Origin of the sequence: Streptomyces sp. SudanB25_2051 (assembly GCF_964272635.1) — a bacterium.
Classification (GTDB): Bacteria; Actinomycetota; Actinomycetes; order Streptomycetales; family Streptomycetaceae; genus Streptomyces.
In genome coordinates this window covers 5106973-5164643 of record NZ_OZ186787.1, presented here as the reverse complement: position 1 = coordinate 5164643, position 57671 = coordinate 5106973, and the positions used below count along the sequence as shown (strand labels likewise).

Genomic DNA, 57671 nt, shown 5'->3' with positions numbered 1-57671 from the left:
GGGGGCGTTTTCGGCGGGCCGGGGCGGGGCCTCTTCGAGGATGACGTGGGCGTTGGTGCCGCCGATGCCGAAGGCGCTGACGGCCGCCCTGCGGGGCGTGTCGCCGGCGGGCCAGGCGACGGGTGAGGCGGGCGCGTGGAACGGGGTGCCGTCGAGGGCGTCGGCGGCGGTCGTGCCGTCGCCGCGCAGGGTGGCGGGGATCGTGCCGTGGCGCAGCGCCTGCACGGCGGCGATCAGGCCGGTGACCCCGGCGGCCGTGTCGAGGTGGCCGACGGTCGACTTGACCGATCCGATGGCGCACCAGGGCGCCGCGCCGCCGTCCCCGGCGGCCCCGTCCGCGGCCTCGGCGGCTTCGTCGGCCTCGGCCGCCCGGTAGGCGCGGGTGAGCGCCTCGACCTCGATCGGGTCGCCCAGCGCGGTGCCGGTGCCGTGGCCCTGGACGTAGCCGATGGTGCGCGGCGACACGCCCGCGACGGACAGGGCCTCGCGGATCACGGCCGTCTGCCCGGCGACGCCGGGCGCGGTGTAACCCGCCTTGGCGGCGCCGTCGTTGTTGACCGCCGAGCCGAGCAGCACGGCGTGCACCCGGTCGCCGTCCGCGAGGGCGTCGGCGAGCCGCTTGAGGACGACGACGCCCGCGCCGTTGCCGAAGACGGTGCCGTCGGCCTGCGCGCTGTAGGGGCGGCAGCGCCCCTCCGGGGACTCGATGCCGCCTTCGACGGGCAGGTATCCGGCCCGGTGCGGCACGGTGACGGTGACGCCGCCCGCGAGGGCCACGTCGCACTCCTGGCCGAGCAGGCTCTGCACGGCCATGTGCACGGCGACGAGGGAGGTGGAGCACGCGGTCTGCACGGTGACGGCGGGCCCGCGCAGGTTCAGCTTGTACGCGGCGCGGGTGGCGAGCTGGTCGGGCTGGTTGCTCTGGAAGAGCAGCGGCACGCCGAGGGTGGCGCGCAGGTCGGCGCGGGGCAGCAGGTTGTGGACCAGGTACGTGCTCAGCAGCGACCCTGCGTAGACGGCGACGGGACCGGCGAAGCGGTCCGGGTCGCAGCCCGCGTCCTCCAGCGCGGCCCACGCGCACTCCAGGAAGATCCGCTGCTGCGGGTCGATGACCGACGCCTCCAGCGCGTTGTAGCCGAACAGCCGGGAGTCGAAGCCCGCGATGTCGTCGAGGACGCCCTTGGCGGGGACGTACCCCGGCGCGGACGCCTCGGCGGCGGGCACGCCCGCGGCGGTCAGCTCCTCCGGCGTGAAGCGGGTGACGGCGTCCTCCCCCGCCACCAGCAGGCTCCACAGCTCGTCGGGGGATCCGGCTCCGGGGAAGCGCCCCGCCATGCCGATGACGGCGATGCGGCCGTCGGTGTCGTCGTCCCGGTCGGGCCGGACTGGCTCTGCGTACACGTTGGTCTCCGTTTGGTGGCTCGGTGCGGGCACCGCGCGGCGGCGGGGCGGTGGGACGGCGCGCCGTCCCGGCGGCGGGCGTTTCGCGCCCGTCGGCGGGAGGGGCGCGGTCCGGCGGGGCGGTCGGCCCGCGCGGGCGGGCGGGCGTGCGGTCCGCGGTCGGCGGGCGGGAGGGGCGTCCCGTCGGCGGGCGGGGGCGGTTCTCCGGCGCCGCCTCGGCGGACGGAGCCCGTTCCCAGGGGGACGGGCCGCGTCCGGAGGCGGACCGGGCCGCGGGCCGCCGCGGACGGCGGGCCGTCCGGCGGCGGCGGACGGGCGGGCCGTCCGGCGGTGGGTCAGACCGCCATCAGGTAGCGCTGGAAGCGGGGCATGAGGTGTTCGAGGGCGCGGACCTCGGTCTCCGTCAGGTCGGGGTGCCAGACGTCCCACAGGAGGACCGCGCGCTGCTGCGTGCCCCGGTTCCACGCCTCGTGGATGAAGCTGTCGTCGAAGAGGATGACCTTGCCCTCCTCCCAGCCGCGCTCGTCGTCGCCGACCTTGATGGAGCAGCCGGGCGGGACGATCAGCGGGAGGTGTGCGGTCAGGAGCAGGTTCACGCCGCCCGTGTGCGGGGTGATGTGGACGCCCGGGTTGAGGATGGTGAACATGCCGTCGCGCGGCCCGTGCGGGGTCGCGGCCAGCGCCTCGACCGTCTTCGGGCAGCGCTCGCGGGCCTCGTCGCGCCAGGCCCCGTCGCGGTAGATCTGGTAGGTGTCCCAGCCCTGCCAGCCGAGTTCCTTGGTGTAGAGGTCCTCGTACGGGGCGAAGCGGGCCTCCGCCTCGCGCAGCGCCAGGAACTCGGCGCGGATCTCCTCGAACGCCGCCTCCATGCCCGCCACCCACGGCTGGGCGGCCGTGTCGTGCCACGGCAGGGCGCTGATGCCGGGGAAGAACAGCCGGGTCGGCTCCTGGTCGTCGTGGAGGTACTCGGGGGCCTTCTCGCCGACGAGGATCGCCAGGCACTCCTCGACCCGCTCCAGCCCCTCGGAGCCCACGGCGTCGCGCAGCTCCGCCATCACGCCTCGTACGTCCATGTCAGTTACTCCTTGTCGTTGGGTCGGTGCGGTCGGCGGCGCGCCCCCGGGCGCGGGCCCGTGCGGCGGCGCGGCGCCGGCTGCCGCGCGCGGCGGCCTCGTCCGCCCGCGCACCGGCCGGGCCACCGGGCGGGGTGGCGGTCGGGGCGCCGCCCGGCGCGTCGAGACCGGCGACGAACTCGGCGACGGTGGGGCGGGCGAAGATGTCCACGAGCCGTACGGGGCGGCCGAGCCGCTCGGCGAGGTCGAGCTGCAGCCGGGCGGCGAGCAGCGAGTTGCCGCCCGCCTCGAAGAAGTTGGTGTGGCGGCCCACGGCCCGGTCGGCGCCCAGCACGCGGCGCCAGGCGTCGGCGACGAGCTGTTCGGCGCCTTCCGCCGGCGGCGCCGACGCGTCGGGCACGGCCACCTCCGGTACGGGCAGCCGGGCCCGGTCCCGCTTGTTGGTGCGGGTGCGGGGCAGGGCGTCGAGCAGCACCACCCGCTCCGGGACGACCGCTGCGGGCAGCCGGTCGGCGAGGAGCGCCCGCAGCGCGGCGGGGGTGGCGTCGCCGGTGACGACCGCGTATCCGATGAGCCGGGGCGCGGACGGGGTGCCGTGGAGGGCGGCGGCGGCCTCCCGTACATCCGGGTGGGACTCCAGGATCGCCTCGATCTCCTCCAGCTCCACGCGGTTGCCGTGGATCTTCACCAGGCCGCCGGTGCGGCCGGTGAAGGCGAGCTCGCCGTCGGGCAGCACCCGGCCGAGGTCGCCGGTCCGGTACAGCGTGCCGCCGGGCCGCCACGGGTCGGGGACGTACGCGCGGCGGCTCTCCTCGGGCCTGCGGTGGTACGCGCCGGCGAGGAGGTCGCTGCGCAGGTGGATCTCGCCGACGACGCCGACCGGGCAGGGGCGGCCCCGGTGGTCCAGCACGAGCGCCTCGCGGCCGGGGATGGGCCGCCCGATGGGCACGGACGACGGGAAGCGCTCCCCCGGCGCCAGCTCCCGGTGGGTGGCCAGCACGCATTCGGTGGGCCCGTACAGGTTGTGCAGGCGGGGCCGTACGGGGCGGTCCGCCCAGGCGGCGGCGAGCGACGGGGGCAGCACCTCCCCGGCGAGCAGCAGGTGCTCCAGGTCCGGGAGCGCGGCGCCGTCGCGGTCCAGGGCCTCGGTGAGCACGGTGAGGAAGCCGGGCACGGTCTGGATCTGCGTGACGCGTTCGGCGCGCAGCCAGGACGCCAGCGCCACCGGGTCGCGCCGTACGTGGTCGGCCGGGACGCACAGGGCGGCGCCGTGGCACAGCGCGGCGAACACCTCGGTGTAGGCGGCGTCGTAGGTGAACGGGGCCCACTGGGCGACGCGGCTGCCGGGCCGCACCCCGAAGGTCTCACCCTGCCAGTGGGCGAACTGGGCGAGCGTCGCGTGGGGCAGGACGATGCCCTTGGGGCTGCCGGTGGAGCCGGACGTGTACACCAGGCACAGCGGGTCGTCGCCGGTCGCCTCGTGCGCGGGCCGGACGGCGGGCGCGCCCGGTTCGGCGCCGGGCCCGGGGAGCGCCGGGTCGAGCGGCTCGACGGGGACCCCGCCGAACGTCCCGGCGGCCGCGTCCCACAGGTCCGGCAGCGCGGCGAGGGAGGACTCGGCGGCGAGCACGCACAGCGGTTCGGCGTCGTCGAGCACGGCCCGCAGGCGCGCCGCGGGCGAGTCGGCGTCGAGCACGGCGAACGCCGCACCGGCCTTCGCCACGCCGAGGACGGCCGCCGTCTGCGCGGGCCCGGTCGGCAGCAGCACGGACACGAAACGTCCCGGCCGCGCGCCCCGGTCGAGGAGCCGGTCGGCGATCCGGTCGCTCCAGGCGTCCAGTTCCCCGTAGGTGACGGACCGTCCGTCGTGGCGGACGGCGACCGCGTCGGGGTGTTGCGCGACGCGGGCCCGGAACAGTGCGTGGACGGGCGTGGCGTGGGCCTTGCGCCAGGTCCCGGCGGGGGCGGCGGGGCGGGGCGACGGGGTCTCGGTGTGGTCCGGGTCGACGGGGGCGGCCGCCGCCTCGGCGTCCGGGTCGTCGAGCGCCGCGCGCAGCAGGGTCTCCAGGTGGCGGGCGAAGCGGGCCGCCCACGCGGGCGTGAACCGGCCGGTCGCGAACTCCAGTACGCCGTCGATCCGGTCGGGGTGCTCCTCCAGCGCCAGGGTGAGGTCGTACTTGGCGGTGCCCGTCGGGACCGGCAGCAGCTCACCGGAGGCGTCGCCGAGCCGGACCCGGGCGGGCAGCGCGTCCTGGAGGACGAGCGTGGCCTGCACGAGGGCGGGCCGTGCCGGGTCGCGGGGCAGGCCCAGGGCGTCCACCAGGCGGTCGAGCGGCACCAGGGAGCGGTCGAGGTCGTCCGCGAGGCGCCGCCCCGTGCGCCGGGCGAGCGCGGCGAACGACACGTCGCCGCGCAGGTCCACGCGGACCGGCAGGGTGGTGACGAGGGACCCGATCAGGTCGTCGAGGCCGGGGGCGCCCCGGTTGGCGGCGGGCACGCCGACCAGCACGTCGTCGGTGCCGCCGTACCGGCCGAGCAGCGACGCGTACACGCTGAGCAGCAGCGTGAACGGGGTGACCCGCAGCCGGGCCGCCGCCGCGCGGAGCCGTGCGGTGTCGCCGGGCGCCAGCCGGAACGGCACGGTGGCGCCCGCGCCGGCCGGCCCCGGGGCGGCGTCCGGGTCGGCGGGCAGGTCCAGCACGCCGGGGTGGCCGTCGAGGCGGTCGCGCCAGTACGCGAGGTCCGCGTCGCGGGCCGCCCGGGCGGCGGGGGTCGCCAGGGCGGCGGCGTGGCGGGCGAAGTCCAGGGCGGGCGGGGCGGGGAGCGGGCCCGCGCCGGTGTGGTGGGCGTGGAGCGCCGCCAGTTCGCGGACGGCGACGCCGATGGACCAGCCGTCGACGGCGAGGTGGTGGGCGGTCAGCAGCAGCACGGGACCGGACGCCTCGTCGGCCGTGCCCTCCGCGTCGGTGTGCAGCAGGGCGACGCGCAGGAGGGGGCCCTCGGCGAGGTCGAAGGGCCGGGCGGCCTCGGCGCGCAGGACGCCGTCCCGCCACTCCTCGACCGCCTCCGCGCCCCGGGCGCGCACCTCCTCGGGAGCGTGCAGGACCGTGGGGCGCACCGATTCGGCGGGGAGCGGCAGCAGGACGGGGCCCTCGTCGGTGAGCGCGCAGCGCGCCGCGAGTATCCGGTGGCGTCCGGCGAGATCGCGCAGGGCGCGGCCCAGCGCGCCGGTGTCGACGGGCCGGTCGAGGCGGACGGCGGCGGCCAGGTTGTAGGCGGCCGACTCGGGGGCGAGGCGCTGCGTGATCCACAGCTGGCGCTGCTGGTCCGTGAGGGGCACGGGCCCGTCGGGCGCGGCGGCGGCGGCCATTCCGGTGCCGGGCCCGGCGGCCTCGCGCGCGGCGCGGGCGAGGCCCCGGGGGGTGGGGTCGGCGTAGAACGCGGCGAGCGACGGGGCGTGGCCGAGTGCGTAGCGGGTCCGCCCGAGGAGGCGGGTGGCGACGATGGAGTTGCCGCCCGCGGCGAAGAAGTCGTCGGTGGCGCCGACCGTGTCGGGCGCGGCGCCCAGGAGGTCGGCCCAGAGGGCGGCGACGGCCCGTTCGGCGTCGTCGGCGGGGGCCGTCGGCACGCTGGCCTGGGTCAGGGCGCGCGCCCGGAGGGCCAGGGCGGGGCGGTCGACCTTGCCGCTGGTGTTGAGCGGCAGTTCGCCGACGGTCGCGATGACCGCCGGGACGACGGCGGCGGGCAGCAGGCCCCGCAGGTGGCGGCGCAGCACGGCGTCCGGCGTCTCGGTGGAGCCGTCGTCCGCGCCGTGCGGGGCGACGCCCTCCGTACCGTCCGGAGCGCCGCCGGGATCCCCGTCCGGGACGACGAACGCGACGAGCCGGGGCGCGGCCGGGCGCTGCCGGTCGACCACGACGGCGGCGGCGCGCACCAGGGGGTGGGCCGTCAGGTGGGCCTCGATCTCGCCGAGTTCCACGCGGTGGCCGAGGATCTTGACCTGCTGGTCGGCGCGGCCGAGGACGACGATCCGCCCGTCGGGCAGGTAGCGCGCCAGGTCGCCGGTCCGGTAGACGGGCGCGGCGGGGTCGCCGGTGCCGAGCGGGTCGGCGCCGACCGGGTCGGGGACGAAGGCGGCCTCGGTGAGGTCGGGCCGGTTCCAGTAGCCGGCGGCGACGCCGGACCCGCCGATGACGAGTTCCCCGGTCGCGCCGAGCGGGACGGGCCGGTCGTGCCGGTCGAGGATGTGGCAGTACGTGCGGGCCAGCGGGCGGCCGACGGTCACCGGCTCGCCGGGCAGGACGCGCCCGGCCGTGGACCAGATGGTCGTCTCGGTGGGGCCGTACAGGTTCCACAGCTCGGCGCCGCGCTCCACGAGGCGGGCGGCGAGCGCGGGGTCGAGGGGTTCTCCGCCGCTGAGGATCCGCAGGCCGGGCAGGCCCTGCCAGCCGCTGTCGACGAGGGCCCGCCACAGCGACGGCGTGGCCTGGACGAGCGTGGCGCCGCAGTCGCGCAGCAGCGCGGCGAGGCGGGCGGGGTCGCGCACCGTGTCGTGCGGGGCGACGACGACGCGGCCTCCGGCGACGAGCGGCGCGAACAGCTCCAGTACGGAGATGTCGAACGTCAGGGCGGTGACGGCGACCAGCACGTCGCCGGCGCCCATGCCGGGTTCGCGGGCGACGGCGTGCATCAGGTTGGCGACCCGGTCGTGCGGCACGGCCACGCCCTTGGGGCGGCCGGTGGAGCCGGAGGTGTACATCAGGTACGCCAGGGACCGAGGCGGCGGTCCGTCGGGGAAGGGGACCGGCCCGGTGGGTCCGGTCTGCGCCAGCAGGTCGGCGCACGCGGCGAGGGCCGGGCCCCCGTTCGGGGCGGGCCGGTCCGGGTGGCCGGTGACGAGGAGCCGGGCGCCGCTGTCCGCGAGGACGTACGCGGCCCGCTCGTCCGGCATGGTGTCGTCGAGCGGCACGAGGACGGCCCCGGCGCGCCATATCCCGGTGACGAGCGGGACGAGGGCGCTGTCGCGGGGGGCCAGGAGGGCGACCCGGTCGCCGGGGCGCACGCCGTGCCGGCCGGCCAGCCGGGCGGCCACGCGGTCGGCGGCCCGGTCCACGTCGGCGCGGGTGAGGACGTCGTCGCCGTGCCCCACGGCGGGCTCGTCGCCCCGCCGGGCGGCGAGGGCGCGCAGCGCGTGCGGGACGGATGCCCACGGGGCGGGGGCGCGGTCGGCGGTGTTGAAGCCGGTCACGACGCGGCCGTACGCCTCGGGGGCGGCGACCGGCAGGTCGGCGAGCGGGCGGGCGGGTTCGGCGACGGCCGCCTCCAGCAGGCACAGCAGACCCTCGGCGATCGCGGCGACGGTGTGCGGGGCGAGCGCGGCGGTCCGGTACTCCAGGCCGGCGTCGAGGTCGCCGGACGGCCTCGGCCGCAGGAACAGCGACAGGTCGTACTTGGCGGTCCCGCTGTGCGAGGGGGCGGGCACGGTCTCGACGCCGGGCAGGGCGAGGGTCGTGGTGGGGCCGCTGTGGAACGCGTACATGAGCTGGAACAGCGGGGAGCGGCCGCCGGCCGCCGGGGCGAGGTCCTCGACGACCAGGTCGAAGGGGGTGTCCCGGTGGGCGAGGTCCGCCTTCAGGTCGCGCCGGGTGCGGGCGAGGGCCTCGTCGAAGGTGGGGGTGCCGGAGAGGTCGACGCGGTGCGCGATGACGTTGAGGAGCGGGCCGACCATGGCGCCGAGCGCGGGCCGGTTGCGGGTGGCGACGGGCATGCCGACGACCAGGTCGTCCTGGCCGGTGAAGCGCTGGACGACCGCGCAGAACGCGGTGAGGAGCGTCGCGGGCAGCGTGGCGACGCGGCTGCGGGCGAGCGCGGCGAGGCGGGTGACGAGGCCGGCGGGGAGCGTGAAGTGGTGGACGGCGCCCGCGGTCTCGTCGGGGCGGGCCGCGCCGGACGGCGCCGGTTCGGCGGGGAGGCTCAGCACGGGCAGTTCGCCGCCGAGCCGTTCCCGCCAGTGGGCGAGCCCGTTCCCGGCGGACGGGTCGGTGCGCTGCCAGGCGGCGTAGTCGCCGAAGTCGAGGCGCTGCGCGGGCAGTTCGGGCAGGGCGGGGCCGCCGCCCGTCTCGGCGGCGTACTGGGCGGCCAGTTCCTCCAGGAACACGCCGAACGCCCAGGCGTCCACGACGATGTGGTGGGCGACGAACAGCAGCAGGTGGCGGTCGCCGCCGAGCCGGAACAGGCGGGTGCGCATGAGCGGGGCGCGGGTCGGGTCGAACGGCTCGGTGGCCGCCCGGGCGACGAGTCCGGCCAGGCGCTCCTCGCGCGCGTCCTCGGGCAGGCCGGAGAGGTCGGTGAGCTCGACGGCCGGGCGGGTGCGGTCGGCGAAGTGCTGGTAGGGCTCGCCGTCGTCGCCGGTGAGGACGGCGCACCGCATCGCCTCGTGACGGGCGGCGAGGACGGCGAGGGCGCGCTCCAGGGCGTCGGCGTCGACGGGACCGGTCAGGCGGAACGCGGCGGTCTCGTTGTGCAGGGCGCTGCCGGGCAGCAGCTGCTCGGCCCGCCAGATGGCGCGCTGGGCGTACGAGAGGGGGGCGCGGTCCCGGTGCGGGCGCGGGGGCAGGGGCGCGCTCATCGGCCGCTCCCGCCGGTGACGGCGGCGGCGAGGCCGGCGACGGTGGGGTCCTCGGCGAAGACCCGCAGCGGCACGTCGACGCCGAACCGCGAGCGGAGCCGGTCCAGGAGGCGGGCGATGGCGAGGGAGTCGCCGCCCAGGAGGGTGAAGCTGTCGCGGCGGCCGACGGCGGACAGGTGCAGCAGGTCGCACCAGAGCGCGGCGATCTCCGCTTCGGCGCCGTCGCGGGGAGCGTCGTCGGCGGTGGCGGCCCGCACCGCGGACGGCACGGGCAGGGCGCGCCGGTCGGCCTTGCCGTTGAGGGTGCGCGGGATCGCGGCGAGCCGTACGTACAGGGAGGGGCGGCTGCCGGGGTGCAGCCCCGCGGCGGTGTGGGCGCGCAGCTCCTCGTCGGTGACGGTGTCGTCGGCGACGACGTAGGCGCACAGCACGGGGTCGGCGTCCTCGTCGTCGGCGACGGCGGCGGCACAGGCGTCGCGGACGCCGGGGTGGCGGCGCAGGACGTCCTCGACCTCGCCGAGTTCCACGCGTACGCCGTTGACCTTCACCTGCTGGTCGCGGCGGCCGAGCACCTCCAGGACGCCGTCGTCGCGCAGCCGCCCGAGGTCGCCGGTGCGGTAGGCGTGGGTGCCGGTGAACCCGCCGGGGCGGCCGTCGAGGTAGCCGCGGAGGGGGAAGGGGGTGTGGATCTCGATCTCGCCGATGGTCCCGGTGACGGGCGCGCCCGCGGCGACGACGCGGACCTCGACGCCGGGCATGGGCAGGCCGGCGGGGACGGTGCCGGCGTCGGCGTCCTCGGCCCCGAGGCGCCGGTACACCTTCGTCATGGTGGTCTCGGACGGGCCGTACAGGTTGACCAGGGTCTTGTCGTCGCCGAACAGGCCGCGCCACCAGGCGACGTCGGAGGGGCGTACGGGTTCCCCGGCGAGGAGGACGGTCCGCAGCGCGGGCAGGGACCCGGCGGTGAGGCCGGCGGCGCGCAGGGTGCGGAAGACGGTGGGCACGCAGTGCAGCACCTCGATCCGCCCGGCGTCGAGCCACGCGGCGAGTCCGGCGCCGACGGGGACGGCGCCGGGCGGGGCGGCGTGGACGCTGCCTCCGGCGCGGAGCGGCAGGAGCGTGTCGCGGAGGAAGGCGTCGAAGCCGGGCGAGGTGAGCAGGGACACGCGGGTGCCCGGTCCGATGCCGAACTCGGCGGTCTCCCAGTCGAGGAAGTGCTCGACGGCCTCAAGGCTGCCCCTGATGCCCTTGGGGCGGCCGGTGGTGCCGGAGGTGAAGTAGACGTATCCGGCGTCGGGGGTGCCGGGGTCGCGCCAGTCGTCGGCGTGCCAGGTGCCGTGCTCGGCGTCCTCGGCGTCGATGTAGCGGAGGGTGTCGTCGTACGGGCCGCCCGCGGCGAGGGCGGCGCGTCCGGCGCGGTCGGCGACGACGGCGGTGGGGCGGAGGTCCTCGGCGATGGCGGTCCAGCGGGCGGCGGGCTGGCGGGTGTCGACGGGCGCGAAGGCGCGGCCGGTGGCGGCGCAGGCCAGGATGGCGGCGATCACCGGGGCGGGCTCGGCGCAGGCGACGAGCACCGGTCCCTCGCCGTCGGCGAGGTGTTCGCGCACTCCGGCGGCGTGGGCGGCGAGCCGCTGCCGGGTCCAGTCACCGGAGGGCGTGGCGAGGGCGACCGCCTCCGGGTCCTTCTCCACGTGGTCGGCCCAGTGGCGCAGGATCGTGGTGTGGCTCACAGCTCTCCGTTCTTGATCCGCCCGGCCACGACGGCCAGGGGGTCGATGGCCGGGAACTCCGCGGAGAGGCCCGCGGCGGTGATGGCCTGGGTGACGAGGTGGAGTTCGGTGCAGGCGGCGACGAAGTCCCGTACGCCGTAGCGGGGCAGGGCCGCGCGCAGGAAGGCGACGGTGCGCAGCGGGTCGCCGCCGGCCTTGAGGCGGTACACCTCGCGGTGGAGGGCCTGCTGGTCGTCGGGGCTGAGGGCGACGAGGTGGCGGACGGCGTCGTGCGGGCCGGTGGTGAGGAGCCCGGCGCGGGCGGTGCCCTCGGTGCACAGCAGGAGGTGGGGGCGGGCGGTGCGGGCGAGTTCCTCGTGGACGACGTCCACGAGGGAGACGCAGCGGCCGAGGAGGTCCGGGGGGAGGTCGCCGAGGACGCGGTGGGCGGTGACGCAGGCGACGACGACCCGTTCGGCGCCCGCGGCGACGAGGCCGCGCACGGCGCGCTCGACGGCTTCGCGGAGCGCTTCGAGGCGGCCGGTGCCGATGGCCTCGGTGCGGTCCACGACGGCGGGGTCGGACCACAGCAGGACGCGCGGCGACTCCTGCTCGGGGCGGCCGTCGGCGGGCAGGTAGACGCTGCGGAGCAGTTCGGTGGAGGCGAGGGGGCCCATGCCGCCGACGACGCCGACCAGGGGCAGGCCGGGCCGGACCGGGCCGGGCGCGGCCGTCGCCGGGCCGGTGCCCGGCGCGGCGAGGGGTGTCATCCGAGGCACGGCAGCCCGAACTCCTCGACGAAGAGCGCGAAGGTGGCGATGACCATCAGGTAGTCGGTGTCGAGGTGCGCGTGCACCTGGTCGCCCCGGTCGCGGTGGTGGCGTACGAGCGCGGACACGGTGTCCGGGTCGAAGTAGCCCTGCCGCCGCACGAGGGACGGGGAGAGCAGTTCCTCGAACCAGTCGGCGCCCGAGTTCAGCAGGTGGCCGCTGGTCTGGCCGCGGAAGCCGAACTTGGGGCGGGCGAGGACCTCGCCGGGGACGAGCGGCCCGGCGACCCTGCGCAGGACGGCCTTCTCGGCGCCGCCGGCCACCATCAGCCCGGGGTGGAGCGCGACGGCCTGGTCGACGACGGGCCGGGCGAGGAACGGGAAGCGGGGCTCCACGGCGTTGGCGAGGGCCATGCGGTCCCCGTGGTCGCCGAGGAGGTGGTCGGCGAGGCGCAGGTGGAAGTCGAGGTAGGAGCGCTGGTGCAGGGGGTGGCGGCCCTTGAGCCGGTCGGCGTCGACGAGCCGCTGCGAGGTGACGGCGAACGCGTCGAAGGACGGGGCGAGGTCGGCGGAGTACAGGTCGCGGCGGAACTCCTGGGCGGCGACCTGGTCCTGCTCGTAGCCGATGTCGACGCCCCACATGCGCTCGCGGATCTCCCGCTCCAGGTGGGCGTCGAGGCCGGTGAGGCGGCTGCCGCCGAGCCCGGCGGCGTCGTACCGATATCCGGGGTAGCCGCCGAACAGCTCGTCGGCGCCCTCGCCGGTGAGGACGGCGACGGTGCCGTCGGCGCGGACCGCCTCGGACAGCTTGAGGGAGCAGACGTTGTACGACTCGCGGACGGGCGTCTCGGCGTGGCGCACCATGGCCCGCAGCCGGTCGGCGACGTCCGCGGCGTGGACGGGCACCTCGTGGTGGCGGGTGCCGAGCTTCGCGGCGACGAGCCGCTGGTGGGGGCCCTCGTCGAAGTCGTGGCCGGGGAAGACGACGGAGTAGCTGGGCCAGGGGTGCCCGGGGCGGGCCCGGGCGGCGAGCGCGGCGAGGAGGCTGGAGTCCAGACCGCCGCTCAGGTACAGGCCGACGGGCACGTCGGCGACGAGCCGGTCGCGGACCGCGGCGTCGAGGAGGGCGGCCACGCGGTCGGCGGCGCCCGCGAGTTCCGCCTCGGGGTCGGCGCCCAGCGGGGGGAGGTCCCCGGCGTCGGGGTAGTCGAGGTCCCAGTACCGCTCCACGGTGACGCCGGAGGCGTCGGCGACGAGCCGCTCTCCGGGGCGCAGCGAGTGGATGCCCTCGAACATGGTGCGGGGGCTGACGAGTCCGGGGAGGGTGAGGACCTGGTCGAGGCCGCGCAGGTCGACGCGGGGCCGCACCGCCGGGTGGCGCAGGATCGCCTTGATCTCGGAGCCGAAGACGAGCAGTCCGTCCACGACGGTGTAGAACAGCGGCACGATCCCCGCGTGGTCGCGGGCCAGGAGGAGCCGCCGCGCGGTCGCGTCGTACAGGGCGAAGGCGAACTGGCCGTCGAGGCGCTCGGTGAGGCCGGTGCCGTGGCGGCGGTAGAGGTGGACCAGCACCTCCGTGTCGCAGGCGGTGCGGAACCGGTGCCCGGCGCGGGCCAGTTCCTCGCGCAGGGCACGGTGGTTGTAGATCTCGCCATTGCAGACGGAGACGAGGTCGCGGTCCTCCGAAAAATGCGGCTGATTACCCCGTTCCAGATCGTTCAGGGCGAGCCGGCGAAATCCCAGCGCGATCCCTTCGCCGACGTGTCGACCGGCGTCGTCCGGACCTCGGTGGACAAGTTCGGAAATCATTTCCGAAAGGACATGGGTTTCTATCGGACGCGCCCCGTCGAGGGAGAACACACCCGTAATTCCGCACACGTTGGAAAATCCCCGTTTCACACCCGCACGGCACTTCCGGATGCGAGTGTCACGCTAGCCCACCGACATACCAAGGTCAACAAAAAGTTATTCATCACCCCTCGCCGCTACGTGCTTTGACGGATCGTCGGGCTGGCCCGCCGGACGAATTCCTGAATAAGGTCTCGGTACGGGCCGCGGGACGGCCCGGAAACCCCACCCGGACAGAAGGGCAGAACGCAGTGACGCGCAACCGATGGACCCCTTGGGACTCCGACCCCGCCGTCGACGGCGGCACGGAGGCGGTGCGGGTCTACTGCCTCCCGCACGCCGGCGGCTCGGCGGGCTCGTACCGGACCTGGGCGCGCTCCCGGCACGTGCCGGGCCTCGCCTTCGTGCCGGTGGAGCTGCCGGGCCGCGGCACCCGCATGGCCGAGCCGCTGCCCGCCTCCATGGACGAGGTCGTGGACGGCGTCCTGTCGGCGCTTCAGGCGCGGCCGGAGCACGAGCCGTTCCTGCTGTTCGGGCATAGCATGGGCGCCCAGATCGCGTACGAGACGACCCGCCGCCTGGTGGCCGCCGGCCGCCCGCTGCCGCGCGCCCTCGTGGTGTCCGGGTGCCGTCCCCCCGGCGCGCCCGTGGCGCTGCCCCTGCACGACCGGGACGACGACGAACTGCTGGAGGGCATCGTCGAACTCGGCGGCACGCCCGCCGAGATCCTGGCGCACCGGGAGCTGCTCGCGATGCTGCTGCCCGTGATGCGCGCCGACCTGGGGCTGCTCGCCCGGTACATGGAGGCGGTCCGCCCGACGGTGCTGCCGTGCCCCCTGGTGGCGCTCGGCGGTGAGGGCGACCGGCTCTCCGGCCCGGAGTGGATCGACGGCTGGCGCTCGGTGACCGCGGGCGGGTTCCGCCGGCGGATACTCCCCGGTGACCACTTCTTCCTCCACGACGAGGTGGACGCCGTCATGCGGGAGATCGCCGGCGCCGCGGAGGAGCACGTCGGCGCGGCCGGCTGAGCCGGTCCCCCGCCGCCCGGCGCCCGCCGCGCCCCCCGCCCGGGGGCGCGGCGCCCCGGGGCGGGGGGCGCGGCGGCGGGTCACCGGGCGTCCAGGCGGGACAGCTCGGCCGCGAGGACCCGGCCGATGGCGTCGATGTGGCCGGGCTCCACCAGTTCGAGGTGCTGGGCGTCCACCGGGTGGTCGGTGACCGGCCCGGTGAGGTACGGCGCCCACAGCTCGGGGGTGCTCGCCCGGCCCACGGCGGCCTCCCGCCGCACCTCCGCGGTGGCCGTGAAGGTGAGCAGCCCGCCGTCGTACGTGCGGGGCGTCCAGCGCACCATCAGCTCGCCGTGGTAGCGGCAGGTGTCGATCATCGCGGCGAGCGCGGCGGGGTCCGCCGGGGCGGAGGCGCCCATCGCCGGGGCGAGCAGCCGCAACAGCTCGTCCGGTCCGGCGACGCGGGTGCCGTCGGCGACGGCGGCGATGTCCTCCGGCGGCGCGCCCACCGCGTCGAGCAGGGCGCTCAGCACGTCCCTCTCGCCGACCGGTGCCGCGTGGGCGCGCCGGTCGTGCTCGGTCGGCGGCACGCTGTCCATCAGGGCGACCAGGTCGACCCGCTCGCCCTGCTCGCGGAGCTGGACGGCCATCTCGTGGGCGACGACGCCGCCGAAGGACCAGCCGAGGAGCCGGTACGGGCCGTGCGGCTGGATCTCCCGGATCCGCGCCGTGTACTCGGCGGCGAGGCCGCCGAGCGTCCCGGGGCGGGGGTGCCCGCAGGCCGGTCCGGCGCCCTGGAGGGCGTACACCGGCTGGTCGGGGCCGAGGGCGCGCAGCAGCCCCACGTATCCGAAGCCGTCGCCGACGACCGGGTGGACGCAGAACAGCGGGACGCGGGTGCCCTGGGTGCGCAGCGGCAGCACCGGCTCCCACGGCACCGGGCCGCCGTCCGGTACGGCGCCGCCGCCGGGCGTCCCGGCGAACCGGCCGTGCAGGGCCGGGTCCCCGGCGATCCGGGCGGCCAGCGCGGCGGCGGTCGGGTGGTCGAAGAGGGCGCGTACGGCGAGGTCCACCCCGGTCTCCGCGCGGATCCGCTCCACGAGCCGGACCATCATCAGCGAGTGGCCGCCCAGCAGGAAGAAGTCGTCGTCGGGTCCGGCGCCGGGCACCTCCAGGATCTCGGCGAACAGCTCCGTCAGGGTGCGCTCCAGCGGCGTGGCGGGCTGCCGGGCGCCGCCGCCGGCCGAGGCCGGGGCGTCGGCCGGCTCGGGCAGGGCCGCCCGGTCCAGCTTGCCGTTGGGCGTGACGGGCAGCGCGTCGAGCGTGACGTAGCCGGTGGGCACCATGTGCTCGGGGAGCCGGGCCCGCAGGTGCTCGCGCAGCTCCTCGGTGGCGGGCGCGGCGCCCGCGGGCACCACGTAGGCGACGATGCGGGGCGCGCCGTGCCGGTCCTCGCGGACCAGGACGACCCCGGCGGCGACGGCCGGGTGCTCGCCCAGCGCGGCCTCGATCTCGCCCAGTTCGATGCGGAAGCCGCGGACCTTGACCTGGCCGTCGACGCGGCCGAGGTACTCGACGGCGCCGTCGGGCCGCCAGCGCGCGAGGTCGCCCGTGCGGTACATGCGGGAGCCGGGCGGGCCGTACGGGTTGGCGACGAACCGCTCGGCGGTGAGCGCGGGGCGGCCCAGGTACCCGTGGGCGAGCTGGACGCCGTCGAGGTAGAGCTCGCCGGCGACGCCGGGCGGGACGAGCTGGAGTTCCGCGTCGAGGATGTGGACGCGGGTGTTCCACACGGGCCGGCCGATGGGCACGGGACGGCCGTCGTCGTCCTCGGGGCGGCAGGTCCAGGCGGTCACCTCGATGGCGGCCTCGGTGGGCCCGTACTGGTCGACCAGCCGGACGCCGGGCAGCACCTGGTGGAAGCGGCGGGCGGTGGCCGTCGTGAGGGCCTCACCGCCGACGATCACCAGCCGCAGCGAGTCGCAGCGGCCCGCGTCGGGGTGCTGGAGGAAGGCGTCGAGCATGGAGGGGACGAACTGGGCGACGGTGACCCGCTCGGAGCGGATGAGGTCGCACAGGTACGCCGGGTCGCGGTGCCCCTCGGGCCGGGCGACGACCAGGGTGGCACCGGTGGTCAGGGGCCAGAAGATCTCCCAGACGGACACGTCGAAGCTGGACGGCGTCTTGTGGAGCACCCGGTCCCGGTCGGTGAGCAGGTACTGGTCCTGGCCCCAGCGGAGCCGGTTGGCGACGGCGACGTGCGGGACGACGACGCCCTTGGGGCGGCCCGTCGACCCGGAGGTGTAGATCACGTACGCGGGGTCGTCGGGGGCCGGCGGGGTGGGCGTCCCGCGTTCGCCGCCGTCGCCGTCGGCGGGGCGCGGCGCGAGGAGGGCGACACCGTCCGGGACGCGCAGCCGCTCCGCCTCGCCGGGCGCGGCGATCACGGCGGTGGGCCGGGCGTCCTCCAGCATGAACGCCAGCCGGTCGACCGGGTAGTCGGGGTCGAGCGGCACATAGGCGGCGCCCGTCCGGTGCACGGCGCACACGGCGGCCACGAGGTCCACGGAGCGGGGCACGGCGACGGCGACGAGCGATCCTGGCCCGGCGCCGAGCGCGGCGAGCCGTCCGGCCAGGTCGTCGACGAGCGCGTCGAGTTCGGCGTACGTGGTCTCGACGCCCTCGAAGACGACGGCCGTGGCGTCGGGGGTCCGGGCGAACTGCCCGGCGACGGACGCGGCGAGCGTGGTGGGCTCCAGTTCGCGGCGGGTGTCGTTCCACTTGTCGAGGACGAGGCGCCGCTCGTCGTCCGAGAGGAGCCCGATCCGGCCGATGCGCAGGTCCGGCTCGGCGGCGGCCGCGGTGAGCAGCCTGGTGAGCCGTTCGGCGAGGGCCGCGGCCGTGGCGTCGTCGAACAGGTCGGTGCGGTACTCGACGGTGCCCCGCAGCGGGCCCTCCGTGCCGTCGTCGGCGCGTTCGGCGGCGAGGGTGACCGTCAGGTCGAACTTGGCGGGCGCGAGCTGCACGGTGAGCCGCCCGGCGGTGACGCCGGGGATGTCGAGCCGCACGTCGGCCCCCTGGTCCACGACGAGGGCCACCTGGAACAGCGGGTGCCTGCCGGGCTGCCGTTCGGGCCCGACGAGGTCCACCAGCTGCTCGAACGGCAGGTCCTGGTGGGCGTAGGCGGCCACGTCCAGGTCGCGGACCCGGTCCAGCAGCTCCCGGAACGTCGGGTCGCCGGCCGTGTCGGTGCGCAGCACCAGCGTGTTGACGAAGAAGCCGACCAGGTCGTCCAGGGCGGCGTCGGTCCGGCCGGCCACCGGGGCGCCGAGGGGGATGTCCGTCCCGGCGCCGAGGCGGGTCAGCAGCGCGGCGAGGCCCGCCTGCACGGCCATGAAGAGGCTCGCGCCGCTCTCCCGCGCGAGCGCGGCGAGCGCCCGGTGGGTGTCCGCGCCGATCTCGACGGGCACGGTGCGCCCCTCGTGCCCGGTCTCGGGGGTGCGGCGGCGGTCGGCGGGCAGCGGTATCTCGTCGGGCAGTCCGTCCAGTACGGCCCGCCAGTGGTCCCACTGGGCGGCGGCGAGCGTGCCGGGCGTGCGGGCGTCGCCGAGCAGGTCGTGCTGCCACAGGGTGTAGTCGGCGTACTGGACGGGCAGGGGCGCCCAGTCGGGTGCGCGGCCCTCGGCGCGGGCCCGGTAGGCCGCGCCCAGGTCGGCGGCGAGCGGCTGGAGGGACCAGCCGTCGCAGGCGATGTGGTGGACGGTCAGCAGCAGGATGTGCCGGCCGGGGCCGAGCAGGTAGAGCCGGGCGCGCAGCGGCGGCCGGGACGCGAGGTCGAACGGGACGGAGGCGGCGGCGCGCAGCTCCGCCTCCAGGGCGGCGCCCTCGGCGCGGGCCGGGTCCAGCGGGGCGATGTCCAGCAGGGACGGCAGCTCCGCCGGGTCGAGGACGCGCTGGTGGGGCACGCCGTCGCGGTCGGGGAAGACGGTGCGCAGCGCCTCGTGGCGGACGACGACGTCGTGCAGGGCGGCGCTCAGGGCGCCGATGTCGAGCGGGCCGTCGAGGCGCAGCGGCAGCGGGATGTGGTAGGCGGGGCTGTCGGTCTCCAGGCGCTGGAGGAACCACAGCCGGCGCTGGGCGTGCGACAGGGGCGTCTCGGCGGGCCGCTGCGCCGGGGTGAGCGCGGGGCGGCGCGCGCCGGTCCCCTCCGGGCCGTCGGCGCCGCCGAGGAGACGGGCGAGCCCGGCGGGGGTGCGGGCCTCGAAGACGGCCCGGATGGGCAGTTCGGCGCCGGTGGCCGCGCGGACCCGGCTGACGAGCCGCATGGCGAGCAGCGAGTGGCCGCCCAGCCGGAAGAAGTCGTCGTCCGGGCCGGCCTCGGGCAGCCGCAGCACCTCGGCGAACAGGCGGCACAGGGCCGCCTCGCGCTCGTCGGCGGGCGGGCGGCCGGGGCCGCCGGTGACGCGCAGGTCCGGTTCGGGCAGGGCGCGCCGGTCGAGCTTGCCGCTGACCGTGAGCGGCAGGCGGTCCACGTGCGCGTAGGCCGCGGGCAGCATGTAGGCGGGGAGGCGGGCGGCCAGGTGCTCGTGGAGCTCGGCGGCGCCGGGCGCCGGCCCGCCGGGCTCGGGGACGACGTGGGCGGCGAGGTACGGGTCGCCGTCCTCCTCGCCGCGCACGGTGACGGCGGCCTGGGCGACGGCGGGGTGGCCGGCGAGCTGCGCCTCGATCTCGCCGGGTTCGATGCGGAAGCCGCGGATCTTCACCTGCTCGTCGGCGCGGCCGAGGTATTCGACCTGTCCGTCGCGGCGGAGCCGGGCGAGGTCGCCGGTGCGGTACATGCGGGTGCCGGGAGGGCCGTACGGGTCGGTGACGAATCGTTCCGCCGTGAGGGCGGGGGCCCCGAGGTAGCCGCGGGCGAGCTGGGGCCCGGCCAGGTACAGCTCTCCGGGCACGCCGAGCGGGGCGGGCCGCAGCCGCTCGTCGAGGACGTACGCGCGGACGTTGTCGAGGGGCCGGCCGATGACGGGGGTGGGGCTGTCGGCCAGTTCGCAGCAGAGCGCGTCGACGGTGAACTCGGTGGGCCCGTAGTAGTTGTGGACGTGGGTGTCCCGGACGGCGGAGAGCCGCTCCCACAGCTCGGGGCCGACGGCCTCGCCGCCGAGCATCAGGACGCGCGGCCGGTGGTGGTCGCCGTCGTCCAGCAGCCCGGCCGTCAGCAGGGCCTGCGCGTAGGTCGGCGTGAGGTCGAGGAAGTCGAGCCGTTCGCGCCGCACGTGGGCGACGAGCGCCTCGGGGTCGAGGCGGACCTCGTCGGCGAGGAGGTGCAGGCAGTGCCCTTCGAGGAGCCAGAAGAACGGCTCCCAGGCCGTGTCGAAGGTGATGGAGGCGACCAGCCCGACGCGCAGCCGCGTGCCGTCGGCGGGCGCGTACCGGCGGGTCATGCGGACGCGGTGGTGCTCCGCGAGGTGGGCGAGCGCCCGGTGCTCGACGGCGACGCCCTTGGGGGTGCCGGTGGAGCCGGAGGTGTGGATGACGTACGCGGTGTCGGACGGGCCGGTGGGGGCGGCGCGGTCGGCGTCGGAGAGGTCGGTGTCCGGGTGGGCGGCGAGCGCGGCGCGGACGCCCTGGTCGTCCAGCGCGAGCGCGGGGACCCCGGCGGGCAGCCGGCCGGCGGTGGCGGCGGTGGTGACGGCGCAGACCGGGCGGGCGGTCGCGGCGACCGCGGCGATCCGCTCGGCGGGAGTGTCGGGGGTGAGCGGGGTGAAGGCCGCGCCGGACTTGAGGACGGCGAGCAGCGAGACGGCCAGCTCGGCGGTGCGGTCGAGGACGACGAGCACGGGCCGGTCGGGTGCGGCGCCGCGGCGGACCAGCTCGCGGGCGAGCCGGTTGGCGCGGGCGTTGAGCTCGCCGAAGGTGAGCCGTTCGGCTCCGGCGACGAGGGCGGGCGCGCCGGGCTCGGCGGCGGCGCGCTCCTCGAACGCCTGGTGGTAGGCGAGTGCGGGCACGTCGAGCGCGGGTCCGTCCCACAGCGCGGCGAGGGTGTCGCGCTCGTCGCCGGCGAGCACGTCGATGTCCCCGATGTGCTGGTCGGGGTCGACGGCGACCCGTTCGAGCAGCAGGGCGAGGCGCCGGGTGAGGGCCTCGGCCCCGGCCCGGTCGAACAGGTCGCTGCTGTACTCGACGAAGCAGGTCAGCCCGGCCGGTTCGCCGTCGGCGTCGCGGCGCTCCATGACGTTGAACGACAGGTCGAACTTGGCGCCGCCCGGGTCGGCTTCGACGACCTCGCAGGTGACGCCGGGCAGGGCGAGGGCGGCCTCGGGCAGGTTCTGGAAGGCCAGCATGACCTGGAACAGCGGGTGCCAGCCGAGGGAGCGCGGCGGGTTGAGCGCGGTGATCAGCCGCTCGATGGGCATGTCCTGGTGGGCGAAGCCCTGGAGGTCCGTGCGGCGCACCCGCTTGAGCAGTTCGCGGAAGGTGGGGTCGCCGGAGGTGTCGATCCGCAGGACGAGCGGGTTGACGAAGTAGCCGACGACGTCGTCGTAGCGGGAGTCGCCGCGTCCGGCGGTGGGGCTGGCGATGGGCAGGTCGTCGCCCGCGCCGGACCGGCTGAGGACGGTGGCGAGCGCCGCCTGGACGACCATGAAGAGGCTGACCCGGCACGACCGGGCGAGGGCGAGCAGGTCCCGGTGGAGGGCGGCGGGGATCTCCCAGGGGAAGTAGTCGCCCTCGTGGGACATGACGGCGGGACGCGGCCGGTCGGTGGGCAGCGGCAGGCAGTCGGGTATCCCGGCGAGCGCGTCCTTCCAGTACGCGAGCTGGCGGCTGATGCCGCTGTCGGGGTCGTCCAGGCTGCCGAGTCCGGCGTGCTGCTCGGTCGCGTACGCGGCGAAGTCCGCGGGGAGCGGCGCCCATACGGGCGCGCGCCCCTCGGAGCGGGCCGTGTAGGCGGCGCTCAGGTCGCGGGCGAGCGGCGCCATCGACCATCCGTCGCCCGCGATGTGGTGCTGGACCATCAGGACCAGGTGGTCCTGCGGTCCGAGGACGAAGACCCGCATGCGCAGCGGCACTTCGGCGGCCAGGTCGAAGCACTCGCGGCAGGCGGCGGCGATCAGCTCCGGGAGGTCCGCCTCGTCGGCGGGACGCACCGTCAGCGGCACGGGGACGTCCCGGGGGTCCAGGACGCGCTGGTACGGGGTGCCGTCCCGTTCCGGGAAGACGGTCCGCAGGGCGGCGTGCCGGTCGATGACGTCCCCCAGCGCGTCGCGCAGGGCGTCGACGTCGAGCGGGCCCCTGAGGCGGAGCGCCACCGGCATGTTGTAGGAGGCGTCACCCTCCTGGAGCCGGTCGTTGAACCACAGCGCGAGCTGTGCGTAGGACAGCGGGATCTCGCCCGGCACGGTGCCTTCGCCCTGCACTTGCTGTTCCTCCCCGTGGACGCGGACGGCCCCCTGGGAGGCTGCCGCGTCAGGCCGTTGCGTTGGGTCTGCGTCGTGGTGGTGCGTGGTGGTGCATGGTGCTGGTGGTGCTGGGTGGTGCGGTGGTGCTGGTGGTGCTCGGTGGCGCTGCGGTGTCGGTGCTCAGTGGTGCTGGTGGTGCTCGGTCGTGCGGTGGTGCCCGGTCGTGCGGTGGTGCTCAGTGGTGCGGTGGTGCCGTGACGCGGGTGGCGCGCCGGCGCACCCGTGGCGGCCGGCGCTGCCGTGCGGCGCCCGCGCGGGCGGGGCAGCGGTCAGCCGGCGGTCCAGTGGTACGTCATGTCGGGCTCGTTCTCCTCGTTGCGGCTGCCGTCGTTCAGCTCGCCCGCGGTGAAGCCGTGGCGCTCGTAGAAGGCGCGGGCCTCGGTGTTCCGCTGGAAGACGTGGAGGGACAGCTTCTCCGGCGACGCCTCCCGCACGGTCTCCAGCAGTGCCGTGCCGATGCCCCGGCGCCGTACGTCGGGGTGCAGGTACAGGTGCTCGAGGACGGTGCCGTCGAGGGAGGCGAAGCCGACGATCTCCGCGGGGTCGCCCAGTTCGGCCACCCAGACGGTGGTGTCGGGCAGGACGACGGCCTCGATCCAGGCGCGGGTCTGCTCGTCGCTGTACAGCCGCGGCAGGTACGGCATGGTGGCGGTCCGGGAGGCGAGGAAGACCGCGGTGACGGCCTCGCCGTCGGCGGCGGTCGCCCGGCGGATGCGCGGGGTCTCCGGCTTCTCGGCCGGGTCGGCGCCGTGGGGAGCGGAGGAGGTCATGGGGACTCGTTTCTGTCGTGGGTGGGAAAAGGGGTCTCGTCGGTGGTGCGGGACCGGGGGCGCCGGTGCTCAGAGGGTGTGGACGCGGCTCGCGAAGGAGAGCCCCGCCGCGTCGGGGACCCAGGTGAGGTCACCGGGGCGCGGCCGTCTCAGCTCCCCCTCGGGGAGCCCCGCGTCCTGCGTCATGGCGAGCACCCGCAGCGGCTTGCCGCCCCGGACGGTGAGGGCCACCTCGTGGCCGCGCGGCGAGGGCGCCGCGAGCAGCAGCCCCCACTTCCACGGCGAGCCGGCGTGCGGGCGGTTCTCCCCGCCGGGGAGGTCCTGCGTCCCGGCGGGCGCGCCGAGCAGGCGGGCGCCGAGGACCTCGGTGGCGGACGTGTCGACGTACAGGGCGAGCAGGACGGGTGTGCCGCTCTCGGCCTTCACGGAGAGGCGTACCGTCCGGGTGGCGCCGCTGCGCGTGTCGGAGACGGTCGTGATCCGGGGCCGGGAGACGGGGGCGACAGGCGCCTGGCCCGCCAGGAGGCCGCCGGGCGGGGCGGCGAGCGCGGGCGACCACGCCTCCAGCGCGCCGGTGCGGGAGGCGCCGGTGTGGGCGGTGACCCACGGGTGCGCGTCGGCGTCCTCGGACACCCAGTAGGCGCGGCCCCGGTCGGCGTCGAGCGCGTACATGAGGCTGACGGGCCGGGGGTGTTCGGCGTCGGCGCGGCCGGTCAGGGCGTTGGCGCCGACGAGCGCCGTCCCGGTGGCCGCGAGGGCCGCGCCGGCCGCGACGACCCGCCGGCGCGGGGCGGTCCGCAGCGCCACGGCAGCCGGGAGCGCGGGCAGGGCGAGGGCGAGGGCCACCAGGACCAGTGGCGCCGCGGCGGAGGCCAGCCCGAGGGCGGGGAAGAGCAGCGCGACCAGCGGGGCGGTGACCACGGTGCCGGGCAGCGCGCCCAGCGCGAGGGCGGCCGCACGCCACGGCGAGTCCTGCGGGGCGCGGACGGCGAGGAGCAGACCGGCGGCCCCGCCTAGCGCCGTCCAGGTGAACACGTACGCGGCGCCGGGCAGCAGCACGGCGACGGGCACGGCCAGCAGCGCGGGCCACACGAGGACGCCGACGGCCGCCTCCGTGAGGGAGCCCCGGGCGCGCCGCGCCGTCCACACGGCCCACAGCGCGGTCACCGTGGCGGTGAGCAGCAGCAGCCCGGCGACGGCGGGGCCCGTCCGGTACGGATCCCCGAGGTGGAACAGGGCGTAGTCGGGGCGGAGCAGCAGCAGCCCCTGCCAGGCGGCCCAGCCGAGCGCGGCGGCCGCGGCGAGGGTGAGCGGGAAGGTCAGCGCGGACCGCACGGCGGCACGGGCCCGCAGGGCGCGGCGGCGGTGGGCGTACCAGGCGGCCGCGGCGAGCGCGGCGGGGGCCAGCAGGGCCAGCGGCAGCACCGCCCCGGCGGGGTAGCGGACGAGCAGCGGGCCCGCGTTGAACCAGGTCGCCTCCGGGGCCTCGGTGACGTCCCGGAGGTCCGCCGCGGCGAGCGCGCGGACGGCGGACAGGGCGGTTTCGCCGAGGTCCTGGAGGCTGCCCGGGTCGAGGTGGGCGGCGTCGTCGCCGGGCCCGTGGTAGCGGGCGCTGCCGCCGATGACGGCGAAGTTCAGACCGGTCATGCCGGCGGCGCGCAGCGGGGTCAGGTCCGTGTCGTGCGGCAGCAGCCGGTAGATCTCGTCCGACAGCGACGTGGCCACGGGCGGGGTGTCGGCGAGGGCGTCGGCCAGGGCCGCGCTGTGGGCGCCGGTCTCGAACATGACGGCGCGTCCGCTGGTGCCGCGCGCCTCCAGGTTGACGACGACGTGCGGCTCCCGGGCGGCGGCTCCGAGGCTCCGCAGATGGGCGCGGGCGCCGAGCTGGCCGGTCTCCTCCATGTCGGTGAGGAGCAGCACCACGTCGTTGCGGGGGCGGGGCCCCTCGGTCAGGACGCGGGCGATCTCCAGCACGGACGCCACGCCGAGGCCGTCGTCGGAGGCGCCGGGGCCGGTGGGGACGGAGTCGGTGTGGGCGACCAGCAGCAGCCTGCCCGTGGAGGAGGTCCCCTCGATGGTGGCGGTGATGTTGTGGACGCGTCCGGCCAGGTGCGAGGAGTCCCGGCCGGGCAGCACCTCCATCGCCTCGCTCTGCGCGGGTTTCAGCCCCAGACGTGTCAACTGCCCCCGCACATAAGCCCGTACGGCTTCCGCTTCCGGTGTTCCGGAGGGATGGGGCGCCCGCGCGAGATGCGGAACGTGGAGCCGGGCGCGTTCGGCGGAGAAGACGGAGGACGCCGCGTCGGCGGGAACGGGATCCGGCACGGCACGCACGAGAATCGCGCTGCCCGCGGCGGCCAGTACGACCAGCACGACAGCGACGAGCGCGGATACGCGCGACCTCATGAAGCCCCCGGATTCGACGAAGCGCCCTCGTGGGGGCTTGATCGATGCGGAACCTACCAGTGATCACCAGGAGTTGAAAGGGGTTCACAAAAGGGCCTCACCTGCGGTTGTATGGCTGGTGCACCCGGGATGACGCCATTGCGCCCCAGGGCCGCACCACGTTTTCAAAGGGGGAATTCACGGGTGAGCGTCCCCGTAGTCCATTTCCAGGACGTCGTGAAGACCTACGGCACGGCGAACGCCCTCGACGGGCTCGATCTGGAGGTTCCCCCGGGCCGGTTCTTCGGACTTCTGGGGCCGAACGGCGCCGGCAAGTCCACCACCATGCGCCTGATCACCGGGCAGAGCCGGGCGACCGGCGGCACGGTCGAGGTGCTGGGGCACGCCATGCCCGCGGCGTCGCGTCGGGTCCGCTCGCTGCTCGGCGTCGTACCGCAGGAGGACAACCTCGACATCGAGCTGACAGTCCGTCAGAACCTTGAGGTGTTCGCCCGTTTCAGCGCCCTTCCGCCCGCCGAGTGCGGCGCGGCGGTGGACCGGGCGCTGGCGTCGGTGCGCCTCATGGACCGGGCGGACAGCCGTGTCGAGGCGCTGTCCGGCGGCATGCGGCGCAGACTGCTGCTGGCGCGGGGCATCCTCACCTCCCCGCGGCTGCTGCTCCTCGACGAGCCGACGGTGGGCCTGGACCCGCAGATCCGGCAGGACCTGTGGGACGTCATCGAGGCGCTGCGCGAGACCGGCACGACGGTGCTGATGTCCACGCACTACATCGAGGAGGCGGAGCGCCTCGCCGACGAGGTCGCCATCGTCTTCGCCGGCCGGCTGATCGCCCGGGGCACCCCGGCCGAGCTGCTGCGCGCCCACGCCGGGGCGCAGGCCGCCGAGTACCGGGGGGACGCGTCCCGCCGTGCGGAGGTGGAGGCGCTCGTGGCGGGGGCCGGGCTCACCAGCAGGCGCACCGGCCTGTCGGTGTCGGTGCTCCGCGCCGAGACGATGCCCGAGTCGCTGCGCGCCGCGCTGGGCGCGCCGGACGTGCTGCGGCCGACGACCCTGGAGGACGTCTTCGTGATGCTGACGGGCGAGCTGTTCGTCTGACCCCGAGGCCGCCGCGCCGCGCCCGAGGCACCGCTCCACCGGTACTCCGCCGGTGGGCGGCGCCGTCCCGGACCGCCGGCGCCCCGCCCTCCCCCGCGCGGCGCCAGCCGCGCACCGATCCCGGCCGACCAGAAGGGACCCACTCCATGTCGAGGGCCGCACCGGCTCTACCCGCGCAGCCGCCGGCCGGCGCGCCCGTATCCGAGGACGGCGCCGCGGCCACCCCGGCGCTGATGCCGTCCCTGCGCGCCGTGTGGCTGCGGGAACTCCTGCTGTTCAAACGCTACTGGCCGGCGATCACCTTCGGCTCGCTCGTCGAACCGCTGGTCTACATGGCCGGTTTCGGGCTGGGCTTCAGCCGCCTGGTCGACTCGGCCGAGGGCCGCCCGTACCCGCAGTTCCTCGGCATCGGCATGGTGGTGACCTCGGTCCTCTTCGCCTCCGCCTTCGCGGGGATGTTCGAGAGCTACAACAGGCGCTGCTACCAGCACCTGTACGACGCGGTGCTGAGCCGCCCGGTCGACGTGTGGGAGCTGGTCACGGCCGAGGCGTCGTGGATCGCCGTCAAGTCGTCCGCTTACAGCTCGGTACCGCTGCTCGTCACGGTCGCGATCGGCCTGCCGTTCACACCGTCGCTGCTGCTCGTCCCGCTGATCACGCTGGTGGCGGGCCTGGCGTTCGCCCTGTGCGGGATGTGGGTCTCCACACTGGTCCCGGCCATCGACTGGCTGCGGCTCGTCGTGTCGGGCGTGCTCACCCCGCTGGTGATGGCCGCCGGGGTGTTCTTCCCCCTGACGGGGCTGCCCGGCTGGGTGCAGGCCGTCGCGGCGGTCAACCCCATCCACCACTGCATGCAGCTCGTCCGGCACGCCGCGTTCGGCACGCTCGGCACGGGGGACCTGCTGCACCTGGCGGTACTCGCCGCCTTCACCGTCGCCGCGTGGTTCCTCGCCGTACGCGGGATGAGCCGCCGCCTCTTCGACTGACCGAGCCACCGACAGGAGCGCACGATGACCAACCCCTTCGACAGCGAGGACCGCACGTACGTCGTCCTCCGCAACGACCGCGCCGAGCACTCCCTGTGGCCGGTCGGCATCGAGGTCCCCGACGGCTGGACGGTCGTCCACGAGGAGGACTCCCGCGCGTCCTGCCTCACCTGGATCGAGGCACACGCGTCCTGACCCGCGCCGCCGCCCGGCGGCCCGGCTCCGGCTCCGGCTCCGGCTCCGGGTGACCGGTACCGCGGCCGGCACGAGACCACGCCCCCGGAGGACCTGGAGCCCTCCGGGGGCACCGGCCGGTCCCCCTCGTCCAGGACCCTGGCCCCTCCCCCGCACCCGCGCGACGCGTCGCCGGAACCCTCACAGGCCCCTCCGCCACGTCCGGATCGCCCTGGCCGCCCACCGGCGCACCGCGATTCCGCGTGCCGGTTCCGCGCGAGCCCTAAGCTGACCGTATGACCATCATCACCGTGGGCGCGGCGGGCGACGCGGCCGCCGCCGAGGCGGAACTGCGGTCCCTCGCGGCCTGGTTGGAAGCGGACCGGACGGTACGGCGGCATGTCCGGAGCGCGTTGGGGAGCTCGCTCGCACCCGTGCCCGGACAGCAGGGCGACGGGATCGACCTCCTCTCCCTCGTCCTCAGCAGCGGTCTCGGCGCCGCCTCGCTCGCCGCGGCCATCGCCTCCTGGCGGTCCACCCGCAGGCCGCCGCCGACGCTCGTCGTGCGGCGGCCCGACGGCACCCGCGTCGAGATCAGCGGGCACAGCCGGGAGGAGGCGGAGAGGCTGATGCGCTCCCTCCTGGACGACTGCGAGGGCACGGGGGGTCCGGCGGCTTGACCGCGTTACCCGACCCGGAGCGGACCCGGGTCCTGCTGATCGGGGCGAGCGGGTTCACCTCCCTGGCCGCCCTGCCGGCCGTGGCGGGCAATCTCGCCCTGCTGCGCGACCTGTTCACGGACCTGTGGGGGCTGCCGCCCGGTCATGTCACCGTCGTCGCGAACCCCTCCGTGCCCCGCGACGTGTCGCGGGCCGTCCAGGAGACCGTCGACGCGGCCACCGACACCCTGCTCGTCTACTACGCGGGGCACGGCCTTCTCGATCCCCGTACCGGGAAGCTCCACCTGGCCACCGAGACGAGCGACCCCACATCCGTCCACGACACCGCCACGCCCTACGAGTGGATCCGCTGGCCGGTCGAGAAGAGCCCCGCCACGCGCCGGATCGTCGTCCTGGACTGCTGCTACAGCGCACGGGCCTTCGGGGTCCAGTCGGCCGCCGCCGCCCTGGAGGTGGACGGCACCTACCTCCTCGCCGCCTCAGCCGAGACGGCCGTGGCGCTCTCGCCGCCGGACGAGCCGCTGACCGCCTTCACCGGCGAGCTGGTCACGCTGATGCAGGAGGGCGTGCCGGGCGGGCCCGAGTACCTGGACCTCGACACGCTCTTCACCCGGCTCCGCACGCGCCTGGTCACCCGCGACCGGCCGGAGCCGCAGCGGCTGTGCCGCAACCAGCTCGGTCAGGCGCCCTTCATCCGCAACGCCGCCTACACCCCGCCTCCCGAACCGGCCCTCCTCACCGGCCCGCCCCAGGCTCCGGAGCCCCCGCGGACCGACCAGGCCATCGCCGGGGTCTACACGGCCCGCAGCCTGGCCGACACGCTCCAGGCCATCGCCGACGCGGCCGTCTCCGGATTCGGCTACGAGCTGGCCTGCGTCAACTTCGTCCGCCCCGACGGAGACCTCGTCGTCGCCGCCCTGGCGGGCAACCCCGCCGCCGAGGCGCTGATCACCGGACGGGTCGGCTCCCGGGCCTCCTGGGAGCGCCGGCTGGGCATGGGCGAGGACTGGTCGGGGCTGCGGTTCATCCCCCACACGGAAGGGTGGGTCCTCGACGACGACGACGTGCCGCAGTTCCACACCGCGGGCCCCGCGCCCGTGGGCGAGGACGGGTGGCACCCCGGCGACCGGCTCCTGGCGCCGATGTACTCGCCGCACGGCGAGCTGATCGGCGTGATCTCCGTGGACCGCCCGAGGGACGGCCGCCGGCCGGGCGTCCGGGCGCGTGAGGCACTGCGCACGTACGCCTTCCACTCGGCCATAGCCATCAGCATGGCGCGGCTGCGGGCGGACATGCAGCGGGCGCTGGTGCGGCTGGAGCGCGAGCAGACGGCCCTGCGCACCAGCGAGGAGTCGTTCCGGCACGCCTTCGAGTACGCGCCGAACGGAGCCGCCGTCACGGATCTGGGGGGCGACAACCACGGGCGGCTGCTGCGCGTCAACGACGCGCTGTGCCGGCTCCTCGGGCGGCCCCAGTCCGTGCTGCGCCGCTACTCCTTCAGCGACCTCGTCCACCCGGAGGATGTCGGCGTCCTGCTCCGCACCACCGCCGAGGGCGGCAGCGCCGAGCTGCGGCTCGCCCGCCGCGACGGCACGTACGTCTGGGTCTCGATGTCCAACTCCGTCGTCGCCGACACCGCCGACGGGCCCCGTTTCCTCCTCACCCATGTCATCGACATGGACAAGCGGAAACAGCGCGAGACCGAGCTGGAGCGCCGGGCGGCCCACGACGAACTCACCGGCCTTTACACGGAGTCGGAGCTGCGGATCCGCCTGGCCCGCTCACTGTGCGGCACACCGGACGCGGCCCCCGGGGCGGGCGATCCCCACGGCCTCGCACCGTACCCGTCCCACCGGCACCGGGGCCTGCCGATCGGCCCGTACCCCACGCTGGCCGTGCTGCGCTTGGGCGTCGACGGGTTCAAGCCGTACAACACGCGCCACGGCCGGGACGCCGGGGACGCCGCGCTCGTGGAGATCGCCGGCCGGCTCCGGCGCGAGCTGGACCGCGAACCGCGTCACGGAGGACTCCGGGAGCCCCCGGTCGTCGCCCGGATCCGGGGGGACGAGTTCGTCGCCCTCGTCCCGGACCTGGACACGGCTCGCGCCGAGGCCCTGGTGGAGCGACTGCGCCAGGCCGTCCGCACCGGCCCCCTGGAGGTGACCGGCATCCTGTGCTGGGCGACCTGCGGGACGACCGCCTACCAGGTGCTGAGGCGCTCGGGAGAGCTCCTCCACGCCAGAAAGCTCCTCCCCGCCCCCTCCCCGATGTGACGGACTGCCACCCGCCCCCGCCCGGATGCGACGGACGGATCACCCGCCCCGCCCGGATGCGACGGACGGATCACCCGCCCCGCCCGGATGTGCCGGACGGATCACCCGCCCGCGCGCCCCGGCCGGGGTCGTCCACGGCGGAAGGCCGCCCTCCGGCCGGTGGCGCACCGGTCGGGAGGGCGGCCTTCCCTTGCGGACGGCCCGTCCGCGCGGACGTCACACGCGCGTCGGTCAGGACGGGTCGCCGTACTGGAGGCCCCGGCCGTTGGTGCCGACGTAGACGCGGCCGTAGGTGTCGGGGTCGCCGGTGACGACGCCGACGCCGCCGATGGCGCCCCACTGGTGGGCGTCGTCGTTGACGCGGAGCCAGGTGGCGCCCTTGTCGGTGGAGCGGAAGACGCCGGTGACGTCCTTGACCGTGCCGATCAGGTACAGCGCCTGGTAGGAGGCACCGGGTGCGGCCTTTCCGAAGCCGAGGGCGGCGGCGGACCGCACCGTGGTGAGCGGGGTGAAGGTGCGGCCGCCGTCGGTGGAGTGCAGGAGCCCCTTGGCGCCGCCGGCGATCCACAGGTCCCCGGCGACGCCGGGGACGGCCGCGAGACGGCCTGCGGGCAGGTTCCGGGCGCGGGCGGTGAAGGTCGCGCCGCCGTCGGTGCTGGCGTGGAGCGTGCCGCCGGACAGGGAGTAGAACGTCCGGGCCGAGGAGCGGTCGGCGACGACGACGGCGTCGGTGCCCAGGCCGACGGCCTTCGACCAGCTCGCGCCCTTGTCGGTCGAGCGGTACGGGGCCTGGCCGGCCTGGGTCCAGACGATGACGGAGCCGTCCGCCGCGAGCGCGACACGGCCGTCGCGGGCGCCGGCCACCGGCTCCGACCTGAAGCCGCGCCAGCTGCGGCCGCCGTCGGCGGAGTAGGCGCCGTCCTGCGCGCCGCCACGGCCGACCCGGACCATCACCGAGGGGTCCCCCTGGGCGAAGTCGATGTCGGTGCTGTTGGTCATCACCGGGTTGTCCAGCCGCCCGGCGGGCACCCTGGTCAGGTCCTCGTGGCGGAAGCCGCCCTGGTCGCCCATCGCGGTGATGACGGTGGCGCCGCCGGGCGGGGCGATCGCGTCCATCAGCGCGGTCTCCTCCAGGCCGCGGGCGCCGACGCTCCAGTGGCTGGTGCCGCCGCTGTCGGTGGCGTCGGCGTCCCTGCTGCGCCAGATGCCGTTGCCGGTGCCGTACAGCACGTGCCCGGAGTCGAAGGGGTCGATGGCCAGGGCGGTCATCCAGTGCCCGGTGTGGGTGCCGATGTACGGGGCGGCGGAGGCGTCGCGCACCGACTTCCCGGCCAGCGCCTTCCAGGTCGCGCCGCCGTCGGTGCTGCGGTAGATCTCGTCCTCCGGCCACCAGCGGCCGAGGGTGGTGACCATCACCGTGGACGGCTTGCGCGGATCGACGGCCAGGCCGGAGAAGCCGTAGGCGCCCCGGGACGGGGAGATCTCCTTCCACGCCCCGCGGGCCGGGTCGTGCTTCCACACCGAGCCGGCCGTCACGCCGTTGGGGCCGGGGTTGTCGGTGTACGACAGGTACAGCGAGCCGTCCGGGGAGACCACCCCGTGCTGCGGCAGTTGGCCGGTGGGCTGCCCGGGCACGGCCCGCCAGGTGGCGCCGCCGTCGGTGGAGCGGTAGAGGGAGGTGGACCTGTCCGCGACGCCGACGTAGACGGTGCCGCTGCCGGCGGGGCCGTACGTGACGAAGGAGATGCCCGCGCCGCTGCCCGCCCCGTCCTTCACGGGGAACGAGGACACCTGCCGCCATGTCGCCCCGTGGTCGGTGCTGCGCCACAGGCCGTTCCGGCGGGTGCCCAGCAGCAGGACGCGGTGGTCGGACGGGTCGATCACGAGCCGCTCCCCCGCCCCGCGGCCGTCCTCGTTGGCGCCGACCTTGAAGGGCAGGTCGGTGCGCTGGAAGGTCCGGCCCCGGTCGGTGGAGCGCAGGATCGCGCCGTTGCCGGCCCACTCGTTGGTGTAGGTACCGGCCGAGAGGTAGAGCCGCCCGGGATCGACGGGATCGGTGGCCACCCCGTCGATGCCCAGGAGGTTCCAGTCCTTCTCCCCCACCCAGTCGGTCAGCGGCACCCACTGCTCGGCGCCGGCGTCCCAGCGGTACGCGCCGCCCATGTCGGTCCGCGCGTACAGCAGGCCCCGCTCCCGGGGGTTGAACACCAGCCCGGTGACGTAACCGCCACCGACCACCTGGGCGTTCCTCCACCGGTACGGTCCGGCCGCGGCCGCCGCCTGGCCCTCCGTCACCTTCACCAGCCGCCACTGCTGGTTGGTGCTGCCCCGGCCGGGGTACTGGATGATCGCCGCGCCCTGGGCGGTGGAGCCTCCGGAGACGTCCAGCACCAGGCCGCTGGCGCGGGAGGTGAAGGTGACGGCGCCGGTACCGCCGACCGCGTCGATCCGCCACTCCTGGGAGGGCGAGGGGCTGTCGGTCTGCTGCTCGGCGACGGCCGACCGGGCGGTCGAGCCGCCCGCTATGCCCAGCACCTTGCCGCTGTTGCGGTTCACCAGCTCGTAATGGCCGTTCCCGGTGGGGCGCAGCCGCCACTGCTGGTTGGCGGTGTTCTGGTCGGTCCACTGCTGGATGCGGGTGCCGTCGGCGGTGGAGAACGCGTTGACGTCCATCACCTTGCCGCTGCGCACGGAGACGAGCCGGTAGTAGGCGTCGCCGTCGACCGTCGCGGCCTGCGAGTCGTCCTGGGTGAACAGGAGGTACGGCACGGCGGCGGCGGGCACCGCGAGCAGCAGGGCGGTGGCGCTCCAGCGGCGGCGGTGCCGGCCTCGGCGCCGGCCGCGGGTGGGGTGGTTCATGGGGGATGTGCTCCTTGCGTGTCGCCGTGGACGGGCGCTCGGCGCGCCGCACGGCTGCGTGTCGGACCGCGGACGGCGCTCGCGCGCCGCACGGTCGCGTGGGGGGGCGGGCGGCTCAGCGCCGCAGGGTGAGGAGACCCGGCCGGTACGGCAGCTGGTCGTACGGGCCGCCCGCCTGCGGGGACTTGCCCTGGTAGAGGAACTGCAGGTTGCACGGGTCGACGGTCATCGTCTGATCGGGGCCTGTGCGGATCAGATCACCGTGGCTGATGTCGTCGGTCCAGGTGGCTCCGCTGTTGGCCTTGCCCGCGAAGGGGTTGTTCTCGGTGGCGGCCTGCGGGGTCCACGCACCGCTCAGGCTGGTGGCGGTGAAGGAGCGGAAGTAGCGCTGCTCGTTCGCGCCGCGGGCCTCGACGATCATCAGGTACTGGTTCTGGCCCTTGACCTTGTAGACCTGCGGTGCCTCGAACAGGTTCTTGGCCGTGTCGCTCATGACCGTCGTGTACGACGAGCCGAAGGTGCCGGGGAAGTCGCCGATCGGCATGGCCGCCCGGTAGATCTTGCCGTTGTCCCCGGCGAAGAAGAGGTACATGTTCTTCTCGTCGCCGATCAGGGTCTGGTCGATCGGGCCGGTGACGGAGTCGGGGAGGGTGCCGGTGAAGAGCGGCCGCGGCGCGGACCAGCCGTTGGGGTCGGTCGGGTCGCTCGACGTGCGGTAGCTGAAGGGCGACGCCCCCCACTGGTACGCCAGCACCCAGATCTTCTTGGGCGCGAAGTAGAACAGCGTGGGCGCCACCGCGTTCTGGTTCATCCGGCGCTGCCCGGCCGACGCCATGTCCGGCCAGTCGGTGAACGGGCTGAACGCCATCGACCCGTAGGTGGTCCCGGACGCGCTCGACGCGTAGACCAGGTGCTTGCCGCCCACCGTCACATGGGTGAAGTCCTTCAGCGCCGCCCACCCGTTCGACGGCTGCGCGAGCGGACCGGTCGAACTCCACTTGTACGTCGAGGGAAGGGCGCACGCCGTGGCGCCGCCCGGAGCGGACGGGGCCGTCCACTTCTGGTTGCCGACGGACGCGCAGGTGTGCAGCTGGATCGTGGTGCCGTTCGCGGTGGCCGCGCCGACGGCGTCGAGGCACAGGCCGGACTGGACGCCGGTGATCGTGCCGTTCGCGTGGACGTCCCACTTCTGGTTGGTGCCGCCGTTGCAGTCCCAGACGACCACCGGGGTGCCGTTGGCGGTGCCCTTGCCCCTGGCGTCCAGGCACTTGGAACCGTGGATCCTCAGCTCCTTGGCGGCGGTGCGGGTCCAGCGCTGGTTGGCCTGTCCGCCGCAGTCCCACAGCTGCGCCCGGGCGCCGTTGGCCGTGGCCGAGCCGGGGATGTCGAGGCAGCGGCCGGAGGCGACGCCCTTGATCTCGCCGGTACCGGCGGCGGGTGGGGTCGGGGTGGTGCCCGACCCGGAGCCGAGGGCCTTCATGACCGCGGCGTACGCGGGCTTGGGCTTGCCGTCGCCGTCGAACAGCAGGGGCTTCTCGTCGCTGCGCCAGGAGTCGCTGTCGCGGACGCCCCACACCGTGATGCCGGTGCAGCGGGCGACCGACAGGCAGGCGTTGACCGCGTTCGCGTAGTGGGTGGGTGACGCCTGGGCGATGTCCAGCTCCGTGATCTGGACGTCGACGCCGAGCGCGGCGAAGTTGGCGAGGGTGGTCCTGAAGCTCGCCGGGGGGCCGCCCGCGCCGAAGTGGCTCTGGAGGCCGACGCAGTCGATGGGCACGCCGCGGGACGTGAAGTCCTTGACCATGCGGTAGACGCCCTGGGTCTTGGCGTCCGACCAGTTCTCGATGTTGTAGTCGTTGTAGCAGAGCTTGGCCGAGGGGTCGGCGGCGCGGGCGGTGCGGAAGGCCTCCTCGATGAAGCCGTCGCCGAGGACCTTCTGGAAGACGGAGTCGCGGAGCCGGCCGCTCCCGCCGTCGGCGAACGCCTCGTTGACCACGTCCCAGGCGTAGATCTTGCCCTTGTAGCGGGACATCTGGGTGGTGATGTGGTGGTTCATGACGCTGCGCAGCGTGCCCGCGTCGCGGATGGCCTTGACCCAGGCGGGGAGCTGCGAGTGCCAGACCGTGGTGTGGCCGCGCAGGCGCTGGCCCCGCTCCAGGGCGCGGTTGACGATCCGGTCGGCGGGGCCGAACCGGAAGTCGCCGCGGGACGGCTCGACGGCGTCCCACTTCATCTCGTTCTCCGGGGTGATCATGTTGAACTCCCGGTCCGCGATCGCGGTGTACGCCGGGTCGCCGAGCCGGCCCGCGGCCACGGCGGTGCCGAAGTACCTGCCCGAGGGGGCCGCCTGGGTACCCAGGCCCGCGGCCCCGGCGGAGCTGGGCAGGAACGTCACGACGCCGGCCACCAGCGCCGTGGCGGCGAGCCCCGTCGTCAGTGCCCGGCGGCGCCGGGGCAGTCGGTGCAGGCCCTTCATGATTCTCCTCGGGGGTGGCGGCGGGTCGTGCCGGGTGCCGTGATCGTGTGCGCGTCGGCCGGGGCGGCCTGGTCCGCCGCGGGGCGGGCCGGGTGCGGGACGCGTATCCGTTCCCGCGCACCGGTCGCCGCGGGACCGGCGGTGTGTCGGGTCATGGGAGTGCTTTCTCCAGGGGACAGGTCGCGGGGATGCCCGGTGACCCGCCGCGTCGACGCGTCGACGTGAGCGGCGGGAAGGGAACCCCTGAAGTGGAGGCTCGGCGACCCGCGGGCCCGTAACGGAAAATCCGCGCCGTCCGGGCGATTGCCCAGGTGACGCATCTCGCAGGCGGAAAGCGTTATGCCGGTCCCCGCCGTCTGGTCGCGCTTGGCCGAAGGGCGCACCACACCGCTGCCGGTGGCGGACAGGCGCTCAGCGTGAGGCGGTGTGCGGCGGCGTGCGGAGGGCGGCCCGGTCCGCGGCCGCAGCTGAACGGGGAGCGGTTGTCAGGCCCAGGGCCCGCGGACGACGAAGGAGGCCTGCCCGGCGAGGGCCGGCGTGCCGTCGAAGCCGTCGAGCCAGAGGCCGCCGTCGCGGTGGCGGATGACCGATCCGGGGTAGTTGTGCGCGTGCAGGGTCACGGACCCGGCGGCCGTCCCGGGGCGCGGGCAGAAGGTGGCGTCCTCCCGGAAGAGTGCGCTGCCGTCGTCGGCGCTCAGGCGGAGCCGCAGGTAGTGGTGGCGGAGGTACCGGCCGTCCGTGGCGCGGAAGGTGACGCACCCGGTGTCCGCCAGCCCCCTGACGACCGTGAAGGTGACCCGTCGCCGTACGGGCTCGCCGCTGGACGGGCCGACGGGGCCGAGCGCCGCGAAGTCGCCGTCATACGTGATGAACAGGCCCGGCCGGTCCACGGACTCCAGGGACCGCGCGCCCAGCGGGACCGTGCCCGTGGCGGTGGACGGACCCGCCGGGGACGGCGCGGCCTGCGGCGCGGTGGGCGCGGTCGTGGGCGACGGTATCGGCGTGGGGGTGCCGGCCGGGGGCGCACCGGCCGCGGGCGCGCCGGCCGAGGGAGTGCCGCCCGTGGGAGCGGCGGTGACTCCGGGCGCCCGGGGCGCCGGTTCGGGCCAGGCCGCGTAGGTGGCCGCCCCGGCGATGAGCACCGCTCCGGCGGTGAGGCCCACCACCGGATGGGCGGTCACCGCGTGGAGCTTGCCGAGCAGCGAGCCGTGCAGACCGCCGCCCCCCGCCGACGCGCCGGCGGCGACGGGCGCCGCGGCCAGCCCGGCGGCGCTCGCGGCCGTACCCGACAGCAGGCCCTTGGCGGTCAGTGCGGCGACGAGCGCCGCGGGGACGGCCAGCGGGGCGACCCCGATGAGCAGGAGCTCGGCCGGGACCCGCCGCGTCGCCGCTTCGCTGCAGACCGGGCAGTCGCGGGTGTGCCGCGCGATCCGCTTGCGCCACACGGAGGTACGCGCACCGTCCCAGCCGGCGACGGTCTCCTCCAGCCGCGGGCAGCGCGGGTCCGCCTCCAGAGCGGCGACGATCGTCCGGCTCAGGTCCAGTTGCTCGCGCATGCGCTGCAGGCGCACCCCGGCGTGGGCGACGCCGAGCCCCGTCGCGTCGGCGATGTCCTGACGGCTCAGCAGGCCGGCGCACTCCTGCCACCACAGCGACAGCAGCGTCCGGTGGTCCGGGTCGAGCCACCGGGCGGCTTCGACGACCTGGCGGCGTTCGTCCGACAGGTGCAGGCGCAGGATGGTCACGTCCTCCGGCGCGGCGCCTGCGTTCGGGACCCGGAGGGCGTCGTCGATGACCGTGGTCCGGTCGGCGAGGGTGCGCTGCCGGTGCCAGTGGGTGTTGATCTGGCGGAGCGTGATGGACACCAGCCAGGAGCGGAAGCTCTCCGGGGCACGCAGGTCGGGCAGGTCGCGCACCGCGCGCAGCAGGGTCTCCTGGACGACGTCGTCCACGTCGGCGTGGCCGCCGAGCGCCCGCCCGACGATGTTGTAGAGCAGCGGCAGGTACGCGGCGATCAGCTTCTCGCGCGCCCGGTCGTCACCGGCCTGCGCCGCGACGACCAGCTTCGCGTGGTCCGCGTCCATGAGCCCCATTCCCACCCCTTCAGGGGAGCGATCCGCCGAGTACGGCGGCATACCTTAGCCGTGGCGAAGGCATACGGCCCAAGCGCGGCCGGAACCACGGCGGCAAGCGCGGCCTGCCGCCGCCGTGATGCCGTACCGGTCGGGGAGGGCGGCTCCGTACCGCTGACGGCCCGTCACATCACTTGCGCGCGTGTGCCGTCCGGGTCATCGCGGCGCCGGGACATCGCCCGCGACGCCCGCACCGCACCAACCGCACAGCGGCAAGAACCGCAGGTCAGGGGCTCCTCTCACCGGCTCCGGCAGCGCCGCGCGCTGCGGGGAGCGCCCGACGGCGGCCCGGCTCCTCTCCCGGCGCGGAAGGGGGGCCCGGCGCGGTGCCGGGCCCCCCTCATCCGTTGTCGGCGCGCGTGGTCACAGGCGTTCGATGACGTGGTCGACGCAAGCCGTCAGCGCCTCGACGTCCGCCGGGTCGACCGCCGGGAACATCGCGATGCGCAGCTGGTTGCGGCCCAGCTTGCGGTACGGCTCGGTGTCCACGATGCCGTTGGCGCGCAGCGCCTCGGCGACCGCGGCCGCGTCGATTCCGTCCGCGAAGTCGATCGTGCCGATGACCTGCGAGCGCTTCGCCGGGTCGGTGACGAACGGGCTCGCGTACGCGGACTTCTCGGCCCAGCCGTACAGCGCCCGCGAGGACTCCTCCGTCCGGGCCACGGCCCAGTCGAGACCGCCCTGGCCGTTGATCCACTTCAGCTGCTCGTTCAGCAGGAAGAGGGTCGCCAGGGCCGGGGTGTTGTACGTCTGGTTCTTCAGCGAGTTGTCGATCGCCGTCGGCAGGCTGAAGAACTCCGGGATGTGGCGGCCGGACGCGTGGATCCGCTGCGCCCGCTCCAGGGCGGCCGGGGAGAACACGGCCAGCCACAGGCCGCCGTCGGCGGCGAAGGACTTCTGCGGGGCGAAGTAGTAGACGTCCGTCTCGGTGATGTCGACCGGCAGGCCGCCGGCGCCGGAGGTGGCGTCGACCAGAACGAGCGCGCCCTCGTCGGCACCCGCGACCCGCTTCAGCGGGGCGGCGACACCGGTGGAGGTCTCGTTGTGCGTGTACGCGTAGACGTCGGCGCCCGCCTCGGCCGCCGGCTCCGGGTGGGTGCCCGGGTCGGAGGAGATCACGGTCGGCTCGGCCAGCCACGGGGCCGCCTTCGCGGCCTTCGCGAACTTGGACGAGAACTCGCCGAAGGCGAGGTGCTGCGACTTGTTCTCGATCAGGCCGTGGGTCGCGATGTCCCAGAAGGCGGTCGATCCGCCGTTGCCGAGGATCACCTCGTAGCCCTCGGGCAGCGAGAAGAGGTCACGGACGCCGGCACGCACCTCGCCGACCAGGTTCCTGACCGGGGCCTGGCGGTGGGAGGTGCCGAGGAGGGAGGCGCCGGTGGCGGCCAGGGCGTCCAGCGCCTCCGTACGGACCTTGGAGGGGCCCGCGCCGAAACGGCCGTCGGCGGGCGTGATGTCAGCGGGAATCCGGATGTCGGCCACGGTGTGATCCTTCACGGTTCGGACGGTGCGGAGGTGGGGCGGACCGGGGTGGAGCCCCCGCTGTCCGCCGCGGCGGCGGTCGAGTCGCCTACGGCCGCGAGGAGGTCCGCTCCCCGGGCGACGAAGCCGAAGCAGCGCTCGACGTTGTAGAGGGTGGCGCGGAGGCAGAATTCGGGTGAGGTGGTGGCGACGCCGTCCTCCAGGAGAACCGCGTCGTAGCCGAGGCACGCCGCGTCGGTGAGCGTGGCGAGGACGCACTGGTCCGCGTTGACCCCGGCGAACAGCAGGGTGTCCACGCGGAGGTTGCGCAGCACGGAGTCCAGGGGTGTGTCGAAGAAGCCGCTCATCCGCTGCTTGGTGACATGGAAGTCGCCGGGCTCCGGCTCCAGCCCGTCCACCAGCGCGGCGCCCCAGCTGCCCTCCTCCAGGACGCGGGTGCCCGTCGTGGGGAGCAGGGAGCCGACACCGCCGCCCTCGCCGGCGATGTCGTAGGCGTGCAGCACGTTCGGGGGGATGTTGGCCCGGTCGGGGCGGCTGGCCCAGGTGAGCCAGATGACCGGGACGTCGGCGGTGCGCAGCTTCGAGACCGTCGTGGCGAGCGTGGGGATGAGCCGGTCGACGCCCGAGACGTCCAGCCCGATGGATGCGAGCCACCCCTGGGGCGAGCAGAAGTCGTTCTGCATGTCGACGACGATCAGTGCGGTGCGGGCGAGATCGAGGGTCAGGTGCTGAGGAGCGGCGGGGATACTCACCGGGCGGGGTGCGCGCACGGGACGCGTCAGGTCGACGTGCCGGCCCGACGCCCGCCAGCTGTTGCGCTCCGTCGGGCCGAGCAGGCGCATGACGTCGCTGCTCACGGGCGCGTCGCCGGTGCGTGGTTGTGCGTGTGGGGACGGGCCGGCACCGCGGTTCCGTCGGGGGAGGCGGTCACCGCGCAGAGCAGCTGCACCTCGCCGCGCCGCCACAGCGTGCCGACCTCCGCGAACCCGGCGGCCCGCAGAGCGGTGCGGTGGTCCTCGGCCGCGGCCGACAGGTCGCTGTGGTGCTCCCCGTCGAACCCCTGCCGCTTCCGCTCGGCCACCGCCTCGGCGAGGGCCGGCTCGGCCAGCACCCGCTCCCACCAGTCGTACCAGCCCTCGCCGTGCCCGGCGGCGAGCCGGCGGGCCTTCTCCCGGGTGAGCAGGGCCCGGTCGAGGCGGGCCAGCGTCGGCGCCGCGTCCTGGTCGCGTTCCAGCTCGTCGCAGTTGACCAGGACACCGCCGGGCCGCAGCATTTCCGCCGCGGCCGTGTACACCGAGGTCAGCACCGACGGGTCCAGCCAGTGGAGGGCGGTGCTGCTCACCACGGCGTCGACCGGCCGCTCCAGGCCCAGGCGGTCCACCCAGTCGGCCCGGCGCAGGTCCGCCGCGACGAACCGCAGGCCGCGCACGTCGCCGTAGGCGCCCCGGCCCAGGGCGATGAGCACGGGGTCGGCGTCGACGGAGACGACGGTGGCGTCCGGCAGGCGCCGCAGCAGACGCGCCCCGATCGAGCCGGGCCCGCAGCCCAGGTCGACGACCAGGGGGTCGGGGCGCCCGGCGCTCTCCTGGACGACGTCGATCAGTGCGTCGAAGAGGGCCTCCCGCTCGGGGAGGAATTCCTCCTGCTGCCGGTCCCAGCGCTGCGTCCAGTGCCGGGCGGTCCGCCGGTCGGCGCCGGTGCCGGCGGACCGCTCCTCGGAGGGGGTGGTGGGCATGCGGGTTCCTAACGTGTGACGGGACGTGGGACGAGCGGGCGACGGGTGGCGGGGAGCGCGCCGGCCGCGTTACTCCGGGCTCAGGTCGGTGACGTCGTAGAACGACGGGCCGTCCAGGTAGCGGATCGTGTTGGCGTCCCGCAGGACGGTCTCCTCGCTGTCGTGCACCAGCACGGCGATCGCGGGGTAGCTCAGGTCGTCCACCGTGGGCCGGATCCGTTGTCCGGGCGCCACGGCGACCCGGAATTCGTGGAAGCTCTCGAGTGCGCGCACCCGTTCCAGGTGCGGGTAGCCGCGCAGGGTGCCGGTGAACGGGGACACCAGGCCGACGAACGCGCAGTGCAGGGCACGCGGGTCGTCGTCCTCGTGCCGCGCCAGGAACCGCTCGGGGTCCAGATAGGCGTCGACCGTCCAGTCGAGCTGCGAGGAGCCGCGGGCGAGTCGCGCGTAGTGGGGGAGGTCGGCACCGCCTATCCGGGCGCCCGCCTCCACCAGAACGGGCCCGGAGGCGGTGATCTTGATCTCGACGTGGGCGGGGCCGTGCCGGATGCCGAGCGCGTCCAGGACCTCGCCGGCGTACGCGGTCAGCCGGTCCTGCGTCTCGCCCCGGCGCGGCATCAGGTACACGCTGTCGGAGAGGTCGGCCACACCGTTGGCCGTGATCCGGGTGGTGCGCCAGATTTCGCAGACCCGGTGGACGCCGTCCCGGCTGACCGTGTTCACCATGTACTCGGTGCCGCGCAGGTACTCCTGGGCCACGGCGGCGGTGTTGCGTTCGGAGAAGACGTTCTCGGAGCCGATGACCGCGCGGACGGCAGCCGCCGACTCCTCGGGGGTGTCGCAGAAGTGGACGCCGTTGCCCGCCGCGCTGCGCAGCGGCTTGACGACGACCCGGCCGCCCACCGCACCGTGCCAGGCGCGCACCGCCTCCTCGTCGGTCACGAGCGCTTGCCGCGCGGCGGCCACCCCGGCCCGTCCGACCGTCTCGATCATCACGTACTTGTCGCGGCGCGCGGCGCTCAGCGCGGTGCCGTTGGTGGGGAGGCCCAGCAGCTCGCTGAGCGCGTCCGCCAGCTCCACGCCGATCTCCCCGCCGGGGAGCACGGCGACGGGCCGGTGGGCCGCGACCGCGCGGGCCGTGGCGGCGAGGTCCCCCCGGTGGACGATGTTGTCCCGGTAGGAGGACAGGTCGAACGGCCCCCGGTAGGCGGCCGGGACCTCCGGGGTGCTCTGCACCCGCACCACGGCCGCGCCGTGTCGCAGGAACGCGTCGACCAGGGTCTTCGACAGCCCGTAGGAGTCGACGACGCACACGAGAGGAGTGGCGGGCATGTCAGCCTTTCTGCGAGGGGAGGGGACGGGCCCGGCCGGTCAGGGCCGCGAGGACGTGGCAGGCCAGGGCCACCAGGGCTGCCGCCGCGCCGACCGCGAGGAAGCCGCCCGCCGGTCCGGCCGCGGCCGACGCCAGGCCGGCCAGGGGTGCGCCGAGGGCGTTGCCGCCGGCCACGGCGGCCCCGTAGAGGCCCAGCAGCCGGCCCCGGGTCCGCTCGGTGGCCGCCGCGGTGCAGGCCGCGGCGGTCACCGCGAACGACACGGCCGCCAGCATCGCGGCCGGGGCGACGGCGACGAGCAGGACGCGCCAGTCGCCGGCCAGGCCCAGGGGTGCGGTGACCAGGCCGAGCAGCAGGAGCGTGACGGCGGGGCGGGGCGTGACGGCGAGGGTGCCGGACAGCAGGCCGCCCAGGACCGCGTAGAGCCCGCACACCGCGATGAGCAGCCCCACCCACGGCACGGCTCCCTGCGCGCGGCACAGACCGATCAGGGACAGCTCGAAGCCGGAGGAGACCGTGCCGGTGGCGAAGGCACAGGCGAGCGCCGATCCCGCGGCGGTGACCGGGGCGACCGGCGCACCGGTCGCCCGGATCCTGCCGTCCGCACCGGCCGGACCCACCTCCTCCGCTCCGCCGGCCGGATCGTCCCGCTCCCCCGGGGCCGGGCGGTCCGGTACGGGCCCGGGGTCCGGGGCGGGCGCCGGCCGGGACGGCTGTGCGGAGCGCAGGGCGAAGGCGGCCAGCGCCAGGCCCAGGGCGACGCCGAGGAGGCGGCACGCCGTCGCCGGTGACGCCTGCGTGGAGAGGAGGGCCCCCAGGGCCGGTCCGGCCAGATAGGAGAGCTGGCTCGTGACCGTGTCCAGCGCGAACGCCGCCTGCCGGTGCTCCGGCGCCGTCCGCGCGGCCAGCACCATCCGCGTCAGCGTGGAACCGGGCACCAGCAGCAGCCCGGAGGCCAGGGCGGCGCAGAGCAGCGCGGGATAGGGGAGCCGGTCCGCCGTCGTCCAGAAGGCGACCTGCGCCAGGGCGCTGACGGCGAGGACCGGCCGCATCGACCACCGGTCCATGGCCCACCCCAGGAGGGGTGCTCCCGCCATCACGCCCGCCATCCACGCCCCGGCGACGAGTCCGGCGGCCCCCAGGGAGCGGTGCAGACCCAGGGAGACCTGCAAGGACAGGACCAGCGGTATCGCGATGACGGGCAGTTTGACGAGGAGACCCGTCACGAGGGTGGTCCGCATGCCGGGCACCGCCAGCAGCAGCCGGTACCGCGACCGGCCCGTCGTCACGCCCGACGCCCGGCGCCCCAGGGCGGTGCGGAGCTCAGAGGGGAGTCGCGCCATGGTCCCTGGCATCCACCGGTGTACGGCGCCGCCGCGGCGCCGACGGGTCGGGCGAACCGATGTCCGGCGCGCCCGGCCGGCGCCCCCGCGGGGCGGGTCCCGCGGGCTGCGCCCGGGAAGGACGGGGCCGCGCCTCGGCGGGCCGTGTGCCGCTGCGACGGGGCAGCGGCGCGGTGAAGACGTCCATTGGCTGTCCCCCGCGTTCAGTCGGCGAGCATGTCGGCGTAGAGGTGCGGTTCCAGGGCCCGCAGGGCCTCGTAGTCCTCCTCGATGCGCTCGGGATCGGGGGAGATCAGATACAGGTTGCCGGGACAGGTGGCCAAGTTGACCGTCCGCTCCAGGTAGGGCACGGAGTCCAGGGTGGTGTCGAGCCCGTGGAACGTGGGCAGCGCCCGGATGCCGCTGAGGTCGGGCGCGCGGACGACCTTCCCCTCGACGGGGCTCAGCAGGTACACGTGGCGCGCGTGCAGCCGGGGTTCGGGCCGCGGCCTGCGGATCGCGTGCGCGAAACCGTCGGGGTCGAGGTAGCTGAGCGGCAGCAGGGAGTTCTGGCTGCGCCCGCACACCGTGTACACGGCTCCGGGGTCGCAGGCTCCCTCGACCCGGGCGCCGGTCTCGATCAGCACGGGCCCGTCGGGGGTCATCATGATCTCGCTGTGCGCGGTGCCGTTGTCGATGCCGAGCGCTCGGAGCACGCCGAACAGGTAGGCGGCGAGCGGCTCGTACTCGGCCTCGTCCGGGTGGACGAGGTCGGAGTACGTGCACACGGCGGTGGCACCGACCATGCGGCGGTGCATCCGCCACACGTCGGTCACATGATGCCGCCCGCGGGAGCTGACCGAGTTGACGGTGTACTCGACGCCGCCCGTGTGCAGGATGTCCTGCTGGACCAGGAGCTCGTCGTTGGACCGCCCGAAGAGGCTGACGCTGCCGAGCAGTTCGGCGAAGGCGGAGCGCACCTCGTCCGCCGATGCGCAGAACCGCACGCCCTCGGCCGACGTGCCGGCCAGCGGCTTGACGACGACCCGGCCGTCGGAGCGGGTGCCGTACCACTCCAGGGCCTCGGCGACGTCCCCCGTCCGGCAGTGCGGGATCGCGGCGAGGCCGTCGCGGGTCAGGGCCTCGGCCATGCGGTACTTGTCCCGGCGGGCCCCGGCCGTCCGCGGCGCCATCGCGGGGACGCCGGGGAAGTGCGGGGCCAGCCGGTCGGCCAGCGCGACACCGGACTCGCCGCCGGGGACCACGCAGGCGACCTCGTACGCCGACAGGCCTCGCAGCAGTGCGTCGAAGCCGTCGGCTTCCTCCAGGGTCAGCAGGAAGTCCCCGGGACGGAACGACTCCCGCCAGAACGCCGAGTCGCTCTCCTCGGACAGGACGGCCACGCAGCGCAGGCCGAGCCCGTTGAAGAGCTGCGCCAGTCTGGTGCCGGCCCGCAGGGGGTCGACAAGGACGACGACGGATCGAGGTACGGCGGTCATGGCTCAGCCTCTTGTCGGAGTGGGTCGGCGGCGAGTCGGGCGGGGCGATGGTGCGGGGGCGTGCGGTCAGGCGGTCGTGGCGCCGACGGCGTCCGCCAGCTCCTGCCAGAAGTCGGCGAGCAGCCCGAGGTAGCTGGTGAAACCGTGCTCCAGGGCGGCGAGGTCCTCCTCGTCGCGGCAGAGCGCCGCGGAGCTGGACACGGCGTGCAGCTTGTGTTCCTTCTCGGCCGCGCCGATGTGGATGTAGAAGAACTCGCAGTGCTCGTGGAACTCCTCGAGCGCGAAGTGGTGCAGGTAGTTGCGGGCGCCCTCGTACAGGTAGACCAGCTGGGCATACGCGTGCCACTCCTGGGCCAGCAGGGCGCCGCAGCCGACCCGGACGTTCTCGTGGCCGAACAGGGCGGCGCCCTGCTCCACCAGTCGCCGGGTGGCGGGCAGGACGGTGGGGTCGATGTCGTCGAAGTCGACTTCGTGGCCGCGGATCCGGGAAAGCAGGGCGGAGAAGAAGTTCTTCAGCAGGACGGTGTGCGCCTTGGCCGGGTCACCGTTGCCCATCTCGTCGTTGATGTTCTCGACGGTCTCGGAGCGGGCCGCCACGTCGTCCGGCGACATGCGCAGGAAGACCAGGGCCAGCCGGTTCACGGTGGGCGAGACCTGGGCGTAGAAGTTGCGGGCGACGGTCTCGACCTGCTCCGCGGACAGTTCGGTGGAACGCCACAGGTCGTAGAAGGCGTTGTTGAGAGCCGGGTGGCGGTACACCGACTCGGCGAGAGCGAGGACGTGCTTCTCGGCGGTGTGGGCGTCGAGCGGCGTCGCGGCGGTGGTCATGGATGTCCTTTCACGGGTGCGGGAGAAGTCACCAGCGGCTGGTCTCGCCGAAGAATCCGGGGACGGGCAGCAGCCGGCCCGCCTCCCCGGCCCGCTGGTACAGGTGGTGGCCGACGGCGAGGTCGAGGACGCCGAGCCCGAACGGCGAGAAGACGACGGCCCGTCCGGGGTCCGGAGCGCAGCGGCCGAGCAGTACGTCGGCCAGTGTCCCGGCGATGAAGGAGCGGTCCCCGGTCAGCTGTTCGGCGAGGTGCGGCGAGGTGTCGGCCTTGAGGCAGTGCTCGATGTCGTCCACGACGTTCTGCGCGGTGAGCAGCAGCCCGGGCGCCAGGTCGCGCAGGGAGACGTTGAGGATCACCTGGCCGGGGCGCAGCGTGTGGCCCTCGCCGATGTGGGGGCGCAGCGCGGTGGTGGCCAGCACCACGAGGTCGCAGCCGAGGGCCTCGCGCAGGTCCCCCGCACGGCTGGACGCGCCGTGCGTCCGGGCGAGGTGTCCGGTCAACGCCGCGGCGGAGACGTCGTCACGGTCGTGGACGGTCACATCGGTCAGGGGGACGCCGGTGGCCGCGAGGTACTGGCAGATCGTCCGGGCGATGACCCCGGCACCGATGACGCCGACCGTGGCCGGTGCCGCGGCGCCGAGGGCGGTGGCCGCGAGGGCGGCGGATGCCGCGGTCCGGGCGGCGCTGATGCCCGCGGACTCCAGCAGGGCGAAGGGGTGGCCGGTGCGGTAGTCGTTGAGGACGAGCACGGCCGAGGCCCGTGGCAGGCCCTCGGCGACGTTGGCCGGAAAGCTGCTGATCCACTTGATGCCGGCGACTTCCCTGGTGCCGCCCAGGTAGGCGGGGAGCGCGATGATGCGGGAGTCCGGCTTGTCGGGGAATCGCAGGAAGTAGCTGTCCGGGTTGACGGTGTCGCCCGCATCGTGGGCGAGGTACGCCTCCCGCACCCACTCGACGACCTCGGTCTCCCGGCCGGCGAGCAGCTCGGCCACGGCCCGCCCGGGCAGGACGGAGAATTCACGCATGTCTGGTTCCCCTCCGGGGGCTGATCGGCACGGCCGGGGCGTTCGGGCGGTCGCTGCGTGGCGTGGGGCCGTGGAGCACCGCGGGGCCGAACGTGCGGGTCACCCAGTCGTCGTCGTACACGGTGTCGAGGTAGCGCTCGCCGAGGTCCGGGGCGATCACCAGGACGCGGGCACCGTCCCCGATCCGCCGGCGCAGCTCGGACACCGCGTGCAGGGCCGTCCCGGTGGAGGCCCCCGGCAGGAGGCCGTATGCGCGGGCCACCCGCCGGCAGGTGCGGACCGTGTCGCTCTCGGCGACCTCGATCTTGGCGAACGATCCGTCGTCGGCGAAGAGTTCGGGTCTGCGGCTGGTGCCGAGGCCCGGCAGCCGCCGCGGTGCGCCGCGGCCGCCGAACGTGACCGAACCCGCCGCGTCGACGGCGACCAGGCGGGTCGGCAGGGCCTGCTCGCGAACGGCGGCGAGGCAGCCCATCAGCGTGCCGGTGCTGCCCACGCCGACGAAGAGCCAGTCCGGGACGCCGAAACCGTCGAGGATCTCCCCCATGGTGTCGCGCCGGTGGGCGCGTGCGCCGGCCGGGTCCCGGTACTGGTTGAGCCAGACGGTCTCCGGGTGGGCGAGCAGGTGGCGCTCGATGAACTCGATCCGCGAGTGCAGGTAGCCGCCGTTGGCGTCCTGCCGGGTCACCACCACCACCTCGGCCCCGAGCGCCCTCATGTGCCGGATGTTCTGGGCCTGGGTGTTGGGGTCGGTGACCAGGGTGAGGGGGTGGCGCTGGGCCGCGCACACCATGGCGAGCGCGATGCCCAGGTTCCCTGAGGTGGACTCGATGAGCGGCGCCCCGGCCCTCAGCCGCCCCTCGGCGCGGGCGGAGGCGACCATCTCCCGGGCGGTCTTGAGCTTGATCGAGCCCGCCGGGTTGAGCGCCTCCAGTTTGAGGGTGGTGGTGAAGCCCGGGCAGAAGCCCGGCAGGGTGAGGAAGGGCCGGGCGGGTCCCGCGTCGTACGGCCTGTCGCAGACGGCGGTGTTCACCGGGCCGGCGACAGCGCCTGGTCCAGGTCGTCGATCACGGCCTGGGTGTCGTTGCTGTAGCCGAGCGCGAGGCGGACGGTGCCGCGCGGCACGCCGATGCTCCGCAGCTCCTCGTCGGAGTACTCGAAGTAGGTGAAGAAGGTGCTCTGCTCCACCAGGGTGTGCGGCGCGCCGAAGTTGGAGGCCATGAAGGGGACCTTGAGCCGGTCGACGACCTCGGCCGTCTCGGCCTCGCTCATGTCGAGTTCGAAGGTGATGACGCCGCCGTAGCCGTTGAGGTACTGCTGGGCCAGCTTGAAGTGCGGGTGGCTCTCCAGACCGTTGTAGTACACCCGGTCGACCCGCGGGTGGTTCTCCAGGTAGCGGGCCACCTCCAGGCCCATGGCGTTCACGCGCTCCATGCGGAGTTTCAGGGTGTAGAGGCTGCGGCGCAGCAGGAAGGCGGTGTTGCCGTCCATGATCGGGCCGGTGGTGTCGCGGTACCAGCGCAGCTTGTCGATGAGGTCCTGCCGGCCCGACGCGACGCCCGCCACGATGTCTCCGTGCCCGCTGAGGTACTTGGTCGCGCTGAACAGGACCAGGTCCACGCCCCACTGGAGGGCGTAGAAGTTCGGCGGCGGCGAGAACGAGCTGTCGAGGGTGACGATCACCTCCGGCCCCAGCGCCTCGCGTATCCGCGCCACGTCGATGAGGTACATGTGCGGGGAGGACGGCATCTCCAGGTGGACGAGCTTGATCCGGCCCTGGAGGGACCGCACGTTCTCGATGAACTCCTCGGGGTCCCGGATGGAGAACTCGTGCACCGTGACACCGAACTTGGGCAGGATGTGGTGGAAGACGTTGCGCACCTGGCGGTACGACTCCGACGGCAGGACGACCTCGTCGCCGGCCTCCAGCAGCGCGAGGAACGCCGTCGTGTGCGCGGCCATGCCGGAGGCGAACACCAGCGACGCGTCGGCTCCGCTCAGCCCGGTGAGCAGGTTCTCCACCTCGACCCACGTCGGGTTGGAGTAGCGGCCGTAGCGGCCGGCCGGGACCGACCGGTCGTGCAGGCCGGACTTCACGTGTGCGGCGTCGTGGAAGTAGTAGGAGGCGCTCTGGTAGGTGGGCGACTCGATGCTGTTGCGGAAGACGTCGTCGGGACGAAGCTTCGTCACTTTTGCTCCTGTTTCCGGGTGGCTTGGGATGCGCGGCGGGCGTTGCCTGGTTGATCAGCCCATGTCGAGGCGCAGGAGGTCGTCGATGGTCTCCCGGCGGACGATCTCCCGTGACGTGCCGTCGACGACGGCGACCACGGGCGGCCGGGGGACGTGGTTGTAGTTGTGGGCCAGGCTGCGGCAGTAGGCGCCGGTGCCCGGCACGGCGAGCAGGTCGCCCGGGCGGACGTCGGAGGGCAGCTGGTCGTCGCGTACGACGACGTCGCCCGCGTCGCAGTGCTTGCCCACCACCCGCACCAGCTGCGGCGGGGCGTCCGAGGCACGGCCGGCCAGGCGGACCGAGTAGGTGGCGTCGTACAGGGCCGTGCGTACGTTGTCGCTCATGCCGCCGTCGACGGCGACGAACGTGCGGATGCCCTCACGGTGCTTGACCGTGCCCACCGTGTACAAGGTGACGCCGGAGGGGCCCGCGATGGCCCGTCCCGGCTCGATCGCCAGCCGGGGCACGTCGACGCCGAGGGCGGCGCACTCCTTCGCCACCAGCGTGCGCAGGATGTCGGCCATCTCCTCCGGCTCGGTGGGCTCGTCCCCGGGCGTGTACGCGATGCCGAAGCCACCGCCGAGGTCGAGTTCGGGGAGGTCGGCGCCTTCGCGGACGAACTGCGCCCGCAGTTCCAGCAGTCGCTTGGCGGCGGCCTCGAAGCCCGTCGTGCCGAGGATCTGGGAGCCGATGTGGCTGTGCAGTCCGCGCAGCTCCAGCACTCCGTCGGCGAGCACCCGGCGCACGGCGGCGCCGGCCTCCCCGCTCACCAGGGAGAAGCCGAACTTCTGGTCCTCGTGCGCGGTGGCGATGTGGGCGTGGGTGTCGGCGCGCACGCCGACCGTGACGCGGAGCAGGACGCGGGGGCGCGCGCCGGGGAAGCGGGGCACCAGGTCGCCGAGCCGGTCGAGTTCGGCGAAGGAGTCGACGACGATGCGGCCCACACCGTACTCGAGCGCGGCGGCGAGTTCCTCGGTGGACTTGTTGTTGCCGTGCATAAGAATGCGGTCCGGCGGAAATCCGACCGCCTTGGCGAAGGCCAGTTCACCTGCGGTGCACACGTCCAGGCTGAGGCCTTCCTCTTCAGCCATACGGGCCGTGGCGCGACTGAGGAAAGCCTTTCCGGCATAGTAGACGTCGAAGTCTTCGAACGCCTTGCGGAAGCGTGCGCAACGCCTCCTGAAATCCGTCTCGTCGAATACGTAGACCGGCGTTCCATGACGTTCGGCGATTTCCGTGGCGGACATACCGCCGAGCATGAGGACGCCTTTCTCGTTCTCGGCGGCGGTACTGGGCCATATGCCGGACGACAGGGAGAGCCGGTCGGCGGCGGCGATGGGGCGGGACTGCGGTTCGGACACGGCGACCCTCCGGTCGTGCGACATGGTGGAGCGGAGCTGCGGACGGGGCCCGGGGGGCGGAGCGACGACTCAGATGTCGAGGGCCAGGACGCCGGCCAGGGCGAACATGACGACTCCGCACCCGATGTTGACCTGGCGGGTCAGTCGCCGGTTGGTGACGAAGCGCTCGGCGAGGGCCCCGCTGGCCAGGCCGACGGCGGCGTCGGCGATGAACCCGATGGCCACGAAAATGCAGCCCAGGGCGAGGAGTTGGGCGGGTACGGGCCAGCCGGAGTTCGAGGTGAACTGAGGCAGGAAGGCCACATAGAAGACGATGACCTTGGGGTTGGCGAGGTTGACGAGCATCGCGCGGTAGGCGATGCGCCCGTACCCCTGAGGCGCCCGCTCGGCGTTCACCGCCATGTCGGACTTGTCGCGGATGATCGACACACCCAGGTAGATCAGGTAGCCGAGCCCGATCACCTTGAAAGCCGACAGGAGCACCGGGTAACGGGAGACGATGAGCGACACGCCGAAAGCGCAGAGCACCGCGTGCGCCAGCATGCCGGCCGCGACACCCGCCGCGGCCGAGACGCCACCGCGGCGCCCCTGCGACACACCGAACGACATGACGTAGAGCATGTCCGGTCCGGGAGTGAAGCAGACGATTGCGGCCGCGGCCAGGAAGGAAAGGAACGACGCACTCTGGACATCCATGACAGGCTGCTGCTCCGCACCTTCTATATGGCGGCGTGTTTTCCACCGCACACCTTCCCTGCAGACGTCTCAAGCTTGCCATCGAAGATCGGGACGAGAAGCGTTTCGATGCATACTTATTAGGCAAGCGCAGATTCGGACGGATGAACAAAATGGACATTGCACATGATCACGCTCTATCAGACCTTTCTCGTGCAGAAAAGGCGCTGTACACCTTTGCCGTGGAGCACGCCGATGTGAGCCGTGACGAGCTGCCACGGATCGACGGCGCGGGCGGGCAGGACATGGCGGAAGCCTTTCGCGGCCTCGTGGAGCGCCGGCTGCTCCTGCCGGTGGGCACCGACGGGCGGCGCTACGCCGCGGCCGCCCCCGACGCCGCGGTGGAGGCCCTCATACGTCCCGTCCTCCAGCAGGCGCGCAGGGCCCAGGACGCCGCCGACCGACTGCGCCGCGAGCTCGTGCCCGTCTACGAGGGCGCCCTGGAACGGCGGCTGCGCCAGCCCGTCCTCGAAGAGCTGCCCGATGTCACCAGCGTGCGCCGGGCGTTGGACCGGTTCGCCGCCGAGGCCAAGCACGAGGTGCTCACCTCCCAGCCGGGGGGCGGCCGCAGGGAGGAGGTGCTGCGCGAGGCCATGGACCGCACCGAGGGGATGCTCAAGCGCGGCGTCCGGATGCGCACGCTGTACCAGCACACCGCGCAGTACCACCCCAACACCACCGCCTACGTGGAGATCGTGAGCGCCCTCGGGGCGGAGGTGCGCACACTGGGCGAGGGGTTCATGCGGATGCTGGCGTTCGACGGCGAGATCGTCGTCATCGAGCAGAAGGGCAACCCCGAAGCGGCGCTGGTGGTCCGCGCGCCGAGCGTGGTCTCGTTCGCGGTGGCCGCCTTCGAGCTGATGTGGCTGCGGGCGGATCCGTTCCCGCTCAATCTCAGCCGGGCACAGGCCATCCAGGTCTCCGACAAGACGAAGGAGGACATCATCCGGCTGCTGGTCCAGGGCGAGTCGGACAAGGTCATCGCCCGGCGCATGGGGATGACCGTGCGGACCTGCCAGCGCCACATCGCGAAGATCATGGAGCGGATCGGCGCCAAGAGCCGGGTGCACGCGGGCTATCTGCTGCGCGAGCACGAAGGGAACCTGAGCTTTTCGGACGGCCCCGATACGGGGGCGGACGACTGAATCGAGCGGATACCTGAATCCGCGGCTGACGTGACCGGACGCCGGCCACGCGGCGTCCGCTCACATCCCCGCCACATACTGCGGTCGCGCACCCGAATCACACCGAGTTCTCCCCCGTTCGGCGCCCGCCCCCGAAAGAATTCCTACCGGACGCGCTCGGCCAGGACCGCGGCATTCACCGCGTCCGGGACCGGCCGACCGGCGAACGCGCTGCGGACCGACTGGGCGACCGATATTCCGGCCCGCTCCTGCGCCTCCGCGGTCGAGGCGCCCAGGTGCGGGGTGACGACGACCGATTCGAAATCGAAGAGCGGCGATTCCGTGGTGGGCTCGAACTCGAAGACATCCAGGCCGGCACCGGCCACCCGGCCCTCTTTCAGGGCCAGGGCCAGCGCGGTCTCGTCGAGGATGCCGCCACGCGCCGCGTTGATGATGCGGACGCCGGGCTTCACCTTGCGCAGCGCATCGTCCCCGATGAGCCCGACGGTGCCCGGGGTGCGGGGCAGGTGGATGGTGATGAAGTCCGAGCGGCGCAGCAGCTCGTCGAGGTCCAGCCGCTCGGCACCGAGCTGCGCGGCGCGCTCGTCTGTCACGTAGGGGTCGTAGGCCACGACCGTCATCCCGAACGCCCGCAACCGCTCCGCGACCAGGGAACCGATGCGGCCCAGGCCCACCACGCCGACCGTCTTGCCGTGGAGTTCCACGCCGCCGTAGCGCGAGCGCGCCCACTGCCCGCCCTTGAGGGCGCCGTTCGCGGACGCGATGTTGCGCGCCGTCGCCATCAGCAGGCCGATCGCCAGCTCGGCCGCGCTGACGACGTTGGAGGCGGGGGCGTTCACCACGAGCACGCCGGCCCGGGTGGCCGCGTCGACGTCCACATTGTCGAGGCCGACCCCCGCGCGTGCGACGACGCGCAGCCTCCCGCCGGCCTGGAGGACCTCCGCGTCCACCTGGGTCGCCGAGCGGATCAGGAGCGCGTCGGCGTCGGCTACGGCGGCGAGCAGTTCGTGGCGGTGGGTGCCGTCGCAGTACCGGATCTCGACGTCGGGTCCCAGAGCGTCGATGGTCGCCGGGCTGAGTCGTTCCGCGATGAGAACAACCGGCAGGTTGGAGTCAGACATTTCTTCGGAGACTACCTTTCGCTTTCTACGAGGCGCGGTGATGCCGTGGCCCTGAGCGGTGTTCAACCCCAGCCGAGATCGTCCTCGGCGGCGGATGCCGCGCGCGGACAGGAATGTGCATTTCCAGATGCGCCCGAGAATCCCCGTGCCACCGGAACGGCGAACGACGGTACGGAGACGGCACCGACGGTGAAGGTCTGCACTTCTTCCCCCTCTTCTTCAGCGTGCGGCCGGCGGATTCCCCGGCCGCACGAATGATCACTTTGCCACTGCGGCAGCCCGGATAACAGAAAAGGCACCTGTCGCAAACCGCGGAGAACACCCGGAGACAGGTGCACAAATCGGACCACGGCCTCGTCCGCATCACCGCTCGGGAAGGTGGGACGGAAGAATTCAATGCGGCGGCGCGAAGGACGGTCAGATTTCTTACCGACGCTTCGGCGCACCTCACTTCTTCTCTGCGGGCCGCGGCGCACCCGGTCTCCGGCGGCCCGGGGCCCGGTCCGTCTCGTCGAGGTCCGACAACCACGACGGGCGCACGGTGTCACCACCGTGCGCCCGGGCCGTTGCCTGATCAGTCGACAGCGTCCATGACCTTGCCGAGGTCGACGAACTTGAAGCCGGTGGCCTCGCGGTCGCCGTCACCGGGGGTCTCCTCGCCGTCCTGCACGACGAGCAGGCCGCGCGGGTAGCGCGTGCCGAGCGGGGCGTTGAGGGCGGCGGCGCCGTCGCAGACCTCGGAGCCGTCGAGCGTCGCGGAGGCCGCGGCGATGCGGAAGGCGTTCTCGTACTCGTTGTCCTCGTCGCGCTCGCGGTCGTACGCGACGAAGGTGTTGTCGCCCTGGCTGGAGGCGAGCAGGTAGCCGTCGCCGTCCGCCTCGGTGAGGAGGGTCAGGACCTCGACGTCGGCACTGAGGTGCGTGCCGCCGAAGCCGGGGTCGGCACCGGGCGCGCACTCCTCGGTCTCCTCGTCGTACGTGCCCGGGACGCCGTACTCGCGGACCTTGTCGATCAGGACCGGCGTACCGGTCAGAGCCGCGTCGATGCGCCAGATCCCCACGTCCTCCTGCCCCGCGTACAGGGTGCCGTCCGCGGGGTCGACGACCATGCCCTCCACCTGCGGCAGTTCGCCCGGCTCGGCGCAGGGCGTCCAGGAGGCGCCGTTGGGCAGCCGGAACGAGGAGGGCAGGTCCAGGGCTCGGACCTGGCGGTAGCCGACGGTGCCGGCCGGGGTGGCGACCAGCTCCAGCAGGGCGATGCGGGTGCGGTTGCGCTGGCTGACCAGGGCGTAGGAGCGGCCGGTGGCGCGGTCGGTCCAGGTGGCCAGGCCGTACGCGGTCTGCTGCTCGTTGATCTCCCCCTGGTCGGCGGAGAACACGGGCCGCACGCCCGGGTCGGTGACGTCGGTGAGCGGACCGCCGGGCCTGTCCCGGTCGATGCGGTAGATCCGCAGCCGGTCGTTGCCGCGGTCGCTGACCACCGCGACGTCCGCACGCGCGCCGCCGAGGCGCAGCCCCTGCACCAGGTCGACGTTGTTGAAGCGCCCCGGCTTGTCGTCGGCGCTCGGCCCGGCCGGCGCGGGGATCGACTGCACCTCGCGCGCGTCGAGGTCGTAGACCCGCAGACCACCCTGCTTGGCGGTGGCGACCACCAGGCTGCGGCCCGGGTCGGCGGCGTTGCGCCAGATCGCCGGGTCGTCCGCGTTGGCGTCGCCGCCGGCCTCGTCGTCGAACAGCGGCGCGGTCTCGGCCGTCGGCAGGACGGTGCCGACCCCGGAGGCGTGCGCCGGCAGGGCGAACGAGGAGGCCAGTGCCGTGCAGAGAGCGAGCGCCGAGGCGCGAGATACCAGACCTGTTTTCACGATTATTCCTTGTTTGAGGCGGTTTGCCCTGACAGGGAAGACATTGGCGATCATGACTGTCATGTCCACGATGAATCGGTGACCGGCAGGTGAACACGGCGCGAAACCCCGGCGCTCCGACCCCGACCGTCCCGGCCACCGCCGCTCCCCTCGAACGCCGGTCGCGACGGTCTCGACCGGTCCACGCGTCCGCGACGGCTCCCGCTGCCCGGAGCACCCGAGAGGTCCGCGGCCACAGGAGTACGGCACGGGAGGGCCGGTCAGCTGACGGCGATGTCGTCGACCGGGAGGGACCGGGGGGCCGCCACGGCCGCGGAGCCGGGGGCGAGGGCCGCCGCGACAGCGGCTGCCGGGGCGTTCTTGCGGTTCATCGTGGTCCTTCCGCCGAGCCGCGTCGGGGAACGCCACACGACGTCATCGTGCGGGGGCGTTCGGCGGCGGTCGGCTCGCCCGTGGTCACGAGGCTAGGGACGAGGGGGGTGGCCTACATCAGGGAAACCCCTTGTCCTGGACCGGGGAGAGCGGGCGAGCGCACCATGGCCCGATGCGAGACTCTGCGAAGTGGGTGAGCGCGCCCGAGGAGACAGCCGGCGCCGTGCTGCCGGGGGTGCCGGACGACGCGGACGGAACCCGGCGGGTGGTGCTGTTCGGGCCGCCCGGAATCGGCAAGACCACGGCAGCCGGTGTCCTGGGGCGGCGGTTGGGCCTGCCGGTCCTCCGGCTGGCCCCGGGTCCGCAGGACGCCCGGGTGCCCTACGCCGGACTCCTCGAGGTCGCGCTGGCTCTCCCCTCGCCTCCCGCGCGGGAACTCGCGGCGGAGCTGGACGAGGCCGCCGGTGAGCCGACCGCCCCGGAGCATGGCGGGGCCGCCCTGCGGCTGCGCCGGCTGACCGCCGCGCTGTTGCGGGACGCGCCGCCCATGACGCTGGTGGTGGACAACGCCCAGTGGCTGGACCCGGCCAGCGCGGCGGTCCTGAGCTGGGCCCTGCGCCTGGTCCCCGGCCTTCCCGCCATCGTGGCCGAGCGCACCTGGCGGCCGGAGTCCGGGGTCCACTGGTGCGGGGAGGACGCGCACCCGGTGCGCGTTCCGCCCCTGACGTCCGGTCAGGTGGCGGCCCTGCTGTCACCGTTTCGGCTGTCTCCCCGCGAGGTCGCCCGGATCCACGCGTGCAGCGGCGGCAATCCCGCCCTCGCCCTGGCGCTCGCCGACGCCGCCCCTCGGCACGGGGACCGGCCCGGTGGAGGAGAGCCGGTCCTGCCGCCGACGGCCCGCCGTCTGGTGGGCGAGTGGCTGAACGAGGTACCGGCCCGGGTGCGGGAACTGCTGACGCTGGCCGCGCTGGACGACCGTCCCGACCTCGAACTGCTCGTCCGCCTCGGCGGCCCGGCGGCCGAGACCCTCCTGGCACGGGCCGAGACGGCCGGACTCCTCGACATCGGGCGCGCGGACGGGAGCGTGCGCTTCACCGCCTCCGCGATCGGCACGGAACTCACGACCCGGCTGACGGCCACCGCACGCCGCCACCTGCACACGCGCCTGGCCGAAGCGAGCCGCGACACCCTCCGCCGCGACCGGCACACCGCGCTGGCGGCCGCCGGCACCACCGACCCCCGTACGGCCCGGCACACCGCCCGCGCCGCCGACCGCGCGAGGCTGCGCGGGGAACACGCGCTGGCCGCCGAACTCTCCCTCCTCGCGGCAGAGCTCACCCCGCGCGAGGACACCGAGCAGCTCACCGAGCGCGCCCTGACCGCCATCCGGGACGCCGCGCACTGCGGCGACCTCACCCGCAGCCAGGCCGCGACCCGCCTCGTACTGGAACACGAGCGCAGCCCCGACCCACGGGTCAACGCGCTGCTGACCCTGCTCGACGCGAGCGGGCAGCGCCTGAACAGCGCGGACGAGCTGTTCGCCGAGGCGGTGCACGAGGCCGCCGGGCGGCCGGACCTGGTCGCCCGGATCCTGCTCCGCCAAGCCATCCGCGCCAACCTCAACGAAGGCGCCCCCGAACAGGCCGACGCCCTGGCCGCCCAGGCCGCCGCTCTCGCCCGGGCCGCCGGCGACACCACCACCGCCGCCCTCGCCCTGACCATGCAGGCGCGCGTCCAGCGCGTCCTCGGCAGCCCCGGGGCCGATGCCACGCTGGAACGCGCCCTGTCGACGCCCCGCACCGCGCCCGTCGCCGCCAACGCCACCCCGGAACACCTCGCCGCCCGCCATGCCCTCTTCGACGACCGCCTGTCCGACGCCCGG

At 74.6% G+C, this 57671-nt stretch carries 35 protein-coding genes and 2 pseudogenes (2 of these 37 only partly in view); 9 read left to right on the top strand and 28 right to left on the bottom strand.

Annotated features, from left to right (window positions below; translation table 11 throughout):
- The 6 genes from ACSUPT_RS23085 to asnB all read right to left on the bottom strand — a co-directional run.
- Positions 1 to 1401, bottom strand: partial view of a type I polyketide synthase gene (locus ACSUPT_RS23085; protein WP_436945410.1) — the 5' portion only. It extends 3234 nt beyond the left edge of the window; only the first 1401 of its 4635 coding nucleotides appear in the window; its start codon is at positions 1399 to 1401; the stop codon falls past the left edge of the window.
- A gap of 335 nt (positions 1402 to 1736) precedes the next feature.
- Positions 1737 to 2474 (bottom strand): aspartyl/asparaginyl beta-hydroxylase domain-containing protein, encoded by a 738-nt coding sequence (locus ACSUPT_RS23080; RefSeq protein WP_361663109.1) that lies wholly within the window; start codon positions 2472 to 2474, stop codon positions 1737 to 1739.
- A 1-nt stretch (position 2475) separates the two neighbouring features.
- On the bottom strand, positions 2476 to 9102 hold the full coding sequence (locus ACSUPT_RS23075) for an amino acid adenylation domain-containing protein (protein WP_436945409.1): 6627 nt from the start codon (positions 9100 to 9102) through the stop codon (positions 2476 to 2478).
- Positions 9099 to 10832, bottom strand: a complete 1734-nt coding sequence (locus tag ACSUPT_RS23070; protein ID WP_399219431.1) for a non-ribosomal peptide synthetase — start codon at positions 10830 to 10832, stop codon at positions 9099 to 9101. The genes ACSUPT_RS23075 and ACSUPT_RS23070 overlap by 4 nt, the downstream gene beginning before the upstream one ends.
- Complete coding sequence (locus ACSUPT_RS23065; protein ID WP_351968326.1) at positions 10829 to 11581, bottom strand: aspartate/glutamate racemase family protein; 753 nt, start codon at positions 11579 to 11581, stop codon at positions 10829 to 10831. Before ACSUPT_RS23065 ends, ACSUPT_RS23070 begins: the two co-directional genes overlap by 4 nt.
- Complete coding sequence (gene asnB / locus ACSUPT_RS23060; RefSeq protein ID WP_403505166.1) at positions 11578 to 13458, bottom strand: asparagine synthase (glutamine-hydrolyzing); 1881 nt, start codon at positions 13456 to 13458, stop codon at positions 11578 to 11580. Before asnB ends, ACSUPT_RS23065 begins: the two co-directional genes overlap by 4 nt.
- 221 nt (positions 13459 to 13679) lie before the next feature.
- Here asnB and ACSUPT_RS23055 point away from each other — a divergent pair, with 221 nt between their 5' ends.
- Positions 13680 to 14456, top strand: a complete 777-nt coding sequence (locus ACSUPT_RS23055; protein ID WP_351968325.1) for a thioesterase II family protein — start codon at positions 13680 to 13682, stop codon at positions 14454 to 14456.
- An 80-nt stretch (positions 14457 to 14536) separates the two neighbouring features.
- Here the strand turns inward: ACSUPT_RS23055 and ACSUPT_RS23050 are convergent, their stop codons facing one another.
- From ACSUPT_RS23050 to ACSUPT_RS23040, 3 genes are all read right to left on the bottom strand, one after another.
- Positions 14537 to 21850 (bottom strand): amino acid adenylation domain-containing protein, encoded by a 7314-nt coding sequence (locus ACSUPT_RS23050; RefSeq protein WP_436945408.1) that lies wholly within the window; start codon positions 21848 to 21850, stop codon positions 14537 to 14539.
- A gap of 311 nt (positions 21851 to 22161) precedes the next feature.
- Positions 22162 to 22662 (bottom strand): GNAT family N-acetyltransferase, encoded by a 501-nt coding sequence (locus ACSUPT_RS23045; RefSeq protein ID WP_351964973.1) that lies wholly within the window; start codon positions 22660 to 22662, stop codon positions 22162 to 22164.
- A gap of 69 nt (positions 22663 to 22731) precedes the next feature.
- The gene (locus ACSUPT_RS23040; protein ID WP_436945407.1) at positions 22732 to 25068 is read right to left on the bottom strand and encodes a M20/M25/M40 family metallo-hydrolase; all 2337 of its coding nucleotides are present in this window, start codon (positions 25066 to 25068) and stop codon (positions 22732 to 22734) included.
- A gap of 183 nt (positions 25069 to 25251) precedes the next feature.
- Here ACSUPT_RS23040 and ACSUPT_RS23035 point away from each other — a divergent pair, with 183 nt between their 5' ends.
- The 6 genes and pseudogenes from ACSUPT_RS23035 (at position 25252) to ACSUPT_RS23010 (ending at position 30276) form a co-directional block, all read left to right on the top strand.
- Positions 25252 to 26163, top strand: a complete 912-nt coding sequence (locus ACSUPT_RS23035; protein ID WP_351964975.1) for an ABC transporter ATP-binding protein — start codon at positions 25252 to 25254, stop codon at positions 26161 to 26163.
- 146 nt (positions 26164 to 26309) lie between these two features.
- Positions 26310 to 27149 carry an ABC transporter permease gene (locus ACSUPT_RS23030; protein ID WP_351964976.1) on the top strand — a complete coding sequence of 280 codons (840 nt, stop codon included), beginning with the start codon at positions 26310 to 26312 and terminating at the stop codon, positions 27147 to 27149.
- A gap of 24 nt (positions 27150 to 27173) precedes the next feature.
- Entirely contained in the window at positions 27174 to 27344 is a 171-nt protein-coding gene (locus ACSUPT_RS23025) for an MbtH family protein (RefSeq protein ID WP_351964977.1), read from the top strand.
- A 275-nt stretch (positions 27345 to 27619) separates the two neighbouring features.
- The gene (locus ACSUPT_RS23020; RefSeq protein ID WP_436945406.1) at positions 27620 to 28003 is read left to right on the top strand and encodes an effector-associated constant component EACC1; all 384 of its coding nucleotides are present in this window, start codon (positions 27620 to 27622) and stop codon (positions 28001 to 28003) included.
- Positions 28000 to 28629 (top strand): annotated as a pseudogene (locus tag ACSUPT_RS23015) (caspase family protein); the annotation flags it as partial. The gene ACSUPT_RS23020 and the pseudogene ACSUPT_RS23015, both read left to right, overlap by 4 nt.
- A 156-nt stretch (positions 28630 to 28785) precedes the next feature.
- Positions 28786 to 30276 (top strand): PAS domain S-box protein, encoded by a 1491-nt coding sequence (locus tag ACSUPT_RS23010; protein ID WP_436946256.1) that lies wholly within the window; start codon positions 28786 to 28788, stop codon positions 30274 to 30276.
- Between the two features lie 231 nt (positions 30277 to 30507).
- On the opposite strand, the gene ACSUPT_RS23005 is transcribed toward ACSUPT_RS23010, so the two are convergent.
- The 16 genes from ACSUPT_RS23005 to ACSUPT_RS22930 form a co-directional block, all read right to left on the bottom strand.
- Positions 30508 to 33135 carry an RICIN domain-containing protein gene (locus tag ACSUPT_RS23005; protein WP_436945405.1) on the bottom strand — a complete coding sequence of 876 codons (2628 nt, stop codon included), beginning with the start codon at positions 33133 to 33135 and terminating at the stop codon, positions 30508 to 30510.
- Between the two features lie 115 nt (positions 33136 to 33250).
- Positions 33251 to 35611, bottom strand: coding sequence for a non-reducing end alpha-L-arabinofuranosidase family hydrolase (locus ACSUPT_RS23000; RefSeq protein WP_361662555.1), 2361 nt, complete (start codon positions 35609 to 35611; stop codon positions 33251 to 33253).
- A complete protein-coding gene (locus tag ACSUPT_RS22995; protein WP_351964981.1) occupies positions 35608 to 35766 on the bottom strand; it encodes a hypothetical protein in 159 nt (52 codons plus the stop codon). Before ACSUPT_RS22995 ends, ACSUPT_RS23000 begins: the two co-directional genes overlap by 4 nt.
- A gap of 330 nt (positions 35767 to 36096) precedes the next feature.
- A complete protein-coding gene (locus ACSUPT_RS22990; RefSeq protein WP_436945404.1) occupies positions 36097 to 37704 on the bottom strand; it encodes a sigma-70 family RNA polymerase sigma factor in 1608 nt (535 codons plus the stop codon).
- Between the two features lie 402 nt (positions 37705 to 38106).
- The gene (gene serC / locus ACSUPT_RS22985; RefSeq protein ID WP_436946255.1) at positions 38107 to 39225 is read right to left on the bottom strand and encodes a phosphoserine transaminase; all 1119 of its coding nucleotides are present in this window, start codon (positions 39223 to 39225) and stop codon (positions 38107 to 38109) included.
- 11 nt (positions 39226 to 39236) lie between these two features.
- The gene (locus tag ACSUPT_RS22980) at positions 39237 to 40082 is read right to left on the bottom strand and encodes a cysteine hydrolase family protein (protein WP_436945403.1); all 846 of its coding nucleotides are present in this window, start codon (positions 40080 to 40082) and stop codon (positions 39237 to 39239) included.
- Entirely contained in the window at positions 40079 to 40960 is an 882-nt protein-coding gene (locus ACSUPT_RS22975; protein WP_436945402.1) for a class I SAM-dependent methyltransferase, read from the bottom strand. The genes ACSUPT_RS22980 and ACSUPT_RS22975 overlap by 4 nt, the downstream gene beginning before the upstream one ends.
- A 69-nt stretch (positions 40961 to 41029) precedes the next feature.
- Positions 41030 to 42292 carry an ATP-grasp domain-containing protein gene (locus tag ACSUPT_RS22970; protein ID WP_351964985.1) on the bottom strand — a complete coding sequence of 421 codons (1263 nt, stop codon included), beginning with the start codon at positions 42290 to 42292 and terminating at the stop codon, positions 41030 to 41032.
- 1 nt (position 42293) lies between these two features.
- Positions 42294 to 43634, bottom strand: coding sequence for an MFS transporter (locus ACSUPT_RS22965; RefSeq protein WP_404148527.1), 1341 nt, complete (start codon positions 43632 to 43634; stop codon positions 42294 to 42296).
- Between the two features lie 203 nt (positions 43635 to 43837).
- A complete protein-coding gene (locus tag ACSUPT_RS22960) occupies positions 43838 to 45112 on the bottom strand; it encodes an ATP-grasp domain-containing protein (protein ID WP_365724338.1) in 1275 nt (424 codons plus the stop codon).
- A gap of 66 nt (positions 45113 to 45178) precedes the next feature.
- Entirely contained in the window at positions 45179 to 45940 is a 762-nt protein-coding gene (locus tag ACSUPT_RS22955) for an iron-containing redox enzyme family protein (protein WP_351964988.1), read from the bottom strand.
- A 28-nt stretch (positions 45941 to 45968) separates the two neighbouring features.
- Positions 45969 to 46967: a 2,3-diaminopropionate biosynthesis protein SbnB gene (gene sbnB, locus ACSUPT_RS22950; RefSeq protein ID WP_436945401.1), complete on the bottom strand. Its 999-nt coding sequence runs from the start codon at positions 46965 to 46967 to the stop codon at positions 45969 to 45971.
- On the bottom strand, positions 46960 to 47997 hold the full coding sequence (locus ACSUPT_RS22945; protein WP_361662531.1) for a pyridoxal-phosphate dependent enzyme: 1038 nt from the start codon (positions 47995 to 47997) through the stop codon (positions 46960 to 46962). Before ACSUPT_RS22945 ends, sbnB begins: the two co-directional genes overlap by 8 nt.
- A complete protein-coding gene (locus ACSUPT_RS22940; RefSeq protein ID WP_436945400.1) occupies positions 47994 to 49154 on the bottom strand; it encodes a PLP-dependent transferase in 1161 nt (386 codons plus the stop codon). The genes ACSUPT_RS22945 and ACSUPT_RS22940 overlap by 4 nt, the downstream gene beginning before the upstream one ends.
- Before the next feature lie 54 nt (positions 49155 to 49208).
- Positions 49209 to 50441, bottom strand: a complete 1233-nt coding sequence (gene lysA, locus ACSUPT_RS22935) for a diaminopimelate decarboxylase (protein ID WP_403498393.1) — start codon at positions 50439 to 50441, stop codon at positions 49209 to 49211.
- Positions 50442 to 50624: 183 nt separating this feature from the next.
- A complete protein-coding gene (locus ACSUPT_RS22930; protein ID WP_351964992.1) occupies positions 50625 to 51251 on the bottom strand; it encodes a LysE family translocator in 627 nt (208 codons plus the stop codon).
- A 221-nt stretch (positions 51252 to 51472) separates the two neighbouring features.
- On the opposite strand from ACSUPT_RS22930, the gene ACSUPT_RS22925 reads away from it, so the two are divergent.
- Positions 51473 to 52435: a response regulator transcription factor gene (locus ACSUPT_RS22925; RefSeq protein ID WP_436945399.1), complete on the top strand. Its 963-nt coding sequence runs from the start codon at positions 51473 to 51475 to the stop codon at positions 52433 to 52435.
- Positions 52436 to 52581: 146 nt separating this feature from the next.
- On the opposite strand, the pseudogene ACSUPT_RS22920 reads toward ACSUPT_RS22925, so the two are convergent.
- The 3 genes and pseudogenes from ACSUPT_RS22920 to ACSUPT_RS22910 form a co-directional block, all read right to left on the bottom strand.
- Positions 52582 to 53556, bottom strand: a pseudogene (locus ACSUPT_RS22920) (NAD(P)-dependent oxidoreductase); the annotation flags it as partial.
- A 62-nt stretch (positions 53557 to 53618) separates the two neighbouring features.
- Complete coding sequence (locus ACSUPT_RS22915; RefSeq protein WP_351964994.1) at positions 53619 to 54002, bottom strand: hypothetical protein; 384 nt, start codon at positions 54000 to 54002, stop codon at positions 53619 to 53621.
- Positions 54003 to 54130: 128 nt separating this feature from the next.
- Entirely contained in the window at positions 54131 to 55417 is a 1287-nt protein-coding gene (locus tag ACSUPT_RS22910; protein WP_436945398.1) for a phytase, read from the bottom strand.
- A 544-nt stretch (positions 55418 to 55961) separates the two neighbouring features.
- On the opposite strand from ACSUPT_RS22910, the gene ACSUPT_RS22905 reads away from it, so the two are divergent.
- Positions 55962 to 57671: the 5' portion of an AAA family ATPase gene (locus tag ACSUPT_RS22905; protein WP_436945397.1), read on the top strand. Its footprint extends 1017 nt past the window's final position; the window shows 1710 of its 2727 coding nt (coding positions 1-1710); its start codon is at positions 55962 to 55964; its stop codon lies beyond the right edge, outside the window.

Excerpts from the sequence above, each read along its gene's own strand:
- ACSUPT_RS23080 (WP_361663109.1), bottom strand. The coding sequence starts at position 2,474 with ATGGACGTACGAGGCGTGATGGCGGAGCTGCGCGACGCCGTGGGCTCC.
- ACSUPT_RS22930 (WP_351964992.1), bottom strand. The coding sequence starts at position 51,251 with ATGGATGTCCAGAGTGCGTCGTTCCTTTCCTTCCTGGCCGCGGCCGCA.
- ACSUPT_RS22970 (WP_351964985.1), bottom strand. The coding sequence starts at position 42,292 with ATGCCCGCCACTCCTCTCGTGTGCGTCGTCGACTCCTACGGGCTGTCG.
- ACSUPT_RS23030 (WP_351964976.1), top strand. The coding sequence starts at position 26,310 with ATGTCGAGGGCCGCACCGGCTCTACCCGCGCAGCCGCCGGCCGGCGCG.
- ACSUPT_RS22960 (WP_365724338.1), bottom strand. The coding sequence starts at position 45,112 with ATGACCGCCGTACCTCGATCCGTCGTCGTCCTTGTCGACCCCCTGCGG.
- ACSUPT_RS23005 (WP_436945405.1), bottom strand. The coding sequence starts at position 33,135 with ATGAACCACCCCACCCGCGGCCGGCGCCGAGGCCGGCACCGCCGCCGC.
- ACSUPT_RS22995 (WP_351964981.1), bottom strand. The coding sequence starts at position 35,766 with ATGACCCGACACACCGCCGGTCCCGCGGCGACCGGTGCGCGGGAACGG.
- ACSUPT_RS22990 (WP_436945404.1), bottom strand. The coding sequence starts at position 37,704 with ATGGGGCTCATGGACGCGGACCACGCGAAGCTGGTCGTCGCGGCGCAG.
- ACSUPT_RS23020 (WP_436945406.1), top strand. The coding sequence starts at position 27,620 with ATGACCATCATCACCGTGGGCGCGGCGGGCGACGCGGCCGCCGCCGAG.
- ACSUPT_RS23045 (WP_351964973.1), bottom strand. The coding sequence starts at position 22,662 with ATGACCTCCTCCGCTCCCCACGGCGCCGACCCGGCCGAGAAGCCGGAG.
- ACSUPT_RS23075 (WP_436945409.1), bottom strand. The coding sequence starts at position 9,102 with ATGAGCGCGCCCCTGCCCCCGCGCCCGCACCGGGACCGCGCCCCCCTC.
- ACSUPT_RS23000 (WP_361662555.1), bottom strand. The coding sequence starts at position 35,611 with ATGAAGGGCCTGCACCGACTGCCCCGGCGCCGCCGGGCACTGACGACG.
- ACSUPT_RS23040 (WP_436945407.1), bottom strand. The coding sequence starts at position 25,068 with ATGAGGTCGCGCGTATCCGCGCTCGTCGCTGTCGTGCTGGTCGTACTG.
- sbnB (WP_436945401.1), bottom strand. The coding sequence starts at position 46,967 with ATGCGTGAATTCTCCGTCCTGCCCGGGCGGGCCGTGGCCGAGCTGCTC.
- ACSUPT_RS23025 (WP_351964977.1), top strand. The coding sequence starts at position 27,174 with ATGACCAACCCCTTCGACAGCGAGGACCGCACGTACGTCGTCCTCCGC.
- ACSUPT_RS22975 (WP_436945402.1), bottom strand. The coding sequence starts at position 40,960 with ATGCCCACCACCCCCTCCGAGGAGCGGTCCGCCGGCACCGGCGCCGAC.
- lysA (WP_403498393.1), bottom strand. The coding sequence starts at position 50,441 with ATGTCCGCCACGGAAATCGCCGAACGTCATGGAACGCCGGTCTACGTA.
- ACSUPT_RS22955 (WP_351964988.1), bottom strand. The coding sequence starts at position 45,940 with ATGACCACCGCCGCGACGCCGCTCGACGCCCACACCGCCGAGAAGCAC.
- ACSUPT_RS22965 (WP_404148527.1), bottom strand. The coding sequence starts at position 43,634 with ATGGCGCGACTCCCCTCTGAGCTCCGCACCGCCCTGGGGCGCCGGGCG.
- ACSUPT_RS23065 (WP_351968326.1), bottom strand. The coding sequence starts at position 11,581 with ATGACACCCCTCGCCGCGCCGGGCACCGGCCCGGCGACGGCCGCGCCC.